Source organism: Legionella longbeachae, assembly GCF_004283175.1.
In the GTDB taxonomy this organism is placed as follows: domain Bacteria; phylum Pseudomonadota; class Gammaproteobacteria; order Legionellales; family Legionellaceae; genus Legionella; species Legionella longbeachae.
In genome coordinates, this window is the sequence record NZ_RXNW01000010.1 from 115,344 (window position 1) to 173,014 (window position 57,671).

Below are 57,671 nucleotides of genomic sequence, written 5' to 3' on the forward strand. Positions count from 1 at the left end.
TAATCAAAGAAGAGCCCACTAAAAATTTGGGCAGAAACAAATTATGTTGCAGTCGTCGAACTAACCACCATCGGAAATAAAACCACCCCCATAAGGGATATTTTCCAGGTTTTACTCGCCCTAATAATAGCCATTTCAATCCTGTGGTTATAAATAAAGAAAGGAATGGCATCGCTAAAAATAAAGTGAAAAATATAAGCTCTGATTCTCTTGAGATAATTGAATATTTAGAATTAACCCAGCTATAACACAGAATCACCGCTAATAATTGCAAAGTTCCTAAACCATACTGCAAGAAACAACCAAAAACCTGTCCCAAACCACACAAATAATACTTCCACGCTGGAGCCTTGTACTTTTCATTCTCTATTTGCTCTTTATGAAAATTTGAATGAATCGTAACATCATCCTGAAACTTCTGTTCTAGCTGTCTAATTGTAGGATTTTTATATAAATCCAAAATTGATATATTTTGTAAAGCAGATATTTTACGCAAATTAGAAATGATTTTAGCTGCATAGAGCGAATGTCCGCCTAAGTCATAGAAAAAATCATCATCCATTGAAATATTCGAACAGTTTAAGGCTTCTTCCCATACTAGTGCGATTTGTCTGGCAAGTGGAGAAACAGGTGTAGTTTTTAATTTTTCGATTTTTTGTTGTACAGGTTTCGGCAACGCTTTTCTATTTATTTTGCCGCTTGCCAAAACAGGGAAGCTTTCTAAAATTTCGACGATTGATGGGATCATATAGTCGGGAAGGCACGATCTTAAAAATGCCTTAAGCTTATTGGCATCAAAGCTCGAATTTTTATCAAGAATTAAATAAGCAACTAAAGTGGGCTGTTCCAATACTTGCAAAGACACTGCAGCTTGTTTAATTCCAGCATAGCTCATAATGACCGCTTCAATTTCATTTAACTCAATACGAAATCCCCGTAATTTCACTTGATCATCTACGCGCCCTGCAAAACGTAACTCACCATGAATTGTTCTTGAGACCAGATCACCTGTTCGGTACAAGCGTTGCGTTTTATTTTTTGGATTCAATACAAATTTTTCTGCTGTATTTTCAGGCCTGTTTACATAACCTCGAGCCAAAGCAACTCCAGCAATACACAGCTCGCCTTCCACCCCTGTTTCTACTTCTTGTAATTGCTCATCCATAATAAGTACATCATAACCAGGCAAAGGCCGACCTATGGTAATTTCTTTTTCAGGATGACATTCAGCATAAGTAGCAATAACCGTAGCTTCAGTAGGGCCATAGGTATTGATAATTCGCAACCCTTCTCTACTCCAACGTTTGACTAAACGTGTAGGACAAGTTTCCCCTCCCAAGATTAACAACCGTAAACTGGGTAAAGCTTCTTCTAAAGTAGCCAATAATGTAGGTACCGTTGAAAAAACACTAACTTGATGTTGTTCTAAAAAAGAATTTAAACCCAGCCCAGAGCGTATTTCTTTTGCCGTGCATGCAATTAGAGTGGCCCCATTGGCAAAAGCCATCCATAACTCTTCTAAAGAGGCATCAAAAGCCAAAGAAAAACCTTGATACACCGGTCATTGCTGTCCATATTATAGAGCTCACTGGCAACTTGGACGTAATGACAAATACTGCGTTGCGTTATTTCTACCCCTTTTGGTTTTCCAGTAGAGCCTGAGGTATAGATGATGTAACAGAGATCATCCGCATTTCGTTCGCAATTCGTTTTTAATCGCGTTGCAGGTTGTTTCGAAATTTCCTCACTAAGCGTATCAAGCGTATAAAAACTGGCCAAACTAAACTTTTATTTGCCACTTGGATTGATGTTGTTAAAACAGCATCGAATGCCAGATCAGAGAGAATATAGTTAATTCGTTCGTCTGGATAATCAACTTCGATAGGAACATACACCGCTCCTATCTTTAAAATAGCCAGAATGGCAATGTAGCATTCTAGGGATCGATCTAACAGGATCCCTACAATATTCCCCCTGGTTATATTTTTCTCAGTAAGAAAATGAGCCAATTGATTCGCACGACATTCTAATTCTTGATAGGATATAAATGCATTATCACAAACTAAAGCAATATTACTCGAATAACAATCAACGGAACGTTCAAAAAAATGATGCAATTGCATAGTGTTATAACCGGATGGAAAACTCAAATTGGTTGCTCCTATTTATTGCGCCATTTTCTATAATTCTTTTGAATTAATGTGTCTTTAAATAAAACGAAGCAGACAAAAAATATTCCAATGTCTGTATCAATACTATTAGGACTTACAGAAATACACAGAAGCAAAATTGTTTTTGCGGATTATAATTCTTTGTTACATGACAATCGACCCTATTATGACAATTTTTTAATTGTATTTGCTGCGCCCCTTGTTGAGCGCCAGCAAGGACATTTCATGATTTGCTGTCCAACTCACATTATTTAGCAAAAATTGCCTGCAAAAAATTGCTCATGGCTTGCCAAGAACGTTGTGCGGCAACTTCATTGTAAATAGTACCAAGTTGAGTATCATGTGCATTTGGATTTGTAAATGCGTGCTGAACATGTCCGTACATATGCATTTGCCAATCGACACCGGCATCAGTCATCTCTTTACAAAATGCGTGTACCTGATCAGGCTGAACCATAGGATCATCGTAACCATGTAAGGCTAAAATCTTCGCTTTAATTGGCTCTGATTTAAGAGTTCCTGGTTGATGTAATAAGCCATGAAAACTTACCACGCCCTTAAGATCGGCTCCAGAGCGTGCTAATTCAAGAGCGCATAAACCTCCAAAACAAAAACCTATTATTGCAACTCTTTTACTATCTACTTTAGGGACACAACAAACAGCATCTAATCCGGCCTTTATCCGTTGGCGTAATAAAGATTGTTGCGATATTAAAGGAGTCATTAAAGCTTGTTTTTCCTCTACAGTAGCACCAAGTTTTCCTTGGCCATACATATCTACGGCAAAGCCAATATAGCCCATCTCCGCAAGCATTTTTGCTTTATCGCAGGCAAATTCGTTTCGACCAGACCAATCGTGGACGACTAATACTGCAGGTCGGGTTCCAACAATAGATCGATCATATGCTAAAAAACCAAGAAGTTCCTGTTCCCCATCGCGATAAATATGATTTGAAGTATGCATATCAAGCTCCCCTAAAGTAAAACATAATAAATAAACCTAGATAGTAGATAGTAATTTCATCCTAAGAATAGCTGTTCTGTTAAAAATCCGATAGCGAATCATTCAAAATGAATTTAACGTATTTTTAATTTAAAAAGAGCCTAGTTTATAATAATTGCGGTTCAGAGATAAAGTTATGAATATTTGTTTAAGAATTATTAGTAGCCCCCTTTTTCGACTACACTTAAAATAAAATCTAACGGGGGAATTAATCATGATAACTTCATCATTAACCCATGTACGAGATTTATTACATGCTCAATTGTGTTATCAAGCTTTTATTACACCTATCTTCTTGCCTTTGGAAAAACCATACAGAGATTTTGCTAAACGCGCTTGCGAATTTATTGAGGGAAAACGAACTGAAGTTATTCATCAAGAGTTTCCTCGCCATCATGTACTGCATCGCTTTGAACCTCAAAGAGACACAAACAACAGAAAAATTTTGATTGCTCATGGATGGATATCACGTGCAGCTTATATGGCCCGTTTAATCGACTCATTATATCAACAAGGATATGAAGTATACGCCCTCGATTTTCCTGCTCATGGGGAGGCTAAAGGATTGCAATTGCCCTGGACAGATGCGGTAGCCATTTTGAGAGATACCATTAATCAATATGGGCCGTTTTATGCTGTTATAGGGCATTCGTTTGGCGGCTCCATGTTACTTAACACATTGAACATATCAGGCCAACTTCCAAATTGGAAGTTAAAGTATAAACCGGAATGTGCCATTTTAATTGCATCACCAACTCAAATGCGAAGTCCTGTAAACCGTATCGCAAAAAAATTTAAGCTGAGTGGACATGGATATCTCCAATTAAGACAAGTTATGCGTCAACAAGCACAATTTGATCTGAAGCTGATACGATTAAACCATTTTATTTCACAAATACCTCATATTCCATTTTTGTGTATCCACGGAGAACTGGATAAAACAGTGAATATTAGAGAATCCATAGAGTTCTGTAAGAAATATCCTGATGCAAAATTACGCTTACTTCCCGAGGCCAATCACATCAGTGTATTAGTGGATGAGCGTGTGGAACAACTCGTTTGTGATTTTTTAGAAAAGCCTGACTGCCATTGACATAAAAGTTAAGCCCCTGAATCGACCCAGGTCGATTGTGTGCCAGATTCAATATTGACGAGTCATTTTTGAATCCCGCAGACAAACCACGGGACGCAGGGATAAAGAGAGGCTTTTTCCTAATGGATTACTGAAAATCTAACTTTCTATATACTGTTTCAGCTTTTTCATAGCATTCTTTTCTAATTGTCGAACACGCTCAGCGGAAACACCGTATTTTTTAGCTAAATCATGTAAAGTCAATTTTTCTTCTGATAACCAACGTTGCTGTAAAATATCCTGACTACGCTCATCTAATTGCTCTAAGGCAAACATCAATTTCTCACGTCCTTGATCACTAGCGCTATCATTTTCCAACATCACAGAAGGATCGTCATTTGTATTAAATAAATAACGTTCAGGGGCTGTATAGAACTCATCATGATCATCTGCATCTGGAGCATCGTAGGGGGTGTCCATCGCATTCAAGCGTTGTTCCATAACAAGCACATCTTCACGACTCACGCCTAGATCATTCGCTACAGCAGACACTTCTTCATGGCTCATCCAGCCCAGACGGTTTTTCATTTGGCGAAGATTAAAAAATAGCTTACGCTGAGCTTTAGTTGTAGCGATTTTAACTATACGCCAATTACGTAAAACAAACTCATGGATTTCTGCTTTAATCCAGTGCACCGCAAAAGAAACAAGGCGTACGCCCATCTTAGGGTCGAAACGTTTTACCGCCTTCATCAGGCCAACATTACCTTCTTGAATGAGATCATTCAAAGGTAGGCCATATCCTAAATAACCACGAGCGACACGAACAACATAGCGCAAATGGGCAAGCACCAAGCGTCTTGCGGCCTCTAAATCACCTTCAGAATGAAAACGCTCAGCACAGGCAATTTCTTCCTCTAAAGAGAGCATAGGAATTTGATTTACCCTGTGAATATACGCATCAATACTGCCCACAGGTAAATTTATTCCGGCAAGTTGCAAATATTGGCTCATGCTTCTTCCTCTAAAATTTCGCTGTAAAACAAGTTTATAAAAGAACTCATATTTGAGGTTCTATGGAGGCTAACTGTCGCTTCACAGATAATCTTGCCCCCATCCACCCTAGTATAATTGCAAATAAAATAAGTAGCAAGATCTGACGCATTGACAATCCTGCTAGCGGATAGTGCATTTGATAAACCACAGCCAAATGATTCAGGGCAGCACCTAAACTGAATATAAAAATATTAACCAAAAAAATAGCAACAGTCGCTCCGATCGCCCCATACCAGATTCCAGAATATAAAAAAGGCCTGAGGATAAATGGATCTTGCGCACCGATTAACTTTAAAACCTGAATCTCTTCTTGTCGACTATGAATCGCCAAGCGTAAGGTGGTACCAACAATCACAACTACAGCCATCGCCAATAAGGCAAGTAATGAATCAGCAAATGCAGCAGCAAAACTCAAAAGGGCATGTAAGCGGCTTATCCACTCCATATCAACTTTTGCATGCTCCACTTGGGTTATCGTTTGCAACTGTCGAGCTAATAAATCCAGATTAGCCGGTGAGTTAGCCACCAAATCAGGTATCACATCAATCACTGCGGGCAGAGGGTTTTCGGGAAGATAGCGCATAATATCCTGCATCCCTTCTTGTTGTGTTAATTCCGACAGTCCTTCTGCCGAAGATTTTAAGGTAACTTGTGCCACTCCTACCGTTTTACGTACTTCTTGCACTACATTTTGTTGCTCTGCTTCGGATAAGCCAGGTTTTAAATAAAGGGAAATATGGCCACCACGTTGCCAATTTGCTGTTAGGTGAGCCAGGTTATCAGAAATAATCCAAAAAAGAGCGGGTAAAGCCAGGGTAATAGCAATCACAATGGAAGTCATCAGGGTCGCTACAGGTCTCCGGCATAATAAATTTAAACTTTGTATTGCCGCTTGCAGATGATAAGCAAGGATTGTCCGCATTCGTTTTAACATATTCGCCCCCCCCTCAGCATCACGATCCGGTGTTTCATTCCTGCAATTAGTGCCAAATCATGAGTAGCAATTAGGATACTCACTCCTACTTGATTAAATTGTTCAAAAATTAGCATAATTTCTGCTGAAAGTTTAGGATCAAGATTTCCGGTAGGTTCATCAGCTAATAATAATGCAGGCTTATGAACGACAGCTCGGGCGATACCCACACGTTGTTGTTCTCCACCAGATAAGTGAATGGGCAGCATTTTTTCCTTACTAAGCAGACCTACCATATCCAGTGCTGCGTGTACTCTTTTGACTATCATTGGTGATGTCATGCCTTGAATTTGCAAGGGCAAAGCTACATTATCAAAAACTGTCCGATCATTGAGTAAATAAGGTGATTGGAAAGTAATCCCTAATTGGCTGCGATGAGCAGCCACATCGCGTTTTTTTAAATGATCCAAACGTATGCCATTCATTGTCAATTGACCGGAAGTAGGCCTTTCTAATAGGGCTATCAGTTTAAGCAACGTACTTTTTCCTGCTCCTGAATGCCCAGTGAGAAAAACCATCTCCCCTTTTTGTAAGGTAAAATTAACTTGGCTTAAAGCTTCAAAACCACCTGGGTAACGTTTACTGACTTGTTCAAATGTGATCATTAAATAATGCACCAACAAATTGCGCAGCATCAAAGGGTTGAAGATCCTCTATTCCCTCACCAATCCCTATATAACGAAAGGGTATCCCTAGTTCATTAGCAATAGCAAACAAAATACCGCCTTTAGCTGTCCCATCCAGTTTAGTCATGGTAACACCCGTTAATCCAATCGCTTCATTGAATTGCCTTGCTTGAACTAATGCATTTTGCCCTATAGATGCATCCAATATCAACATTGTTTCATGAGGCGCATCAGGAGATAGTTTTTGTAATACCCTTTTTACTTTTTTCAATTCTTCCATTAAATTGCTTTGGGTATGTAAGCGTCCCGCCGTATCCGCAATTAATACATCCATTTTTCGTGCTTTAGCTGCCTGAAGAGCATCAAAAATAACGGATGCACTATCAGCTCCTGTATGTTGGGCAATAACGGGAATATCATTTCGCTCCCCCCAAACAAGCAACTGTTCTACCGCTGCAGCTCTAAAAGTATCTCCAGCAGCTAACATCACTTTTTTACCCTGCTGTTGAAATTGCTTTGCTAATTTACCAATAGTGGTTGTTTTACCAGCTCCATTCACGCCAACCATTAAAATGACAAAAGGGGAATGATCTGCGGTTTCTAAAGTCAACGATTGATTTTTTTGCTTTAAAATCCCTTGTAAATACGATTTAAGTGCCTCATAAACAGCATTACCGTCAGACAATTGCTTACGTGCTAAACCTTCTGTCAATTGATTTAATACCGCTTGTGTGGTTTCTATCCCTAAATCAGCACTGATTAAAAGAGTTTCTAACTCATCCAGCAACTCTTGACTGATTTCTTTTTTCCCTAACAATAACCGGCCAATACCATCACCTAACTGATGACGCGTTTTACTTAAACTTTTCCTAAAACGCGCAAAAAATCCTTCTTTTACAGGCTCTTGCTCTTGTTCCGCCTTCGTCATAGGAGCTTGCGGCATTAACTCTTCTTTATGCTGGGACTCATCTGCTTCTGAAGAAGTTGGCGTGTGACTGCGTTTGAACCATTTAATCATATAGTGTACAAATCCTGAAAAATGTGAAATTCTATCATCTTTTTTACTTTGAGGTTAAGTTGTGCGCAAAATACTCTTTACGCTACTCATGGTACTATCTTGCCAGACCTTTAGCCAAGTTCAAGAGTTTATCTTGAATAATGGATTAAAAATATTGGTCAAAGAAGATCACAGGGCTCCCATTGTCGTATCAATGATCTGGTACAAAGTAGGTTCTGCTGATGAACCAGGTGGAATTACCGGGGTTTCCCATGCTATTGAACATATGATGTTCAAAGGAACAGACAAATACCCTTTAGGTGTCTTCTCCAAAACAATTGCATCAATTGGAGGGCAAGCCAACGCCTTTACCAATAATGATTATACTGCTTTTTTTGAAAAAATTGATGCATCTAAACTAGCCACTAGCTTTGAGTTGGAAGCAGACCGTATGAATGATTTAACTCTTGATGCAAACGAGTTTGCTAAAGAAATCAAAGTAATCCAGGAAGAGCGACGTATGCGCACTGACGATAATCCGCAGGCGTTAGCATTTGAGCGTTTTCTTGCAACAGCTCATTTCAGTGCGCCATATCATCATCCGGTTATAGGCTGGATGAGTGACCTGAAACAGATGAATGTTGAAGATATAAGGGATTGGTACAAAAAATACTATGCCCCTAATAATGCTACTTTAGTTGTAGTAGGTGATGTTAATCCAGAACAAGTTCATGTTTTAGCTGAAAACTATTTTGGCTCATTGCCTCGAAAAGCTATTGCTGAACGAAAAGTACAAAAAGAACCCCCTATGCTGGGTAAAAAAAGTGTTCATGTTCAAGCATCAGCAAAATTACCTTTGCTGATGCTTGGCTATTCTGTTCCAAGTGCACGTACCTCCAATAAAGCTTATGAGCCTTATGCATTAGAAATAATTGCTGGAATATTAGATGCAGGCGAAAGTTCCCGCTTTGCTAAAAACCTGATTCGTGGCAATCATATTGCTGCAGGAGCAGATACCTATTATAACCCTTATACACGATATCAGACGCAATTCATTATCTATGGGACCCCTAGCCAAAATTATAAATTAAGTGACTTACAAAAAGCATTCCTTCATGAATTGGATGATTTGAAGGCCAAACCGGTGAATCAAGAGGAATTGCAACGAATTAAAAATCAAATTATTGCGCAAAAAACATTTGAAAAGGATTCAATTTTCGGACAAGCCTCAGAAATAGGTCTCTTAGAAACAATTGGCCTGGGTTGGCAAAAAGCAGGGGAATATACAAAAGCAATTGAAGCGGTTACTCCAGAACAAATTCAGCAAACCGCGCAGCATTATTTTCAAGAAAAAAATAAAACCATTGCAATATTAGAACCTCAAAAACACAAGGTAACACAATGAGAATTTTTAGCGCATGCATTATGGCATTAATGATTGGCATATCACACACAGTGACAGCGAATACATTTAAAACAGAAAAATGGACCACTCAAAATGGAGTTCAAGTGGTTTTCTATCAGGCGATGGAAGTGCCTATGTTGGATATCAGCCTCGCCTTTGCTGCAGGATCAGCAAATGACGGTTCTCAATATGGTTTAGCTGCATTGACAAGCCAGATGTTGAATCAAGGAAATTCAGGCCAAGAAGCAACTACCATTGCTGAGGCTTTGGCAGATACTGGAGCCCAATACCATGTTGAAATTAATAGGGATATGGCTGTTTTACACCTTAAAACCCTAGTCAGTAAAGATCAGTTAACGCAAGCCAGTAAAACCTTTACTCAGATTATCAATCATCCAGATTTTCCCGATGAAGCCTTTATCAGAGAAAAAAAGCAACAATTACTGGTTATTAAACAACGCCAAGAATCGCCAGAAGAAGTAGCGAATCTTAATTTTTTTAAAGCATTATATCAACAACATCCCTATGCACACTCTGTCAATGGCACTTCTGACACTGTTAAAGCAATGACTAAAAACCAGGTTATTGAGTTTTATAAACGCTACTATGTAGGTAGCAATGCTGTTTTAGTCATGGTAGGCGCCATTACCAGTCAAACAGCTCATCAACTTGCCGATCAATTAACGCAAGAACTCCCCAAAGGCCAACCAGCTTCTGCAATTCCCAAAGCACAACAATTGACTCAAGCCCAAACAATAAACATCCCATTTCCATCATCGCAAACGATCATCAGGCTTGGTCAAATCGGTATTGACCACCACAATCCAAATTATTTCCCTCTTATAGTTGGAAATTACATTCTAGGAGGAGGGCTTTTGGTTTCTCGACTGGCTATTGAAATAAGAGAAAAGCGTGGCTTAACCTATGGAATTGATAGCCAATTTATACCCATGCCAGGAATTGGACCATTTCTCATTAGCTACTCTACCAAAAATCAACAAACCAAAAACTCCCTGGATATTTTACAAAAAACCCTGGATACCTACATCAAGGATGGTCCTAGCAATGAAGAAATGATAGCAGCCAAACAATACCTTACCGGGAGTTTTCCACTTTCTTTATCAGGTAATCGTAGTATTGCAAACATTTTATTGCGCATGGCTTTTTACCATTTACCTGATGATTTTCTGGATAAATACACAGCTCATATTAATTCCGTCACAAGTGAGCAAGTAAAAGAAGCATTTAAAAAACAAGTTAATCCTGATAAATTTTTACTCATCACCGTAGGGCAATCATGAAGCAGAGTGTGCGTATTATTGGTGGGCTTTATCGGGGTAAAAAGCTGTATGTTCCAGACGAAGAAGGATTAAGACCCACGCCCGATAGAGTACGCGAAACTTTATTTAACTGGTTAATGCACGATATTCGAGAAGCGCGCTGCCTGGATGCTTTTGCAGGCAGCGGAGCCCTGGGTCTAGAAGCATTTTCAAGAGGGGCGGAGCGTGTAGTTTTTCTAGAGCAATCCTCCAAGGCATTTACAAATCTACAAAAAGTCCTTAATGCATTTAATAGCCCTAAACTCAAACTCTTAAGAACAGATGCATTATCCTACCTGAAGCAAAGCAAGGAAGAATTTGATCTGATTTTTCTTGACCCACCTTTTGCGAAAAATTACCTACCGCAGTGTATTGCAGATATCACCCAGAGCCAGATTATTAAAACTGGGGGGCTTGTTTATTTGGAATCAGCGGATGCAATTCAACTTGATGAACATTATTGGAGAAAAGTTAAAATAAAACAAGCTGGACAAGTAGTTTACGGATTATTTGAAAAATTATAAATTTTCTATCGCTTCACTACCTGATTGGCTCTTATCACATACAGCTCATTTGAGGAGATTTAAACATAGTTTCTATTTAAATTCATATAATTCACACTCGATAGGCTTGACAAGGAGGCTAGCTCCTGTTTCAATCAAACGAAGATTTCCAAACATTTAAAGAATTGAATGAACAATAAGCTTCTCATGCTGTTTATTGCCTCTGTCTTGCTAGTAGGATGCAAGACAACAGGTACGCTTTTTAAAAAGCCACCTGTCAATAATCCTAGTGATGATGCCACAATTAAGTTAGCGGAAGCTGCCGTATCTGTAAGTGATTCCATGCATGAAATGGCACGTGTTGAAAAAGTGATCATGCCGCCTCATAAAGACAACACTTTGACCATACCTAATGCCTATAATCTACAGGCAAGGGCTAGTGTAGACTGGTCAGGTCCAATAGAGGAACTTACTGCACGTATTGCCAAATCAGCTCATTACAGATTTCGTGTATTAGGAAAAGCGCCATCTATTCCTGTTTTAATTAGTATAAATATAAAAGATCAGAGTTTAGCAGAAATTTTGCGTGATATTGATTACCAAGCTGGTAAGAAAGCAGATATTCACGTTTACCCTAACAGTCAAGTAGTTGAATTACGCTATGGCAAAATTTATTCGTAGTATCGCAGTTGTATTATCTGCATTGTTGCTGGCATGCACCTCTTCAAAATACTTAGGTGATACCGGCTCATTAGCCGGCATACAAGCCATGGCTAATGTGAATAAAAACCAGAGAAATAAGAAGCTCAAAGGTAAATTTCGTCAAATGGCTATCAAAGAAACTGCATTAAGCCTTGGGGCGCAAGGAGGCTTGGCATGGAGAGCGAAAGTTATCGATGAACACCTTATCAAACAGTCTCGAAGACTGGACGCTATTTACGATTTTAATTCACTAACCTTAGAGCATAACATTCTACCTCCAGTCTTATTGGAAGGTAGGAATACGCTTAATCTTGCGGATACTCAAACTATCCGTATTTCTGATCGTACTTACAAAGTTGCAAAGCAGGCACGTTTTGTAACTACCCCCCCTACTTGGCGGCAATATTTATGGCTGGATTATGTAAAACCGGAATATCCCAATTATACCTTACTTCCCAAAACTAAAGTAGAAAAGAAAATCTGGTGTATTTATGCTGCCAAAGGTTGGAGACAAGGGGTTGATCAGGCCAATACCATCCTTGAGGAAAACATAGCAAGAATTAAAGAAGATTTTGGCGGGATGATTTTATATAGAAAATTATTAGCAATGAATATGGTTTCTCCTCCTTATGTTTCTCATACTGACTTGGGCGTAACAGGCGATGCATCAGAAATCCATATTGATGATAGAGTATTAAGAATAACTGCGTTACCCGCTCTTAATGTAAATAGTGAGCAATGGCGAGCCGCGGTTTCTAAAGACGAAAATGCTCTGGAACATTTCAAAAATATGGAAAAATTAGCAAATCGATCTAAAATTATAATAACAGACAAGTCGTGGCAACCTATGATTGCCCCAGTAAATGACAACAATAACATTCATTAATGAAAACATATGAGTAACAATATTCATTTAATGCCTGATGAGCCTACTCGTTTTACTCCATTGTTCATGGACAGAATGCTGGAGCATACTGAACGACTAAATGCCTCGGACATTACTATTCAAACTGGCGAACCTATATATGCGGAAGTTTATGGTAAATTGTTCCGCATTACTAATCGGCGTTTATCAAACACGGAGCTTGGCGATTTAATTAATGCCATTTATGGGCCTAATGCGACGACCCAGCTTCTTTCAGGTAAAGACATAGATACACACTATGAATTTCGCCCTAATCGAGGTGTTAGATATCGTTATCGGGTGAATGGCACAGCCTGTCTGGTAGAGGGACATGATGCAATCCAAATCACTTTAAGAACGATTCCCACAACGCCTCCACGGTTGGAATCGATGCACCTTCCAGAGGATGTTCTAGAGGCCATTGCACCTCAAGAAGGAATTGTATTTATTACCGGAGCAACAGGTTCAGGTAAATCAACTTTATTAGCTTCAATTATTCGACAGCTCATCGAATTTGAAGATTCTCATCGTAAAGTATTAACTTATGAGTCACCTATTGAGTTCGTTTATGATGAAATTGAAACAATATCGGCCGTTGTAAGCCAATCAGAAATCCCAAGACACTTACCCAGTTTTGCGGATGGTGTACGAAATGCATTACGCAGGAAGCCCCGCTTAATCATGGTAGGGGAGTGTAGAGATGCAGAAACGATCAGCGCAGCCTTAGAAGCGGCTCTAACTGGACATCCTGTGTATACAACTTTGCATACTTCAGGAGTTGCAGAAACCATGCGTCGACTCGTTACCTCATTCTCTGGTGAAGAGCGTCTTGGTAGAACGATCGACATCTTAGAAACAATAAGATTATGTATATGGCAAAAATTAGTGCCCACTGTAGATGACAAGAGAGTTGCCTTAAGAGAGTATTTAGTATTTGACGAAGAGGTTCGAGATATTTTACTTGAAGGTGATCCTAACGATGTCACATCCGCCACACGTAAGCTAGTTCGTCAAAAAGGCCAGCTCATGACTTGGGATGCCAAAGCAAAATTCGAACAAGGTATTATCAGTGAGCGAGTATATAAATTAATCATTGCTGGTGCAAAAGAATACCAACAATAGATTCCCTCTTCTTTTCATTTTCTCTTTATTTAATACAACTCCACTCATTATATTTATCGGAGCATTAGTATTTTAGCTATAATTAATTACAGAATAATGTTTAGTACGTGGAATGATATGAACGGGCCTGTAATACTTTTGGATACCTCGTTAAGGGATGGAGGACATAGGACAAATTTTAATTTTACAGATACTGAATTAAAGGAAATTCTTCAGCCCCTTGATACCTCTGGTATAGAGTACCTAGAAATTGGCTATCGTAATGGTTCTTTAGCACCCATAGATATAGGCAGAGCGGGATGGTGTGCTAAAGAATATTTAATTTTTTGCCGGTCATTAGTTAAACAAGCAAAAATAGCGGTAATGATTTATCCCAATAATGTAACTCAAAACGATTTAAATGAATTAAAAGAATGTGGTATTGATTTATTAAGAATTTGTATCCCGAAAGGCGAACTTGAATCAGCCCTGCCTAAAATAAAAATGGCTAGAATCGCTAATATGAATGTTGCAATTAATCTAACCCATACCTCTTGTTATAAAGAGTATGAGCTTGATGAAGTAATGAAACAAATTCATGATTCCAGTCCCGATATTATCTATTTTGCTGACTCTAATGGCAGTTTTTTGCCACCACAAGTTAAATCACTTTATGATAGATACATGAGCATCTACCCAAAAACTTCTTTCGGATTTCATGCTCATGATAACCTTGGTTTAGCTCAAGCCAATGCATTGGCTGCTCTAAGCGCTGGAGTACGTTTTATTGATGTCACGCTTGCAGGAATGGGGAGAGGCATTGGAAATTTAAAAACAGAATTCTTTGTTGCCTCTTTACATTCAATTCAACTCAAAAAATACAATTTGGAAAATATTTTAAAAGCAGCAAATTTTGTTCGTCATTCATTAAAAATTGGCCATGAACCTATTGAAATAAGCGAGTTTTTACGTGGAATCTCTAATCCACACTAAGGCGTGTTGATAATTCATCCCCCTTACCTTATCCCCACGCTGCGCATAGTGGTGGGGAAAAGAGTGGGGAAATCTGCAACAACGCCAAACAAATCGCAGCTCGTAGGGGGTGGGGATGAATGGTCAACAGGCCTAGTTGTACAAACTAAAATTATAGTTTAATTCGAGATTAATTCTAAAATCATGAGGATTTCATGCGTATGGATGGCTGTTCAGAGATTGCGTTTTCTAAATGATGCTTAAATTTACTACCTGGCTTATCTAAGTAACCTTGGGCTAATGCTTTTAAATCTGAATTTTCTGGATCTTTGGTGATAGCTTTTGCCAAATCTTGAACCTTTTTACTTTTCATGTCGTCACTAAAATCTTTATAGCGCTCCTTGATCTCTGCTTTGTTCACTTTATCAAAGCCACCTCTGCGATTTGCTTCCTGGCAAAGAAGTATTCCCTCGATGTTAGACTTGGCATTAACTATAGAGCAATTGTCGTACTTTTGTGGGCTTTGTTGAATATGACAAACAGATTCTTTACCTTTAGTGACTTGCTGAATATTACGCATAATTTCATCATGTGAGTGCCCTTTGAAATGGCCATTCATCACTTTATTAATAAACTCAGGAGTAATATCACGCTTATCTACCTCATAGATTTGAGTTCCAAATTTACCTGATTTCTCAGCACCCTCCCCACGGTTGGTAAATACTAAATACGCTTTATTAGGATCATTTGCCACTGGTGCGAAAGACAAACCCATAGCATGACCTTTACAACTTATAGGGACTGTTGTTATTTCCCCTGCTTGAATCCGCTTTGAGAGTTCCTTACCCGCCTCAGGAGTTCCAGTAGGGTGACTGCTTTGAAATTTAGACACATTATTTGTAAAATTAAATGCATTCGCAATTTGTTTAAAGTCATCTTTAGCCGCTTGATTGGTACAGGATTTACTGTAATCATTAACTGATTCTGTCATCAAACTATAAGCAGGCCCTATGTGTGCCCTTTGAGATGGCGTACCATCCTTACTGGTCATCTCTATACCTAAGACCAAACCATACTCCTTAACGGCATGCAACTTTTGTGGATCTGAGGGTGTGTAAGAAGATGGAGATCTGATTGTATTATTAGCTAATGCTTCTCGCCCACGTTCGCTATCTATGGCAATATCATATTCTGCAATGGCTTGCTCATCATACCGAGCACCAGAATTGAGCAAGGTATTAGCGATGCCAAACTCTTGATCTTGTAATGCTTTCACTAATGCAGTCTGCCCACGAGCATTTTTTGCAAGATTCAATGCCGTAGGAAGATCTTGATAGCCACAGTCCTGTGCCATTGTTTTTAATGAAGCTTGTGACTGCTCAAATTGCTGCTGTAAAATTAAGTCATTCTTTCTTTGCAAAAATGCAAATAATTCGCTCATAAACCGCTCTTGATCTGCCTTTGCATTTTGCTCTTTAATCTTGTCATTAATGATATCAGCATGACTTGTTATAGTGCTATTCGGGGCGGATAATTCTGGCATAATATTTTAGTTCCTCATACTATTTTGAGATAGGTGGTGCTGAACCGCCACCAGGTGCGCCTGCATGTTGTGCGGACTCAACCTCGCTACTACTTGGCCCAGGATTTGTAGCGCCACTCGATGAACCTCCTGGAGGAGAAGAATTTCCAGCATCTTGGATACCTTCCCCACTAGTGCTTCCGCTACCGCCAAAGGCTTTACCCAATGCCCCTTTGACTTTACCAACACCCTTCACACCCATACCACCGATGGTCTTTTCCATAGAACCTTGTGCTTGGTTCGTCTCCTTGCCCGCCTCTTGCACTTTACCTTTTACATCCTCACCCCATTGTGCACTTTCCTGGCCAATACTTTCAGGGGTACCGCCTATCCAACGCAAAACCTTATCTGGCAAATAGGTGATCAGGGTAAATGATTTTTGAACAATAGTTAAATACATTGAGGTATAGATTAATATGGAGAAGAAATAAGCATAAACCCCACTCCAATCCGAATAATCGCCTCCCCCGCCCACAGCCTTCCATATAGTACTTTGGGCAGTAAGGGTATTCAGGGATTGTTTTTGTAACACTTGGACAAATCCAATCGCTTGATCAAAACCGGCATTCAGAATCCAAACACCTACATAAGTCATTGCTATGGCTGCTATATATCCGATAATCATCATCGCGGGTCTTAAAAATATATTAAGCAAGAGCATAATAGCGGCCTCACCTTTACCAAAAGCATCGTGCCCTTCAGGATGGGTAACACCCAAAGCAACAATTGGCGCAGCAACCATCGCTTCAATCACAACAATCAACCAACCTAGCCCGCCAAACACAAATATCACATAGGGCAATATAGGTATGTAATAAGCTGTGATAAAACCAATACCAACCATAATCCCTACCCAGGCAATTACAAGCGGCATTGCCAGTGTCAATAGTGCGAAAATAAATACACCAAGCACAGGGATTAACGCACTACTAATAGCCAAACCTAACAAATACATCCATAAATTACCAGCAAAATTAATATATTGACTTCCCATATTGGCCAAAGCGACCACCGGATTCACTCCTGGCTGAGCAATAATATTAAGAGCTGACAGAAAGATTTCTGCTAATCCCTTTAACGGAATCTCCAGGAATGCCGCAGTGACAACACCAATAAGCCCTCCAAATATTTCAATGAATATGTTATATATGGTTACTATAACTAAATTATAAACAACCTCTCCGACGATACGCCCGATACAAATGGTGTAAAATGGTTTTACTCCACCACAAGAAAAGGATTGCCGTTCCAATTTATAGGGTTGAGGATTTAGATTAAAATCAGGGATATGAGCAAAATTAACTGGTGCAGCTCCTGGTTGGCCAGGAGTCTGCATCTTCAATCCGTTATTCAAAAACCCCATCACTGTGGTAGCATTATCCCCTGACACTAACGGCAGGGATTTTGAAACATCAGGTACTTTATTGGAGCTTAGGGTATTTGTTAATAGCGTTTTTATCTGAGTTACAGCAGTTGCATTTTGATTAAACCAAACACACAAATCAGAAAAATCTTGTCCTTTGGTTGAATCATTTCCTCCTGCAGTACAGGTTGAGGCACCGGTACTAGGGTCACTCACTTTAAATGGAGACATTATTAACCCAGCATCAAATGTACTGCCATCCAAACCGCTTTTTGGATCAACCTGGCTTGCATTGGCTGTTGAAGAGCCTTGAATGCTTACTAAATTATAAAAGTAAGCTCCAGCCATAAGCCATCCCTGGTTCGTTGCCTTAGAAATGAAGCTCCTCGCTGATTGCTCATCACTACTCGAACTTAGCATACGGCTCAAATTAAGTGTTGGCATCATAACCCCATTATAATCATTAATTGCATTGATTATTTCCAACCCTGTAAATAAGGTTCCGCCTGGAGTGCTTGGTAAAGGTCCCCAGGAAACACATTTGTCCTGTTTGTTGGAACAGGCACTCCCATTTTCTGTATACGGTATGCCAAATTGCTCATTTGCCCAGGTGGTTGCGGTTTTCGTATTATTGTTATTGGTTGTATACATTTGCGGATCATTGCTAATCATTGACCGCGCGGTACCCGATAAATCAGAGTACATTTGCTGAATAGCAATGGCCCGAGACATTAATGTTAAGGTAACCTCAGAAGGAGATAAAGTCATTTTCTTTAACGTAGTATTATTAGTATTATTTGAACTATTTGTCGGATTTGAAGAGGCATTTGGATTGATTCCATTCATACTGTAGGCGGATAAGCTACCCAACTGGTCCAGGTTGGTAATACTTTCCCAATGGATACTGCCGCAGATCCCATTCAAAAAATAATAAGGGGAACTTGTATCAAAATTAGGCATGTCAACTGCGAATGATGTAACTGGGGTTTCAGTCCCAGCAGCTTCAGTCATGGCATTAGTTTGTACTGTTACTGCATTGACTGTGCTTAGAAAATCAGGGACTGTCGTCTTACAAAACGTATCCATAGCAGAGCCTGGTGTAGCACTGTTGCAGGGGCCTGTATTTTTTGATTGTTGATCGAGATAGGTTTGTCTCGTATTTTCCAGTTGAGTCTGCAAACCTAACATGCATACCTGCCCTGCAAGTATGCTTTCTGCACCTTTAGCAATACCACCGATCCCATTGCCGGAACCCTCGGTCAATTGTGCCGCGGGATTTATCTGTTGTGCCTGTATAATCACGCCACCACGGTTTAAATAGCTTAAGGCTGCATCCCAAACTTTATCTGCAGCCCCTACTCCTTGCACTACAACCCACATGACAAAGATCTGCATCATACAATACCCGGATGCTTTGGGAATCAATAATGCCAAGCCGATTGTCGCGCGAATTGGAATCCAAATGGAGGACCACTTTTGACCAAGCATCTGTCCTTCATGAGCAGTATTCATGGTAGCGACTATGAGTGTATATAAAATTACAATTCCACCAAGTGCGAGGACCGCCGCATTTAATACGCCAAACATGGCTCCCATAATCTGGCTTCCGGTCCCGCTTAAAACCCCATCAACAACACCGAATAAATTGCCAAGAAATACAACAGAATAATCACCTGGAGGAGGTGCAAAACTCAAGGAACCATCTGCTAAAACCAAACCAGGAACTAAAAAGAGAAGCAGGGACACTGCCAATTTAATCATTTCTTCTCCCCCAATAAACCTTTTCTATACCATTCATTAAAAGTACATCCAAGCTTTCGCTCTTTAATTTGAAAGTACCAAAAATGATAGCGGAAGGCTAATACCAATGCGATTAAAGTAACTACAAGACTCACAAGAAAAGCCTTTATAGACCCCAAATAAAGTTGATAACCAGCATACCCCAAAATTAAAACTGCGAGAAACAACATAAACATACTTAGGCGAAATAATGCTTTCTGCTTGGATAGCAAATTTTCATCACTGAGACCAAATTTTTTTGTAGCATCAGTAAAAGACGCTTCCGTTTGAATATTTTGATGTGGTACAAATAAGTGCTTTATCCCATTCCCCAATGCTATAGTTATTGCCTTTACTCGCTCCCAATCAAACCAGATGCGAATTTTAAAAATTTGAGAGAATAAAGTTCCAATGCGCGAGCGACGGTGTTTTTTCATATTTTTTACTTCTTTCTTTTACCCTTCATAATATACTATAGTAGTAAGTATAGAGTTCGTCCATCCAATATTTACAGTAAAGAAAGAGTAAAAAATGCCTGATTTAAGCCATGAAGCCTCAGCCAAGTACTGGTTTGAATATATTGATCCTATGATTTATAGAGTTATCACATTTATGGAGAGCGTTGAAGACTGGACTCTGGATGGAAATCCAGAGTTTGAGGACGCTATGGAGCAACTGGGTAAGGAACTTGATGACATAGAAAAAATAGATATGGGCCTCTTAGCAGAAGAAGAAAAATTTATTCGTATTGTGGGAAATATCAAATCTGGGAGGGGGCTTCGCCTACTTCAGGCAATTGATACAGTTCATCCGGGGAGTGCTTCGCGTATATTAATACATGCGGAAGAAACCAGCACTGGAAGCAATGATCCCGCGGGAATTTTTCTCAAAAGAAACATTGTGTTTGAACGCTTAAGGTTGTTGTCTCGAGTTTTTTGTCAGTATCGTCTAAAACTTGTTTTACGTGCACTCGAAGGGGAAGAATAAATGAAATTACCGTCTAAATTTGCATTGTTTAATCTGCTTTGCCTTACAACTTTTTCTGCCACAGCAGATAATGCAACGAGCTTGTATAATTCGCAACAAATGTCCTCCAATATGCAAGAACTAGTTCAATATTTACAAAATTGGGGGCAATATATAGGATATGATATAACCCAATCCCCCTCAAGTACCGTTCAAAACTTTAGCCTTAGCCAAAACCTTCTCAATTTAACAACAACACAACTCACACAAGTTTCTTTATTTTATACCTACTTGGGGGCCATCCCTTTTAACAGTTTCAACATCAGTTCTTTGGGACAATTCGTCCCCACTGATGTGAGCAGTGCTGGAACGATAAACCCTTATGCTAATGCTACTTTTCAAGACTATTCGAGTCAATCTACAAGTGGGGTAGGTGTTAATCAACTCATTGATCAAACCGGTCAAGCATCGACTCAAGGGGTTGCAACAAGTTCAAGCCAAGTCTCAGATCCAGTATCTCAATCTGTATTAAATATTTTGGGCACCCCCGACTACAGTTATTGCATGAGTTATGATGGAAGTAGCTGGGATCAAGGCTGCAATTACCTTACTGAGACTCTTGTTTCTAACAATGTCATAGGTACCCTTCCTGATGCAACTACCTTTTTTTCTTATAATTACATTCAACAATTTTTAGGACAACTTAACAGCAACTCATTAACGGCTCCCCTGATGTATACAATTCAAAGTCAAGAATCATCAGGAGGTCAGCAGCAAGGTACGGCACAAGGGTTAACAGCAGATAACCAGGCACAACAAGCAGCCAATTTCATTCGTTATGCTACTGGCGGTGTTGCACCAATAAAACTGCCTAACTGGAAAGATTATGATACTCTGTATGGCCAGGCAATAGCTTCCTCTAATAATTCTACGGTATCACCCAGCCAACAGCATCAGGCTCAGGACACTCTATCTCGATACCTTGCAAGTTTACGCACTTATGCTGCTCAAAACTCCGTGGGGGTCAGTAACTTATATTATATTTTATCAAAAAGGTTACCCCAAACCCCTAAACAGCCGCTCACTAACTCTGTCCAAATTCCTAGTTCTCCACCAACCAGCCAAGCTTTAAATGAATTTAATATGGCAACATGGAGGATTTTTAATCCTGAGAATGTGAGCCAATCAGGCCAAACAGGTAAATCAGGTAATACTCAGTGGATTAGCCAGATTAACACTGCATCCTCTGTAACTGTAGAGAAGGAAATCGCCATATTACTAGCGGAAATTAATTATCAAATGTACTTGGATCGCCAAATCCACGAACGTCTGTTGCTAACCAACACTATCTTATTAATGCAAAGCCTTCGTTCAACAGCTCCTTCTGCTGATTTTACGCAACAGCAACAACAATAAATCGCTAAAACTCTTACCTGGGTAAATACTCTTTTACCCAGGATGCCTTCGTAATCACAGCTGCATGAATTTTATACTTTCCTTGGCAAAGATTACCAATCCGCGCCCGACTTTCAATTTCATAATTTTAATAAAAAAGGTGCAAAAAATGCCATGTGTGATATGATTTCAAACAAAATTGTAACGTCCTGTTTTTAACAAAAAACGTAGCCTTTTGTGTTCAAAAATTAATAACACATGTTTCGGAATTATCACTGCAGACAGATAAAATAGCGTCATCGAATGCAGAGAATCATGGAGTATCGTTATAAGAAGAATCATTAAGCCTTAAACCTGGAAAAACTGTTGGATCCGTTGCTTGCATAATTCAGCTGGTTCGGTGCTTTTAGTCACATAGCAGGCTCAAATTGCTTTTTCCAGGTTAATCATTAACCTTTAAATTGGCGAGCCTATATGTCTAAAACCTACATTTTTTATATTGACGGAATGACCTGCATCAATTGCAGCAACGGCATAAAACATTGCTTAAGAAACAAATTTGGCGACAAACTACAATATTTTCATGTAGCAATCACAACAGCTGATCCTAAAAAAACGATTGTAACCCTTGATAACGATGAAGATACACGAGCACATCAAATAATTTGGTCCGAATTAAAGGAAGAGATAGAAGATATTGGTTTCATCTGTAGAGAATATGAATACTCCCCTGAAAAAATCGTAAAAAAAACGATGCAAAATGAACTCCAAAAACAAGCTCAGCAGAAACTTTCTTTGAACTCCCTAATTACAAAAACCAAATCGCTTCTCACCTCACATTGGTTCCTTGGTGCAATAGGCTCTATTGCAGGACTTGCTGTGCTTGTTGCTTGTCTTGTTACAGGAGGCTCCCTTGCTTTTATGGTTCCCATCGCCATTTTCAGTACCTTAGCTACTTTGGCATTAGGAGCGAACTCTTATAATCAAGCTTGGTCAAAATTAACTAAAACAGGTATCTTAACCATGGATAGTTTATTTGCTCTAAGCTCACTATCGATTTTGGCTGTATCCATTGCCTCATTATTTGTCCCCTGGCTGCCAATGATGTTTGAAGCAGGATTACTCATCTATGGTTTTAGACACATAGGAATTGCCATAGAAGAGACGATTAAAGAAAAAATAAGTACTGCTCGCTTTCAAGATAGAGCACCTAAAATTGCAAGAAAACAAGTCGATCTTGATGTTGAAGAAATTAACCTGGAGCTTATTCAAATCAATGATGTAATTGTAATTCATCCCGGTGAAATTATTCCACTTGATGGCATCTGTATGAATGAAAGCAGTGTCTACGATACAATTATTACAGGAGCTACCCTGCCACATTATTTTTCAGCTGAAAAAAAAGTATTGGCGGGTATGCGATTAGCAGAAAATTCAAATCCGTTAAAGATTCGAGTTACTCATACGCACACGAACTCTTATCTAAAACGGCTTGATGACTCAATAGAGCGATCCGTATTAGAAAAAGCACCCATAGAGATAAAGACAGAGCAAGTATTGGCTTATTTTATTCCAACAGTAATTGCGTTAGCAGTTCTATCTGGAGTGATTATGGGATTTTTTTTTCCCGCAGCTGTAGCAATTCAATGCGCCATTTCCGTTTTAGCCAGTGCATGTCCTTGTACTTTGGGCCTTATTACTCCCTTGGCAGTAAACACTGGCATGCATAAAGCAGCAGAAAATGGCGTGCAATTCAAAAGTGCAAAAACATTACAACAAGCGGAGCAAATCGATACTGTAATTTTTGACTTAAACGGCACATTAACCACCGGGGTTCCTAAAGTAAAAAATCTTTATTTATTGGATAACAGTAGACTATCAGAAGAAGAGATACTTTCGATTTGTGAAACTTTAGAAAAGAAATCAAGCCATCCCATAGGAAAAGCTGTTTATTCTTTTGCTAATCAGAAAAGCAAACAAAAATTAGATGTAACCGAGCTTGATGAAACATATCATTCTGGAGTTAGTGGAGTAGTACTGGGAGATCACTATACCATTGGCAGCAAAGCTCTAATGCGTGAAAAAGGAGTTTCGATTACATCAGAATTAAAACACCCGCCGTTAGCAGCAGGAGATCAGCTCGTATATGTAGCACGTAACCAGGAAATCATTGGAGTTATGGTATTGACAGATCCTTTACGCACAGATGCACATCACACCATTAATGCATTAAAAGTCATGGGAAAAGAAATTCATTTATGCACTGGTGCTGATGAAGAAACTGCCCTTCGATATGCAAAAGCTCTTGGTATCGAAAATGTTTTCGCCAATTGCATTGCAAGCTCAATGGAAAATAATCATAGATCCAAAACAGCCTACATTCATACTCTAAAAAAACAAGGTCGAAAAATCGCCATGATAGGTGATGCAGGAAATGATGCTGAGGCAATTGCTGCCTGTGATCTAGGCATTGCCATTGCCTCTGATGGCAGTGATGAGTTAACCCAACAAGTAGCTGGCATCGTCATTCATAACCAAACTCTATTACCTATTGCCTCAGCTTTTGCAATTTCACGACAGACTGTAGCTAATATAAATCAAAATCTAGCTATGAATTTGATCTATAATAGTGCTGCAATTCCGGCTGCAGCAATTTTTACCCTTAATCCCGTCATCTGTGTAGCATTAATGATTACTCAAGCCTGTTTTACTTTCCTGAACGTTTATCGTTTCAAACAACAGCCCTTAGAACATTTACAACAACAAATAACAGAAGGGGTCAAAGAACCTTCATTCGAAGGCTCCCATGCTAAAATCACTAAACATACCCCAAGATCTAACAATGAATCAACTTGTATCCAAGAACCTTCTGCACCACAAAAACCTTTAACGAGCAAATCTACAGCACACCCTTTTTGGAGTAGCTGCATTTCCAGCATAAGCGCAGACAACTCTTCCGAAAGCATGGAAACTAAACTTCCTTTAACAATAGCTAATTAAATACTGGTACGTTTTAATCTTAACTATTGAATCTGAGTTTATTGGATGAAAACAATATTCATAAACTCAGATTACAAACCAAGCAGCGAAAGCTATAAATAACTTTAGGGACTTTATATAAGGCTGTGTTGTCAATTCATAATATTGATGCTTTAGAGTCTTTAAGAGCCATCTAAAACCAGAGACAGCTTTTCCAGCACCTCGTCAACAGAAATTAATTGCATAGGCTCATAACCATGTACATGTTGTCCCCATACATCTTCGATACATTTGCTCCCTAAAATTTTTTCCGCTGCTTCAGGATAATGATTCACTACTAGATGTTGAAAAAGATACGGGCCGGAAATGAGAGGATTGGTTACAGCATGCAATGCAACAACAGGGGTGTTCACGGCTGTAGCCATATGCGAGGGCCCAGTATCAGGACAAAGGACAACTGTTGCTTTACTTATAAGCGCTAGCAATTGTTTTGGCTTACTTTTACCAACGAGATTTATTGCTGGAATAACCTGAGTAATTTGCTCTGCAAGATTTTTATCAAAATCACTTGGGCCGCCCGTAATGACGACTTGCACATTCCAACGAGTTTTGGCTATTTTCAAGACTTCGATATAACGCGCCACAGGCCAACTACGTTCTGGCTTGCTCGCCGCAGGATTAATGACTAAAACGGGTCCCTCTTTGGGTAAATGATGCTCAGCCCATTGATAATCAGCAGCAGCAATAGGTAAATCCCAGCGAATAACTCGCTCCTGAATTCCTAATGCTTGAGCAAATTTCAAAAACCCGTCCAAGGTATGTTCTAATCCTGGGCTGATTCGCTCATTAACAAACAGACCATGTGCATCATTTGCTCTATGACCATCGTAGCCTACTTTGCGTTTCGCTCGAATCAACGGATAAAGTAAGTTTGTCCTAAGGCTTGCTTGTGGTGCTAAAAGTACGTCAAAAGTACGACCTTTCATTTGCTTTTTAAAATACCAATAGTCTTTAATACGCTTAGGCTTATCAATTAAAATAAACTCAATACCATCCATCCCCTCCACTAAATCAAAGGCGGGTTTGGAGATAATCCAAGTCAACTTAGTTTCTGGTAAACTAGCCTGTAAAGTTCTAATGAGAGGAACAGCCATTAGAACATCACCTAAGGCAGATAATCTTACAATACAAATCGAATTAATCATGTAGGTGGTCAGTCTCTATCAGAGAACGGACGGATATAGCGGGTTGTGGTAAAATTTTCCTGATCAATGCTTTATTTTGATTTTTTGGAAAAATTCCTCACACTCTACGCTCAAATCCAACCATTCGAATAAACATGGAACATGGGAGGCTAAGTTACACAGCAATTAACTTAAGACTCCATCAATCGACATCCCGCGGCTTGTCCAAAGGTGCAAATGGTGATGAAAGATTGCTAGAGCCTGCGAACAAGTCGAGGGATGCAGGAATAAATATAGGCTCCTTAAGTCAATGGCAGTGTGCCTAAGCTATTACTTAATCATTCTGTAAAACAAACCGTGACCCACAATAAGGACAAACTTCTACTCCTGTTTTCTCAATAGGTAAGTAAACCTTTGGATGCGCATTCCATAGCACCATATCTTTTGTTGGACAACTTAGTGGTAATTCATCACGATGTACTACATAATTTTTTTGTGTACTCGCAGGTATTGTTTTAGTTTCTGACATAATGGTCCTTTAAAAGGTTTTTTTAGAATTATCCAATATTTCCCTAATTTTCGCTATAATCTCATCATGAAAAGCTTCATTTTGCGGATCATAATATAACGCCTTTTCCCAATGCCGTAACCAAGTTAATTGACGCTTGGCTAATTGTCGCGTAGCTGCAATTCCTTTATCACACAAGGTAGAATAATCATACGCATTTTGTAGATACTCCAGTACTTGTCTATACCCCACAGAACGCATTGAGGGTAAATTTATAGATAACGGCCATTTTTGCTGTAACTGTATTACCTCTTCAAGAAGCCCTGCCTGTAACATTTGATTAAAACGTTGTGCAATCCTCTCATGCAACCAGGTTCTCCTTTCGGGAAAAAGGATAAAATTTATAAAATGATGTACGTTTTTTTCTTTTTGCTGTTCAAAAAAAGCGGATAAAGTTTTTCCGCTTAAATAATATACTTCTAAAGCACGTTGAATTCTTTGTGCATCATTAGCGTGAACCCGTTTAGCTGTATCGGGATCAATTTGCATTAATTGTTGATGGAGCTTCCCCCAACCATGCGAAGCAGCTTCATTTTCTAATTGCTCACGGACAACGGGACAAGCTTCGGGTAGAATAGCTAACCCCTTTTGAAGTGCATTGAAATACATCATTGTGCCCCCAACCAGTAAAGGGATCTTACCTTTATTCGTGATCTCATCACATAAAGATAAAGCATCACTGCAAAATTGGGCTGCAGAATAGGACTCCACTGGATCTTTAATATTGATTAAATGATGAGGAGCAAGTTCAAGCTCTTTAGGACTAGGTTTAGCAGTTCCAATATTCATTTCCCTATAAATCATTGCCGAATCGACACTAATAATTTCAAAAGGATAATGTGCAATTAACTCACAAGCTAAATCAGTTTTCCCCGCCGCAGTAGGTCCCATTAAACAAAAAATCAAATTAGACATCTAATAAATTCCGACAATCTTCAACAGTTAAAGCTCTAAATAATCCTGCTTCTTTATTTTTCCCTGCATGTGCCCTCAATAACAATTCATTTAACTCCATTTTCTCCTCAGGACTTAATAATCTAGGATCAAAAGCTTGAGATTCAATCATGAGTTCAGTCAACTTAGAAGAGTTTATTACCTCCAATCGGGTTAAGGCTTCTAAAAATAAACGTAAATCCAAATAGGGCATACAAAGGGGGATACTCCGAATGAACACGTCCTGATCGCCGATATGTTCCACATGTATTCCTAATTGATATAAAGATTGAATAAAATCTGGCAGTTTTGGAGCAATTTTGGAAGGAAGAGAACAACGAATTGGTACTAATAGAGGCCTACTTGCCAATGGAAAAGACAATCCAGCCAATTGTTGTTGTGCTTTAAATTGCTGTAACGCTACAAGATTAACAATATAGGGCTGTTGATGGAGAAAGACCAAAATATAGTGGTTATTTAAAATAACCCACGGTTGCTCTAGTGAGTTAACATGCTCGCTTATAAGAGCAAGCTTGGGATAAGGCTCATAAATCTCTTTAGCCTGGTTGACTGGTATGTTTAATTCACATATGGGATCAGGGTTTTTCTTTGTTTGGGTAGCCAATGCTGCGGCTAGTTGTGAGGTAAAAAAATCAAAGATTAGCCGAGGCTGCTGAAAACGCACTTCATGCTTGGTAGGATGTACATTCACATCGACTTCAGCATGATTGATTGTGAAATACAACACACATGCAGGAAAACGACCCGGATGTAATAAGCCCTCATAAGCCTGCTTTAATGCATGATGAATTAATTTGTCTTTTACCATCCGTTCGTTGATATAAACCCATAAGCGATCACTTTGACTACGCTGAAATTTAATGCCACTTATCCAACCACGCAGTTTCATTGAACCATGATCCACATCAAGATAAATCGCATCTTGAACAAATGCGCTACCCAGTATGCGCGTCATTCGGGATAATAACGCGTGTTCACTTGTTACCGCAGGAAGATAGAAGACCTGCTTGCCATTATGTTTTAGCGTTAACGCAATTTTAGGCGCACTTAAGGCAAAACGTTTGACTACAGTTTCTATTGCCTGGAACTCGAGCTTTTCGCTCTTTAAAAATCGTTTCCGTACTGGTGCATTAAAAAATAAATCAACAACATCTACTGTTGTTCCTACTGCACGCGCACAAGGAGAACAGGTGGTTTCTGTACCTATCACACGCAACATCATTGCTGTTTCTTGCAGTGCAGGCTTGGAACTAATGCTGACTTTAGCTACTGATGCAATGCTGGCTAATGCCTCCCCACGAAACCCCATGCTGTCAATCGCGTACAAATCATCAAGCGAATTAATTTTACTCGTAGCATGTGGAGCAATAGCCAAAGGCAAATCTTCTGCAAAAATCCCTACACCATTATCGCTAATTTTAATTTGATTTAAGCCACCATAACTCGTTTCAACGGTAATCGCTGTAGCCCCCGCATCAAAAGAGTTTTCAAGTAATTCTTTTACTACAGACGCAGGACGCTCGATTACTTCTCCGGCAGCTATTTGATTCGCTATAAATGGAGGTAATTGTCGAATTCTCACGCCCATGCTGGAGGAATCACCAATTTTTGACCTGGTCGAAGCCTGCTGATACCCTGCAAATGGTTTGCTGATTGTAACGCCACAACTGAGACATGATAACGAGCGGCTATAGCAGGCAAAGTTTCACCTGTTCTGACTAAATGAATCGTATTTGTTGCCATTGCTTCAATACGTGATCCATGTGGAGGATGCTCCCAGAAATATCCTTTAATACCTTGAAAAATGGCTTGGCTTAAACGAGCCTGATAAGCAGGGTTTGTTAGATTTCGCTCTTCAATAGGATTCGAAATAAATCCAGTTTCAACTAAAATTGAAGGAATATCTGGAGATTTTAAGACAACAAAACGTGCCTGCTCTACTTTGTGATTGTGTAGAACAGTAAAATTACCCAGCTGATTTAAAACACGTCCTCCCATTTGCAATCCTGCATTAATCGTAGCTGTTTGTGACAAATCGATTAATACAGAACGCACCACCCCATTCTGATCATCTAAATCACCTAGATTCACCCCACCTAATTCAGAATAGTTCTCCTTTTCAGCAAGCCAACGGGCAGCTTCACTCGTAGCTCCCCTTTGGGATAGAGCAAATACTGATGCACCATGAGAATGGGGATTATTAAATGCATCTGCATGAATGGCAACAAAAATATCGCCATTATGTCTTCGAGCAATATTCAATCGTTGCCGAAGACCTACATAATAATCTCCTGAACGCGTTAATACCGCACGCATGCCAGGCTGTCTATCAATTAGTTGCTTTAGTTTTAGAGTAATTGCTAATACTACATCTTTCTCACGGCTATTATGCGGTCCACGAGCACCAGGGTCTTTGCCACCATGGCCTGCATCTAAAACTACAATTACATCACGTAATCGAGTGGGCCTATTACTTACCTTGACAGGAGCCTGATTTGCCAAGATAGGCTTTACTGGTGGTGATGCACTAATATTCTGTTTTATAGGTTGTTGTTGAGGCTGCTTTATTGGCGCCTTTGACGTTATGGGTACCATTTTTTTAGGAATACTCGCAACAACCGGGGTAGCAATGCGGCCAGTATGTAATAAATCAACCCGTATTCCCCCGTAAACTCCATTAGGCCTCCAGGGAGATGAACGCAGTAGTACTTTTTGATTTACCTCAAAAACCAACCTTAATGTTCCAGGTTCAGAACTTCCACTACGCACTTTTCTCACTAAACCATTAATCAAACCCAATTGATTTAAATCTACGGCTAGTTGAGTCTCTTTTAAATCCAATACAACTCGTTCTGGTTGGCTTAATGAAAAGAGCTTATGTGTAAAAGGCCCAGCAATTGTAAAGTAAAGGGATGTTTGGTTTCCTTGTTGTTTTAAAACAATCGATTTAAGTTGAGCGCTCGATGTAACAATAGACCAAAGACATAATACAACTAAAATCCATAAGCGAACGATCATGTTTCCCCTGCCAGGCGAGCTAAAATTTTTTTACCAGCTGCGCTCAATGCCATTATTTGCACCTCACGTCCAGCACCCTTCATGTTTAACTTAAAACGAATATCTATATAAGGCAATGCCGAACCTGCATTTTCTGCCCATTCAATACAGCAAATACTACTCGGTGTAAAATAATCTCGAAATCCTAAATATTCTAATTCTTCCTCATGATGAATTCGATACAGATCAAAATGATGCACAAGCAGGTTATGGCATGTATAGCTTTCTACTAATGAAAATGTGGGGCTTTTAATTGCAGATTGCACGCCCAGGTATTTTAACATGGCACGAATGATCGTGGTTTTACCTGCACCTAAATCGCCACTAAAAGTCATGATTAAAGACGGGCAAAGACATGAAGCCAGGCGAGATGCAAAATTTACACTTGATTTTTCGTCTGGTAAATCCAGTATTAACACATTAGATTGATTTGTACTCATCATTCACAATAGTTCAATACATGTGGGATAGCATCTAACAAATCACTAGCTAATAACCCCGTCCCACCTAATTTTTTCGCTACACGATCGCCAGCAACTGCATGCACCCAAACACCATATTGTGCTGCTTGAGCTAAAGGATAGCCTTGAGCGCAAAAACCAGCAATAATTCCACTCAAAACATCACCCATACCCGCGCTCGCCATCCCGGGATTTCCCCGGGGACAGATATAAGTACTTTTTTCAGTTGTTTGGATCACCGTGCCTGCACCTTTTAATACGACAACACCGCCATATTGTTGTTGAATTTTTTCAGCTGCCTGGTATCTATCTTTCTGAATCGAATCAGTAGAGCAAGCAAGAAGGCTCGCGGCCTCTCCAGGATGGGGAGTTAATACCCAATTATCGTCGGTTTGCGGATTGCTCGCTAATAACCTTAGTGCTGATGCATCAATTACCATAGGCAATTGCGAAGTAATTGCTGTCAAAAATAAGTCAATAGCCCAATCGCTTTCTCCAAGACCAGGACCAATAACACAAACAGAAGCATTTGCCAGGAATGGTTTTAAGTCTTTTGCATTTTTAATACCGCTTACCATTGCCTCAGGAATTAAAGATAAGGCACCCTTTGCATATTCAGGCCAAGTTGCAACAGTAACTGCTCCAGCCCCTGTTCTTAGTGTTGCTTTTGCCGCAAGACTAATAGCTCCAGGCATTCCAGGCCCTCCTCCTACTATTAAAACATGGCCATAATTCCCTTTATGCGAATTTTTTTTACGCTCAGGAAGGGGTAAAGAAAGGGTAGTAGTATTTAGCAAATGTGCAGCAGGAGCTAATTGATTGGTACATGCCTCCAAACTTAATGGACAGCAGTAAATATCCCCGCAATTATCTGGTCCATCTGCAGTATACATGCCTAACTTTTGAGCGATGAACGTTATAGTTGCATTAGCCTTTACACAAAAATTCTCTACCTGTCCTGTATCTGCATTAAGCCCGGATGGGATATCTAATGCAATTACCGGAAGACCGCTTGCATTGATCTGATGAATTGCTGATGCAATATTTCCACGCACAGGCCCTCTTAAACCAATTCCAAGTAGCGCATCAACAATTAACTCTACTTCACTATCTAAAGGCTCATCTGCAGGTTGACAGTCCACCCCTGCATTTATTGCCAACAAAGCCGCATGCTGGGCTGCAAGCGGCAGATCAGTCAATGCCTTACATTGATAGACAGTAACTAATAATCCATGTTCATGTGCTAATCGTGCAACTACATATCCATCACCAGCATTATTTCCCGAGCCGCAATAAACAGCAAGATGCCGGACATGAGGATAAAGTTTTACCACATGCGAAAATGCCTCTGTCCCAGCTCGAGACATAAGTGCATTTTCGTCTAATTGATATAAGGAAGTAGCCTGTTGTTCACAAACTCTGATTTGCTCACAACGATAAAGGGCGTTTTCTGGCATGCTACTTCACTAATTTCAATGAAGGCTTACTTTTAGAAGACACTGGGCCTTCAGCATCTGAAGTAGATGGACCAGAAGACGCTGGGGGCGGTTCTTCTTCATCTTCAAGTGCAAAGGCAATACCTCTGCCATTTTCCTTGGCATATATCTCCAATACAGCTCCTGGCGGAACAAAAATTTGCTCCGTTTTTCCGGAAAAGCGTGCAGTAAAGATTATCCGGTCATTCTCCAACAATAAACCTCGAGTAGCAGCTGGAGAAATGTTCAAAACAATACGATCATGATTTACATGTTCTCTAGGAACCTGTACACCTACATATGCTGCATTTACCAGGATATAAGGCGTTAATTCGTTATCGACTATCCAATCGTAGGCAGCGCGAATTAAATAAGGTTTATTTGATGTCATAGTCATATATTTATGCCGCTCGTAATTGTCGCTCAACATCAGTCAAACTTGCTTGAAACGATTCACGTTTGAACAAGCGCTGCATGTAAGCAATCAGTCCTTTAAATTCTGGTGCAACGTCTATCCCTAATCGAGGCAAGCGCCACAATAAGGGGGCTAATGCACAATCCAACAAAGAAAACTCATCACTTAGGAAATAAGGCTTATCTGCAAAAACTGGCTCAAGAGCAACTAAACTTTCAAATAAGTTCGTTCTTGCTTCGTCTGCATTATTATTTCTTAAGATATTATTCATTAAATAATACCAGTCATGCTCTATTCTGTGCATCATTTTACGCGTTTCCGCACGAGCAACAGGATAAACTGGTAATAAAGGTGGATGAGGAAAGCGCTCATCTAAATATTCCATAATAATACGTGGTTCATAAAGTACAAGCTCTCTATCAATTAATGTAGGAATTGTGCCATATGGATTCACTGATAATAGATCAGCATTTGGTTCAGCCTGCTTGGCTGCAAGAATTTCTACATTAACCCCTTTTTCAGCCAATACGATACGAACTTGATGACTGTAGACATCATCAGTATCCGAAAATAAAGACATTATAGTGCGCTTCGCAACAATTGCCATGAGCAACTCCTATCAATTCATAAAAATATGTATTAGTACGCTAAGAATAAGCAAAACCATTACTTTACCACATTTTTGCCTTTTTGGGTTACTTTATGCCGATTTTTCGCCAATAAACTATTTTTAAGCACAAAGAGACAAGAAATAAAATGCCTAGAAATCCAATTACAAAAAAGCCCATATGATAACGCTCAGTTTGTATGGGCTCACTGACATAAGCGAGAAAAGTCACCAAGTCTAATACATTCTCATCAAATTGCCTTTCCCCCATTTTATTGTGTAATGTATCTAGAATATTGGGCATCGCAACATCAGGCACAAGATAATTATTCGTTCCAAAAGGCCTGGAATCATCGTTGTAAAAACCAGTTAAGTAATTGTAGATCCATTCTTCTCCTTTTGCTCTAGCAACTAATGATAAATCTGGAGGTACTATCCCAAACCATTGCTTTGCATCCTCAGGGGGCATAGCAATCTCAATGGGATCAGTTATTGTTGCTTGTGTGAAAATAAGATTGTTTTTCAGCAGATCTTCATCAATTTGGCGCACAGAACGCATTAAGCCCAATCCTTTAGCCATGCGGTCATATCTTAAATATTTTAAAGAATGACAACCCGAACAATAATTCATAAACAGTTTAGCGCCTCTTTGTAAACTTGCTTTATCTTGTATGTTGACTGAAAATGAAGTTGCATATACCTGCTGATGAGATACGGCCCCCACCAACAAGCAAAGATAAATTAGCATCCTTATACACATCAACACTCTCCTGAGAGGCGTGGCAATGTATGAGTGACCTCTATTCGGGTATAAAAGGGCATAAGGATAAAATAGGCAAAATACAATAATGTAGCTAGCCGAGCAAAAAACAAACGCAAAGGAGTCACTGGAATCGTCCCCAAATAACCCAGTGCGACAAACGCAAGCACGCCTAAAAAGAGCATTACTCTGGACCATATCCCTTTATAGCGCATGGAGCGCACCGGGCTACAATCAAGCCACGGCAAAAAGAATAATAGTATTAGTGCAACCCCCATGCATATAATTCCAAGGAATTTATCAGGTATCGCACGTAAGATTGCATAAAACGGCGACATATACCACATCGGAGCTATATGATCCGGAGTGACAAGTGGGTTTGCTGGAACAAAATTATTATGTTCAAGGAAATATCCTCCCATTTCAGGAGCCCAAAATACAACCGCAAAAAACAAAATAAGAAATGCAAGCACTGCCACTAAATCTTTAATAATGTAATACGGGTGAAAGGGAATTAACTCAAACTGCTTTACTTCACCCAATTTATTCTTAAATTTAATTCCGTCTGGATTATTCGATCCTACCTTATGTAAAGCAACAACATGCAAAAATACAAACAAAAACAGTAACAATGGGAGTGCAATCACATGTAACGCAAAAAACCGCTGCAATGTAGCATTGCCTACTGCATAATCACCTCTAAGCCAAACAACAAGATTCTTACCTATATACGGGATGGCATCAACCAAAGAAGTGATGACTTCAGCACCCCAATAAGACATCTGCCCCCAAGGTAATAAGTAACCAAAAAATGCACCGGCCAAAAGTAATACATATAAAAACATTCCCAAAAGCCATACTAACTCCCTGGGCTTTTGATAGGAACCATAAAGCAGGCCACGGAACATATGTATGTATATGACAATAAAAAATGCCGAAGCACCTGTTGAATGCATATAACGCAATAACCAACCAAAGTTAACATCGCGCATGATGAATTCAATCGAAGAAAAGGCCTGTTCAACACTGGGGGTGTAAAACATAGTAAGCCACAAACCAGTAATAAATTGATTCGCTAAAACTACGATTGCTAATGCGCCAAAAATATAAAAGAAATTCAAATTTTTTGGAACATAGTAAGAGCTGAAATACTTTCTCCAGGTACTCGCTAAAGGAAAACGCTCATCGATCCAATTAAAGAGTTTATTCATTTAATTTGTCTCTATCTTTTTACAAACCATAAACAAGTGATGCGGACATAAAACACAAATGTGTGTGGCTATATTCCCGCCTTTTCGGGAACAGCATTCATCAAAATCCCCTTTTATATACACCCGGCGAACTGTTGCCCTAAAATTTATGGCTTATCCTCACCAATTACAATAGTGTGTTCATCAATAAAATAATATGAAGGAACCTCCAGATTAATAGGCGCTGGAACATCTTTAAAGACTCTACCCGAAAGATCAAAAGTAGAACCGTGGCAGGGGCAGAAAAAACCACCAGGCCAGTTAGGACCTAACTCGCTAAGGTTTGGCTTGTATTTTGGTGAACAACCCAAGTGGGTACAAATTCCTATAAGTACTAAATATTCTGGATTAATAGAGCGATATTCATTTTTTGCATAATGAGGTTGCTGAGCAGTCAATGAATGAGGATCTCGGAGCAAAGAAGAGTTCTTTGTGATTTGTTGCAACATTTCTGCAGTTCGCCTGATGATCCATACTGGTTTGCCACGCCATTCAACGACAGCTTGCTCTCCAGGCTCCAACTTGCTTAAATCGACCTGTACAGGGGCTCCAGCAGCTTGAGCTTTAGCGCTAGGTAACCAAGAAGCAACAAAAGGAGTTAAGGCGCATAGAGCCCCAATACCACCTAATACACTGGTTGTAGCTACCAAAAATCGGCGTCGCTCAGTATCTACAAAATCATTTTTATCCTGATCATGTTCGGGATCAGAGTTTTCATTCACCATATGCTGCCCGCTCTATGTAGTGCCACCCACTACGGTTCATACAATGTTGCAAGCTTGTCCGACTCAATCATGTACTGAGCGCCTCACTGTATTTGCGCCAAATCTAGAACTTTGGATGGCGCCATATGTTTCACTAAATATCATAGCAAAACAAAAAACCCCGCCAATGCGGGGTTTCTTTAACCAAAAACCAATTAACGTTTTGAGTATTGAGTTGCACGGCGAGCTTTGTGCAAACCAACTTTCTTTCTTTCAACACGACGTGAATCACGAGTCAGTAAACCGCGAGCACGAAGCTTCCTGCGAACAGAATCAGGGCTTGGCTCGGCATCTTCTGCTAATCCTTTTTCATCATAAGCAACCAATGCTCTTGCAATTCCTAAACGTACAGCACCTGCCTGACCAGATATGCCACCACCAGCTACGGTAACGTAAATATCAAATTTGTCGACAAGATCAACGGTTTCTAGTGGCTGCATTACAACCATGCAAGAAGTTTCACGACAGAAATACTCTTGTAAAGTACGACCGTTAACCTTGATGTCGCCTTTACCTGGGCGTAAAAAGACGCGAGCTGTTGAACTTTTTCTACGACCAGTGCCGTAGTATTGCTTCATTTCAGCCATATTACTTATTCCTCAATATCAAGTTGTTTGGGTTGCTGTGCAGCATGTGGATGCTCATTGCCAACATATACTTTCAGCTTACGATACATCTCTCTTCCCAAAGGATTCTTTGGTAACATACCTTTAACAGCCAGTTCGATAATCCTGACAGGATTTCTTGCTTGTAATTTCTCAAAACTATCTGATTTTATTCCACCTGGATATCCAGTGTGACGATAATACATTTTATTTGTAAACTTACGACCAGTTACAATAACCTTTTCAGCATTTGTAACGATAATGTAATCGCCAGTATCAACATGGGGAGTATACTCAGCTTTATGCTTGCCACGTAAACGACGAGCAATTTCAGTTGCTAAGCGACCCAAAACTTTATCGCTGGCATCAACCACTAACCAGTCACGTTTGACTTCATGGCTTTTGGCACTAAATGTCTTCATTAAATGAACTCCGAACCGCCTAAATTGGTAATCTTCTATCATGGACGGGCGATTTTAACCAAAACAGAATCATCCTACAAGTATAAAGGACAAAAATTTATAAACAATTATTAAAATCCGTGTAAAACGAACAACTTTCACACTGGATCAATTAACAATTGATGAACAATACTACCAGAAATTAAATGTTTTTCTATGATTTCATCAATATCAGCAAAAGATGAATAAGTATACCATACACCTTCAGGATAAATCACGATACAAGGACCTGAACTGCAGCGGCCAAGACAGCCTGTTTTACTGATACGAACTTTCCCTGGACCATGCATTTCCAGCTCTAAAAGCCGTGATTTTATATAATCAAAGAACTCTTCCCCACCCGAATTGGCACAACATTGTTTGCCGGCAGCCTTTTTGTTCGTACATAAAAAAATATGTTTCGAATAATAGTTCAATGAATTATTTTCCTATAGATTCAATTTTGCTTTTTAACTTCAGGCCTGGTTTAAAAGTCACAACCCTTCTAGCCACTACAGGAATTTCTTCCCCTGTCTTTGGGTTTCTACCTGGTCTTTGTGGTTTATCTCTAAGTGTAAAATTACCAAATCCTGATAGTTTTACATGATGTCCGTGCTCAAGAGCATGTCGCAATTCTTCAAAAAAATTTTCGACCATCTCTTTTGATGCGGGTTTGGACAGGTTTAATTCATCACACAAGGTCTCTGCCATTATTGCTTTGCTCAATGCATTCACGATTACTCCCTCAATATGATTGAAAATTTATTTTCTAACGTATTGATTATAGCATTAATTAAAGAATTAATCTCGGCATCAACCAAAGTACGACTTTCATCTTGGATTGTGATAGAAATCGCCAGACTTTTCTTGCCTAACGGAACACCTTCCCCCGTATATACATCAAAGATATCAAAAGACTTTAACCAATTTTCTTGTACAATAGTTCTTACTACGGATTCGATTTGCATGACCTCGACATCATTATCGACTAAAAATGATAAATCCCTACGAATTTGGGGATATTTTGAAATCGGTTTATACCGCGGAGATTCCTGCCGTATTAATGCTTCCAGATTGATTTCAAAAAGAAGAACATCATGATTTAAATCCAAGGCATCTGCCAAGCGAGGATGCAATGTTCCTATCCAGCCGGAGGCAGTGCCGTTTATATTGATTTGAGCTGACTGTCCTGGATGCAATGCTTCATGTGCTGCGGCAATGAACTCCACTTGCTTAAGCTTTAATGAAGCGAATAAAGATTGCAGATCTCCTTTTAAATCAAAAAAATCATGTACCCTGGTTGTTTCACTCCAATTTACACTCCCTTGTTCTCCCATCAACAAACCGGCAATGCAAGGACGCTCTTTTAATTGGCTCTTGTGGACATCAAAAACCACGCCAATTTCAAAAAATTTAACCTCATTTTGTTGGCGATGTACGTTATAAATCAGTGATGCAATTAGTCCGGGCCACATCCCAGCACGCATTTGCGATAACTCAGAAGAAATTGGATTGAGTAATTGCATAAACTCTTTATGAGGATAAAGTTCATGTTGTATTTCGGGATCAACAAAACTGTAACTGATCGTTTCGTGATATCCTTTACTTGCAAACCAGCGCGCAAGTATTGTTGCGATTTCTTCATTCCCACAAGTTTTTCCTGCTTGCACCAGCGTATATGCAGGTTCAGCATGTAAGTTATCGTATCCGTAAAGGCGGATAATTTCCTCAACCAAGTCCTCATCCCGCTGGATATCAAAACGATGCGAAGGAATGCTCACCTCTAGAAAATGATTTTGCTCTCGTGTAACCGTGATACCCAAGCCATCAAGAAAACGTTTTATTTCCTCCAAAGAAATATTAAGCCCGGTTAGCTTTTTAACTTTTTCGGTGTTAAAGGAAAAATGCACTTTACTCGGCAAATTGTCCTGATTACAAGCCTCAATAACAGGCCCTGATTCGCCACCAGCAATTTCTAAAATCAGTGCGGTAGCCCTTTCTAAAGCTTTTATTTGCAGGCCTGGATCTACACCACGTTCAAAACGTTGTGATGAATCACTGAATAAACCAAACTTTCTAGCCACTCCAGCAATTACTATGGGATTAAAAAAGGCACTTTCTAAAAATACATCAGTGGTATGCACCTGCACAGAGCTTGCTTCGCCACCCATAATACCTGCCATTGCCAAAGGCCTGTCTTGATCTGCAATCACTAATACTTTTTCGTTCAAAGTCAATTTTTGACCATCAAGCAACTCTAATCGTTCTTGCTGGTTACTATAACGTACATTGATTTCGCCGTTGATCGCACTCAAATCAAAAGCATGCATGGGTTGGCCTAATTCAAGCATGACATAATTCATGACATCAACAACAGGATGGACGGTTCTTATGCCACTTCGGCGTAAACGTTCACTCATCCATAGAGGTGTACTTGCTTTTGTGTTTATCTTGCGAATGACACGGCCACAATAACGTGAGCACGCATCCGGACTGTTCAACTTTATTGTAACGATATCATCGATACTTGGAGTAATGGCTGAAATTTCTTTTTCTAATAAGGGTAGTTTATTCAAGACAGCAACTTCGCGTGCAACACCTAATACACTGAAACAATCTGCACGATTTGGTGTTAGATCAATATCCAATATATGATCATCAAGAGTCAGGTACTCGCGCAAGTCCATTCCAACAGGTGCATCACTTTCTAACTCCATAATTCCATCGGATTGTTCTGCCATTCCCAATTCACTTACAGAGCAGAGCATCCCTTGTGAAAGCTCCCCACGTAACTTTGATTCCTTGATATTAAAACCACCTGGCAAGCGCGCCCCAATCATGGCCAGGGCAACTTTTAATCCAGCTCTTACATTCGAAGCACCACAAACAATTTGCAACGCTTTGCCTGTATTGGCGTTTACTTCGCATAAAGTCAATTTATCTGCATTAGGATGAGGCTTTGTACTAAGAACTTCAGCAACGATTACATGAGAAAACTCTCCTGCTACAGGACTTACAGCATCCACTTCCAAACCAGCCATAGTGAGTTGGCTTGCCAATTCTTGTTCAGATAATGAGAAATTTACCCATTCGCGTAACCACAATTTACTTAATTTCATCTAAAGTCCTTACTGCATGCTTGATTTTACTCGAGATATTTCAATTCGCCCCACGAACGCATCGTCATCGAAGCCTATTAACAACCCCTACACTTCAAAATTGACTTAAAAAAGACAAGTCATTTTCAAACATCATACGCAAGTCATCTATCCCATAATACAACATGGCTAATCGATCCATACCCATTCCAAATGCCCATCCCTGAAATTCATCAGGCGAGATATTGACTGCTTTTAGAACATTGGGATGAACCATACCGCAACCTAAAACTTCTAACCATCCAGTGAATTTACAAGAGCGACACCCCTCACCACTACATTGGGTACATTCAATATCAACTTCAGCTGAAGGTTCTGTAAAGGGAAAATACGAGGGTCTAAATCGCAATGCTAATTGACGTCCAAAAAAATCAGCAAAAAAATCTTGTAGTAGACCTTTTAAGCTCGCCAAAGTAGCGTGTTTGTCCACCAGTAGTCCTTCAACCTGATGAAACATCGGCGTATGAGTCAGGTCTGAGTCACAACGATAAACTCGCCCTGGGGCGATTAACCGAAACGGGGGCTTGCGTTGCTCCATTGTACGAATTTGTACTGGCGATGTATGTGTTCGCAAAAGACGGCCATCACCAAAATAAAAGGTATCATGCATTGCACGAGCTGGATGATGTGCAGGAATATTGAGTGCCTCAAAATTATAAAATTCAGTTTCAATTTCGGGTCCATCAACAATATCAAATCCCATACGACTAAAAAATTCATTAATCCTATGCTTTACTTGGGTTACTGGATGTAAGGACCCACTTTCCTTCTTACGACCAGGAAGTGTTACATCAATCCGTTCAGCTGACAGCTTTTCTGACAGTTGCTTTTGCTTCAGCTCAAGCATTTTCGTTTCAATCAAAGCACTGATTTCTCGTTTTACTTGATTCACAAGCTGGCCTACTTTTGGTTTTTCTTCAGCGGATAAATGGGCAAGACTTTTTAAAATTTCAGTGAGTTTTCCCTTCTTACCCAAAAAATCAACGCGAATTTGCTCTAATCCAGAAACATCCTGAGCGTTTTTAATCGCTTCAGCAGCCTGTTCTTGTATGGTGATGATATCCTGCATAGTTATACCCACAAGTAAAAAGGAGGCCTCAGCCTCCTCAAATAGTTCATTTGCTAACAGAACCTTTATTTATATTATTGTTCTTGGACAGTAAATTCCAGGAAAAGAACACATTTAAAGGCTATTTTGCTAATGCAGCCTTAGCTTGTTCCGCAATTGCAGCAAAAGCCACTTTGTCATGAACAGCCAGATCAGCCAATACTTTTCTATCCAATTCTATTGATGCTTTTTTCAATCCATCAATTAAACGGCTGTAGGATAAACCACACTCACGAGCCTGTGCATTAATACGAGTGATCCACAATGCACGAAACTGGCGTTTTTTCTGACGTCTATCTCGATATGCGTATTGACCTGCTTTAATTACTGCTTGTTTGGCCATGCGATAGGTTCGACTACGAGCACCGTAATAACCTTTTGCTTGATCCATAACCTTTTTGTGACGCGCTTTGGCGATCACACCACGTTTAACTCTTGGCATTTTTCATTTCCTCCTTAACTACCGTGCAACATACGTTCTGCCAAACGTGCATCGCATGGCTTTAAAGTTCCAGCTTCGACACGTAACTGTCGTTTTTGCTTGGTAGACTTTTTAGTGAGGATATGATTTCTATAAGCACCGCGACGTTTAATCGCGCCACTTGCAGTTTTACGGAAGCGTTTTGACGCTCCGCGATGTGACTTCAACTTCGGCATAACAATATACTCCGCATTCACTCAGCTTTTAGTTTTTTTGGGCGATAATACCATCAGTAGCTGTCTTCCTTCACGTTTTGCATGCTGCTCCACAATTGCAAACTCAGCTGTATCCTGCTGAATACGCTCAAGAATTTTCATGCCCAGCTCTTGATGAGCCATCTCACGACCACGAAAACGCAGTGTAATTTTGACTTTATCACCATGATTTAGGAAACGGATCAGGTTGCGTAGCTTGACCTGATAATCTCCATCTTCCGTTGTTGGACGGAATTTTAATTCTTTAACCTGAATTTGCTTCTGCTTCTTTCTAGCTTCAGCTTGTTTTTTACTCAGCTCAAAGAGAAACTTGCCATAATCCATAATACGGCATACGGGAGGTTTGGCTGTTGGAGAAATTTCCACTAAGTCCAATCCACCTTCTTCCGCTGCACGCAGGGCTTCACGCGTGGAAACAATTCCTGCCTGATTACCATCGACATCAATTAAGCGTACCTCAGGTACATTGATCTGTTCATTAATTCGTGCGCGATCACTTTCACGCTTAGTTGGTGCACTAATGGTTTAATCCCCCCTGCTTATTAATTAACAATTGACCCTTTATGCGCGATTTCTTGCATCAAGGTATCACAAATTGTATCTATTGTCATCAAACCCAAGTCTGTACCTTCTCGTGTACGTACAGCCACCTGGCCTGACTCAACTTCTTTATCCCCTATTACTAATAGATATGGGATTTTTTGTAAAGTATGCTCGCGAATTTTAAAACCAATTTTCTCATTTCTCAAGTCAAAGTTGGCACGAATTCCATTTTTTTGCAAAATTTGTGTTACTTTTTCTGCATACTCGCTCTGTTTTTCACTAATTGTCATGATGATTGCTTGCACCGGCGACAGCCACAAAGGCAACTTTCCTGCATAGTGCTCGATCAAAATCCCCATAAAGCGTTCAAATGATCCCAGGATAGCACGATGCAACATGACTGGAGTTTGTTTGCTACCATCTTCGGCAATATAAATAGCATCCAGACGCCCTGGCATCGAAAAATCAACTTGTATCGTGCCACATTGCCAAATTCTACCCAAGCAATCAGATAAGGAGCACTCAATTTTGGGCCCATAAAAAGCGCCTTCACCAGGTGCATCTACCCATTCTATATTTCTTTCTTTCATTGCTTGTTTTAACGCCGCTTCGGCTTTATCCCATACTTCATCACTGCCCACTCGTTTTTCTGGACGTAATGCCAAGCGATATTTAATCTCATTGAATCCAAAATCAGTATATACCGATTGAACAAGCTCTAACATCATGGCTACTTCAGATTGAATTTGATCTTCCGTACAGAAGATATGAGCATCATCTTGAACCATATTGCGAACCCGCATAAGACCATGCAATGATCCCGATGGTTCACATCTGTGGCAATTACCAAACTCTGAAAATCTTAGAGGTAAATCTCTGTAACTTTTTAATCCTTGATTAAACACTTGAACGTGGCAAGGACAATTCATTGGCTTCACCGCATAGTGACGATTTTCTGTCTCGGTAACAAACATCTCATCTCTAAAATTTGCCCAATGTCCTGACTTTTCCCAGAGAACGCGATCTACGAGCTGCGGTGTTCTAATTTCTTGATAACCGAAATCAGCTAAGCGATGACGCATATAACGCTCTAATTCTTGATAAATAGTCCATCCTTTGGGATGCCAAAAAACCATTCCAGGGGCAATATCTTGAAAGTGAAACAACTCAAGACTCTTACCCAACTTACGATGATCACGTTTTTCAGCCTCTTCCAGGCGGAACAAATAATCAGCCAGTGCCTTTTTATCCGCCCAAGCAGTTCCATAAATACGCTGTAACATCTCGTTATTTGAGTCACCACGCCAATAGGCTCCTGCTAACTTTGTCAATTTGAACGCTTTTAAAAAACCCGTTGCAGGAACATGGGGGCCACGGCATAGGTCTTCAAAATCGCCTTGTTTGTATAACGAGAGCACTTCATCTTTAGGAATATCAGCAATAATCTTCGCTTTGTATTCTTCTCCAATACTCTTAAAATACTGGATTGCTTCGTCACGTGGCAATTCCCTGCGCGTCACAGGATAATTTGCTTTTGCCAGCTCCGCCATTTTAGCTTCAATTAATTCCAGATCATCGGGAGTAAAGGCTCTTTGAAAAGCAAAATCGTAATAAAAACCATCTTCAACCACTGGACCAATAGTTACTTGAGCCGAAGGAAAAATACTTTTAACAGCTTGTGCCAATAAATGAGCAGTAGAATGACGAATAATCTCAAGGCTCTCTTCTTGTTTTTCAGTAAGAATCACTAATGCACTATCATTTTCAATCAGATAAGAAGTATCAACTAATCGGTTATCAACACGACCCGCCAAAGCAGCCTTAGCAAGCCCAGGACTTATACTGTGGGCGACATCATATACAGTTAAAGGCGCTTCAAACTGTTTTACACTTCCATCAGGCAATTTAATGTTTGGCATGATTTTATCCGTAAGCATCTAAAAAAAAACCCTGCATGGCAGGGCTTAAAACTTTTTAATGGATTTAGCTTCAGGCATCACTACGACAAAAGTGACCACTTCTGAAATACTAATTCAGTTGCATGGTAGGCACGAGTGGGATCGAACCACCGACCACCACCATGTCAAGGTGGTGCTCTACCACTGAGCTACGTGCCTATAAACTAACCTGCATCTATATTGCCAGCAAGTATATAATAAGGTGATGTTACAAAGCAAATGATTTCAATGATTAACTCCTAATTTTGTTCAAGAAACAATCAACTCCCGCCTATATAAAGGAACTTGAAGCAAAAATTCACTCACATTATGCTTCACAACATCTTTAAAACTTTTATTGTACGTGAATACTTTTCTTTGACGCTCAGTACTTGTTCCTGAACTCATAATCGATTGAAGGGTAGCAAAATAGGTTTGATAGTTAAGTTGCTCGATATAAGGTTTTAACTTTTCTATCCACTCATTGATATCTTCACGCATTAATTTGATTTTACCCTCTGTGTTCATCACCAATTCTGCATCCAGGCCATATCGGATTGCCCTCCATTTGTTTTCTCGAGAAAGCCAATAAGGAGGATAGGCTACGGACTCAAGCCAACTTCCATTATCGGCAAACCAATGAGCCAGAGCATGTATCAAGGCAACTAGAGCCAATGTTTCTGCAAGTGTCGCCGTACCATCACAGACACGAATCTCTAATGTTCCAAAATTTGGGCTTGGCCTTAGATCCCACCATAAATCCTTGAGCGACTTTATAGAGCCACATGATTTTAGTGTTTTATATAAATGTTCAAAATCTTGCCATGAACGGACATGGTAAGGTTGACCCGCTGTAGGAAGCGCCTCATACGTAGTCGGGCGACATGAAGCGAGTCCAGTGTCTATACCTTGCCAAAATGGAGAACTGGAAGAAAGGGCTAACAAATGGGGAAGAAAATACATAAAAAAGTTATTAAACCGTATGCATTCCTCCCCGCTGGACATACCTAGATGTACATGTAAGCCGTAGACGCTCATACGGCGTGTAAGCCATTGGTTACGGTCAATTAAGTCTAAATAACGGGCTGTTGGAGAAATTTCCCAGTCGCAATATTTAGAAAATGGATGGGAACCTGTCGTTGAAAGTAAAATTCCAAGCTTTTTTGATACATGTTGAAGTTCAAATAATGTTGCATAAAGATCATCTTCAACCTCCTGAACGCTCCCACATTTGTTTGTGTTTACTTCAATGGTACTTAAGTAAAATTCTGGCTTGATTTTTTCCAGATGAGACATCGCAGCAAGAATATCCTCTGCTCTCGAACACAAATTGTAGGTTTCTGCATCGATGAGTTGCAGCTCAATTTCCACACCTAAAGTGAGCACTCCTCCACTATTAAAACAAATTTCTTCTTGACTGTCGGATTGAGAAATATCATCAGTTAATTTTGATAAGGATTCGTTGAGTTGACTTCGCATAATTAATCCTTCTTTTTATTATTATTGGATGCCATTGGCAAGTCACGCTCTTCGATATTTTTGAGGAGCTCTATATAGTTAGAATGAATAGTCAGGTACAATAGATAGTGCCTTGAATATTCATATCTATTGATATAATTCGTATACAAATTATTTAAGGATACTAACGGTTAATATATTTTTTTTCAACCTTCAATCTTTGAATGATCATCCATGAATAATATTTTAAAAGACACTAACGAGAAAAATGAACAGCGTGAGACGCAATCTGAACAACGCTCCAGGAGTATCATGCTTGCCTTACGCAAGATCATGCAGCAAATGGATTTTCATTCACGAAGGTTGAATAAATGCTATGGTTTAACCGTACCACAAATCGTATGCCTGTATGAAATTTATGAGAATGGGATTATGACCATCTCGACTCTTTCTAAAAGAGTGTATTCATCAATGAGTACTTTAGTAGGGGTAATCGATCGATTGGAAGAAAAAGAATTTGTCCTTCGCACGCGAGATATTAAAGATCGCCGCATTATCTATATTGATATAACTGCAAAAGGCAGAGAATTCGTAGGAGCAGCCCCATACCTTCTCCACAATAGATTAAATGAAAACCTGCAAGCTTTAGACGAAAATGAGCAGATAACTCTTGCTAACTCCATTAATTTACTAGTGAGTTTATTAAAAGATATATAACAAAAAATTAGAGTTCTTGCCTCTTTTAAGCCGGTACATTTGAAATCATATCATTTTGAACTCCCTACCCACTATTTTGATACCACATTTGCAAGAAAGGCCTGAGCGAAGGGAATCACTCAGGCACTTATTGCGAGGTTAAGTGCTATGTTTCTACCACTTTCTCATTTATTTGGACTTTATATGTGAACTTGTTCCATCAAGCGTCACATGTTTTCTTTGGACAATGTGGAAACCTTTTTGGGGTTTCAGCTGCACATTATAATGATTTGGATCTTATTGTCAACTTTAAATTTCTAAAAGAAACCTTTGGTTTCTAAATATTGTTTTTGTTTGCGCAAAATTTTCATTTTGTTATACTAATGCCATTGCAAATTTCTGTCCCAGCACTCCTATGGAAAAAAAAAACCTTGCGAAACAATTCGCTGATCGCTTGCGTGATGCAATGATTACTGCGGGCTACCACTCCCAGCGCTCTACCTCTGGAGTATGTATCCATAAGCTTTCTGAAATCACCGGTTATTCACTACAGATATGTCGTAAGTATCTTCGTGGCGAAGCTATTCCTGAACCGATTAAACTGGTAGATATTGCTGCAAAACTTCAAGTTTCTCCTGGTTGGTTACTATTTGGCGATCCTCACCATGATCAAGGCGTTTCGCAAGATAAAATTTCTATTAACAAAAATTTGCTTCACTACCTCTTCGTAAAGGCATCATGTCTCTATAACAGCTCCTTATCAGAACAAGAAATATCTCGTTTTTTATTGGAGCTAATTAATGACGTCAACCTGATTGATGCCAATGAAGATCAATCAAAAAAAATTATTGATTTAGCGTTAGCTTCAGCAAAACATTTTTATAAGCTTTAATATTTCTCCATTTGGCCCAATAGTGTTATTATTGCGTTTTAAAAAAACACTAAATTCAAATGTTACTTCATTATTTATTTATCATAGGTATTTGCGTTGAAGCGATCACGGGGGCATTGGCAGCGGGACGAAAAAAAATGGACTTTTTCGGTGTTATGCTTATTGCAAGTATTGCTGCATTAGGTGGTGGAACTGTAAGAGATACATTATTTAACACGTACCCATTAACTTGGGTTGTTCATCCTGAGTACCTCATATATACATCGTTATGCGCTTTCCTAACGATATTTATTGCCCATTCCCTAATCCGGATTCTTAAGCTCTTTTTAATCCTTGATGCATTAGGCTTATCTACCTTTGTCATTATTGGCACTCAAAAAGCACTTCATCACGGATTGTCACCCAGTATCGCGATTATTAGTGGCATGATTACAGGGATCTGTGGGGGGATGTTACGCGATATTTTATGTAATGATATTCCCTTGGTGTTAAGAAAAGAACTTTATGCAGTAATTGCACTTGCTGGTGCACTTCTTTTTATCACTCTAGACTATTCTCTTGTCCCCGAAAATATTAATGTCATCATTACATTTGCCAGTATTTTTACCGCTCGCCTCGTTGCGATTTTCTTTCATATTGAAATACCCATTTTCGATTATTCAGAAAGCATCAAAAAGCGCAAGCGATAATCCTGATTTGATAGAAAGGAAAATCCCGCTACGTGGTTTTCCGAACTTTTACCCAGTTTTTTTACAGAATTTACAATGGCTTAGACCCATGAATATGTTTACGAACGGTTGGATTTGAGTTCAGGTTGAGAGAAATTATTTTAAATAAGCGCAGCATACATTAGTATGTGGTCGCCGCGCATCCTTGCTTTTGTTTGGAACCAAACCAAACGGCCCTTACTATATCTCTTTCACATCGACAATACTTATTTCTTCTACAGGCACATCTGCATGCCCCATATGCTGCCCAGTTTTTACTTTGGCAATAGCGTCCACAACATCCATGCCTTCAACAACTTCGCCAAAAACACAATAACCATATCCCTGCATATGATCACCGCTGTAATTTAAAAATGGATTATCAACAACATTAATAAAAAATTGAGCGGTTGCCGAATGAGGGTCCATGGTTCTAGCCATTGCGATTGAACCTCGCTTATTGGGTTTCGCATTCTTTGCTTCATTTTTGATAGGCTCATGAGTTGTCTTTTGTTTCATATCTGAATCAAGCCCCCCCCCCTGAATCATAAACCCCGCAATAACACGGTGAAAAATCGTATTATTATAAAAACCACTGCGCACATATTTTAGAAAATTTTCTGCTGTTGCCGGGGTATTTTCTGTATCTAACTGTATATGGATATCACCTTTAGATGTACTAATTACAATCATTATCGCTCCTGTCATTTTTAAGTTAATGCTAAATAGCGCCTATTTGGGGATATAAAAATTTTCAGTACTTTTATATCTTGTGAATTTTAACTCCGATGCTTGAAATAACATTCACTAACGCCATAAAAGGCATAGTTATAAAGCGCTCTCATTAATTATCAAATCACGCATTTTATCACAAACATCATGCATGACATGAACATTATGAATACTCGCTAATGCCGTAAATAAATTTGTTTTTTGCTTTGAGAGCTGATGCAAATAAGCACGTGAGTAATGGCGACATGTATAACAGGTACATTGTGCCATTATTGGTGACATATCATCAGCAAAACATGATTTTTTTATTTGAATTCGCTCGTTTTCATACTCACTGGCAAAACGCAACCAGTTACCTTCCCGTACAAGCTCACCACAATACAAGGAACCATGGCGCGCATTACGAGTTGGCGCTACACAATCAAACATATCGACTCCTTCTGCCACCACATCCAAGAGATCCTGCGGCGACATTCCAACACCCATGGTATAACGAGGTTTATTTTCAGGTAAATAATCGTGAACCCAGCGGATGACTTCCACTGTAGTGACCATATTAAATCCTATGGTTTCGCCGCCTATAGCAATACCGTCTGGGTTCATTGAAGTTACAAAATCTGCGCTTTCACGGCGCAGATCTTTAAAAGTTCCGCCTTGAATTATGCCAAAAAGCGCTTGCTCATATCCATATAGTGAATTGGGGTATTGACGATGATAATCCATTGATTGCTTTAACCAGCGATGCGTGCGCGTCATGATATGACTCACTTCATCCCTGGTACAACTATCTGGAGTACATTGGTCAAATGCCATAATTATGTCAGCACCAATAATTTTCTGAGTTTCCAAGGACATCTCTGGCGTCATGTGAATCAAGCCCTGACTGCCAGGCAATTTAAAATGCGCCCCCTCTTCATCAATAGTACAAATTTCATTATTCTTGGATAAACTAAAAACTTGGAAACCACCACTATCGGTTAACATAGGGCCATGCCATCCCATAAAAGGATGCATCCCTCCTGCTTGCTCAATAACTTTCATTCCTGGTGCACATAACATATGATAGGTGTTACCCCCTAAAATAATTTGGCTATGTGCCTCATGCAATTCAACTGGAGTCATATTGTTGACACCCGCTCGGGTACCTACTGGCATAAAAACAGGGGTAATAAATTCACCATGGGCGGTAACAACACGCGTCACGCGTGCCTTAGTAGCTGAGTGTTTATGTAACACCTGGCAGGAGAAAGTTTTCATTTGATAAAAATAACTCAAAACATGCGATCATATCTAAGTCAAACTTAGATTACCAGCTTGAGGCATATTAAAAATTATGCAATTTATGATATCATGCGCAAAATTGATGAAAGCACCGCCTTATTCATCGACATTCGTAACCATTCACCACAGCTTCAAAGCTTAGAAAAAATCTGCATGGATACAGGCTACAGTGATGAAAGTTACCCAAATTCTAATAAGGATTCCAATATGCCCGGTTCAAACTCTAATTTATTTATGATTGATCTTGAAGGCACTGAGCTTTCTGATATTGAACGAAAAATCTTGAAACACCCTAACCTTGGAGCGGTCATTCTTTTCACCCGCAACTTCGCTAATCCAGAACAATTAGAAAAATTAACCTCGGAAATTCACGCGCTCAATCCAGATATTTTCATAGCTACTGATCATGAAGGCGGATTTATCCAGCGCTTTTTACGCCATGGCTTCCGCGCTTTACCCGCTGCTCGTGTCTATGGTGATGTATATGACCTATCCCCCGAAGCAGGGATTAAACTCGCAAGACAGTATGGAGAGGTCATGGCCAAGGATTTATTAACGTGTGGTGTTGATTTAAGCCTTGCACCTGTTCTTGATTTACATGACATGAGTCCTATTATTGCTCACTTAGATCGCTCTTTCCACCATGATCCTGATGCAGTTACAGCTCTGGCAAACGCATTCATTGAGGGAATGAATACTGTAGGAATGCCTGCCGTAGGCAAACACTTTCCTGGACATGGTCGGATCAGTTCCGATTCACACACCACAATGCCTGTTTCCACTGCTTCTTTTGATCAATTGAAAAGCAGGGACTTAAAACCATTTATTGAGTTAATAAGCAACGAGCGTTTAAGCGCGATCATGCCTGCTCATGTGACTTATAAGGCTGTGGACGCCAATAAACCGGCTGGCTTTTCAGCGATTTGGTTACAAGAAATTTTACGCCACGAGTTAGGATTTACCGGTTTGATTTTGAGCGATTGCTTGAGTATGACCGGTGCGGATATAGGTAATTTAAAGACACGCGCTGAAGAAGCACTTAATGCAGGTTGTGATATGTTGATCGTCTGCCACCAACCACGACATATACTCTTGGAATTATTGCAAAATGTAGCATTTCCCCAATCCGACGAATCGGCTATGCGTATTATCCAGTTTAAAAGCCAAATGTTCCGATTTTCTCATTCTGAAAAAAATCAAGTGGTACCTTCTTTATCGCACACTTTGCTTGGGCAGCAAGAACATCATACAGATTGCACGAGTCAAAATTTGCAGTTTAATACTTCAAAAACAATTTAGTGCTTGCCTTGTAAAAACGCGAGCATATTGATCTAACGAGTTCGCCGGAAGCAACTTAATGATCGACAACAAGTAACGTTGCGAGACCCAATAAAAAATTACTCGTGATAAATACTTTATAGCTTAGAAATTTTCATGGAGAGCGCTTTTTCGTGTATGCCAAAACAAAAAGCATCCCATCAATGCTATAAATAAAAAATACAGCGCACTCCAACCAGGCATTGAAATTCCTAACAACCGCCAATTGACTTCAGCACAGTCACCAGTTCCTAAAAACAGAGTTTTGACCACTGTCTGCCAGGGAAAATAACGAATTAAAACGTCTAAACCCGGCATACACGCGGGTGCCTTTCCCACCGGTAAAGACTGCAACCATAATTGGCGTAACGAAAAATATAAGCCCGCACATGCGAAGATGATTTGCAAGACACAAATAATATGAGCCTTTTTTAACGTGTAAAAACTTACGCCCATAATCGCCAATAATAAAAAAACACAAATACGCTGCATCATGCATAATGGACAAGGCATCAATCCAACAACATATTCAAAATAGAAAGAGGCGAATAGTACAAATGCGGTCAATGCTGCATTGAATGTTTGAAATTTTCGATAAGTATTTTTTCTCATGATTTTGGCAACATATAGGATATGGCAGCTTTAAGATCATCTTCATTACATTTAATACAAGTGCCTTTTGCTGGCATAGCATTTAAACCTTTAAGTGAAGATGCAATTAAGTCATCCAACGTTCTCCCTGTCAATCTGGGCTTCCAATCTTGTTCATTTCTAAATCTAGGTGCTCCAGCCAGGCCATCCTTATGACAGACAACGCAGTATCGTTCATATATTTCTTGTCCAAGTTCTTCATCACGCGTAGTTTTATTTTCTGATTTGACTTCATTTTGTACAGATACTTGGCCTATAGGTTGAATTCTTAATTGAATTTCCTGTTGTTGCGTTTCATTACTAGCATACACCATCAATGAAAAACAATACAATGAAAGCAAAAATCGTAACCTCATGCCCCTACACCATCATGATAATAAGCAATGATAATACAGAGAAGTGATTTTTTTTTCCAGATAATGAAATTAAAAGAATAGAAAAAATCATTCGACATAAAGGCATGAAATGCATTTATGCCGAACACGCCTGAACTAAACCAGGACCATAATAGTGTGATCGCGTAACTCGATTTCACCATGGTCTACGTCACCAACATCCATAATCTTCAGATCCATTGTTTCCAAATTCACATTCTTATTTCCTCTTTTGGCTCTGCTAAAAAAGCCACAATTAACAGTACCTGGTGAGCCAATAGTTGGTTTGTGTTCTGTTATAGCTCGTTCAAGCTCAAGCATTAATTTCAGACCGGTATGAGGATAAGGCTGGTAGAGATCTTCTGGACGTAGTTCTTCCGAACCAACTGGGATTGGATTTTCATGCATATTTTCTTCGATGGGAGGCGTATCCAGACTGGCAAAAATTTTGGTCGTATACTCTCCAATGGATTTTGCTTTTACCAAGGTGCAATTCATTTCTCTCATCTTCCAGGAGAGCTCATCAAACTGGGGTAAGTCTAGACACTCACTTTTTACTACATCAATTTCTGAAAGCATATCGACAATTCTCTGATTTTGGAAAGGAGATAACTTCAGAACCAATTGATTTTCTAATAATGTCGACTCGACAAAATTCACTAAAGGTTTTGAGTTTTTATCTTGATGAAACTGCTTGGCAATAGGGCCACCATGATCAACTATCAGTTCTTCGTGTTCTCTTACAAGCTTGGTGTACTCCGATATACTTTGTGGGAGATAGACCTTTTTCATATAATCATAATAAGGTTTTGACCAGGAAAAAGATTCTAATTGCATACGATTCAGCATCTTATTATGTTCCAAATCCAACTTACGCAAACCATCCTGAATTCTATTATGCTCACTGACTGAATTATCGTACGCATCTTTAGTATATATTTGAACAGGAAGAATTGATGATAATACTGGAATAAAAGGGGTTTGTAATTTTTCTTTTAAATCCATGTGTGCTTTATAAGTAGTTGATAAATTGAACAGTCGAGTCAATTCCACTTCACGTGCGTTCCAAATCAAGCGGCTCTCAGAGCTTAATTTTTTCTGATCAATGGAGTTGGGGAGATTATTTGCTATCAACCCGGTATAAATCGCACCAGCACCAAATAAATCGCCTTTAAGATAGCAAAAATTCATTAATTGAATGTACATGTCATAATAAAAAACCCGTAGCGTAGGATCTTCTTGCTGCATGACCGAGAAATTAATCAGGGCGGATAGATTGTTAAAATAATGGGTCATCTTATCGAGGTTTTGGAATTTATCCCGTGAATCCCCAGGCTTATTCTCTTTGTGATAAATAATTTCTTCTGGAGAAATTTTTGTAAATAATAAGCGTGAATGATCCCTAATGGATTCACTTAAATTGTCTAAAAACTGCTGAACTTGTGATGTGATTTGAGTTCTGTCTTTTTTATTATGTTTATATATTTGATCGAAAAGATTATTAAGCTCATTTTCCATCTCTTGATACACATGACCATCTAAAATTTTTGGCATATTGATTTCTCTATAGAGTTTATAACGATACAATTATTGACAACAAATGACGTGTATCTTTCAAAAAGTGAAAAGATTGTACTTATGGATTTTAATTGGTTCAATGAGTAGATAAACTATTTTTACGAGGGATAATTCGAAAAATTTTTTCAATAAGATGAAATTTCTGTCATCAGCCACACTTGCAGCGATGTGCATCCTACGCTCAGATTCTCAATATAATCCTGGAGTGAATAAATTTTCATAGCTCTCATACACGATTGCCCCGAGCACCGCTTCCTAAGGCCATGCGGATATTTTAATATGAAATACCATACATTTTAGGAATCGATTATTCTTAAAAATTCGACAACCCTTTGAAATTTAGGTTATATTTCTATGGGCATTATTGATTATTAATGGATGATACAAAAGGAAATGGACATGACAAAAAATGGTATGCACATGCCAAATACCCTGAGACATAACTGGGGTTGGCTTCTGGGATTAGGAATATTACTTGTTTTTCTAGGTTTTATTGGGTTAGGCATGGTGATTGGTTTAACCCTTGTCAGTATGTATTTTTTTGCTGCTTTACTAATTGTTTCCGCACTATCTCATTTCATAGATATATTTAAACATCAAGACTGGCAGGGGATCTTCTGGCAAGCAATAATCGCCTTTTTATACCTGGTTGGGGCGGTGATTGTCTTTTATGATCCCTTTTTAGCCTCCACACTCATTACAGCCTTATTAGCCATAGTCCTTATTATTATTGGTATCACTCGAATCGTTTTAGCGCTATCGTTCAAAGAAGCGCATGGCTGGGGATGGTTGTTGTTCGCCGGGATTACCGCCATTATCCTTGGCCTGTTAATTCTCATTCAATGGCCAATTAGTGGTCTCTGGGTTATAGGAATGTTTATTGCTATTGATATGATAATTAATGGCTGGACCTATATTTTTATAGCCCTTGGAGTGCGTGCATCCTTATCATGAAAAGGGTATGATACTGCATTCCTCCTGAATGCAGTATTAAAATGAATTCAAGAATAATACGTATAGCAACACGTCAAAGTCCTCTCGCTCTATGGCAAGCAAATTATGTACGACAACTATTATTAAACAAATGGCCAAAGCTCAATATTGAATTATTACCTATGACCACATCTGGAGATAAGTTTCTCAAGGATAAACTTTTAGCTGTTGGAGGAAAAGGTTTATTTGTCAAAGAATTAGAAGAAGCATTACTGGATAAAAGAGCAGATTTTGCCGTACATTCATCAAAAGACATGCCTGCAGAATTTCCCCACGGACTGTGTCTGGCCGCAATTTGCAAAAGAGATAACCCCTTTGATGCCCTTGTCAGCCATCATTATACCAGCCTACAGACATTACCTGAACGCGCCATCATTGGTACAGCAAGCCTAAGAAGGCAATCGCAATTATTAGCTTATAGATCTGATTTATGTGTGAAACCTTTGCGAGGCAATATCAACACACGACTTGAAAAGCTCAGGGCTGGAGAATATCAAGCGATCATCCTTGCTGCTTCGGGTCTTGAACGCATGGGGTTCACTCATGTGATTACTGAACAATTACCTACAGAGATTATGTTGCCTGCATGTGGACAAGGGGCTTTAGCAATCGAATGCAGAACAGATGATCAAGAAACCCTGGCGCTGGTTGCTGAATTAAATGATCCTATTTCATCGCTTTGTGTACACACAGAACGACAAGTTAATGCACAATTAGGCGGAAATTGCCATATTCCATTAGCAGTTTTCTGCACGCCTATTGAAAAGAATCAACTTTTGCTGCAAGCAAAAATTCTGACCATTGATGGATCCCAAACTATCGCAGACACCCAAATGGGCTCTTTTGCGCAGGCAACTAACATGGCCGATCGCTGTTCCCAATCCCTAATCGCCCAAGGGGCTGCCAATCTTCTCGCATCGGTTAGTCCACGATGAAGCGGTCGCTTAATGGTTTGCGCATTTTAAATACCCGACCTCAAGAGCAAGCACATAAGCTCACCGAAAGCATTCGTGCTTCAGGAGGAATTGCTATAGAGCTCCCTGCCCTGGAAATTCAAGCATCAAATAGCGATTGGGTTGATTTGTTACCGAACTTGGACAACGTGACGCATGCTATTTTTATTAGCGCTAATGCGGTTCATTATTGCTTTACTCAACTAAATCAACTGCAGATAAATTGGCCTACATCAATCCAGGTCATTGCAATTGGCCAAGGAACAGCCTCCTCGCTGCAAAAATTTAACATCCAGGTGAGTGCCATCCCTGAATTCCCTAATAGTGAACATTTATTGTCATTAGACACATTACAACACCTGGAAAATCAAAACGTGCTACTATTTAAAGGAAAAGAAGGCAGACCGCTCATTGAAGAGCAACTGATGCAAAAAGGAGCTAAGCTAGTTATTTTAAAGGTATATCAAAGAGTTATGCCAAAACCAAGTCCTTTACTTGTGCAATCGATATGGCGCGATGACTTGGTGGATATTATACTGTTAACAAGCGAACAGTCTCTGCTTAACCTTTTCAAAATATTTGATAAAGAGGCTCACGATTGGCTAAAAAGCAAAAGATGGCTAGTTATTAGTGAGCGTATCGCTCAAATTGCCTCTTCATTAGGAATACATAAGATTAATATAATTCACCCTAATCAGGTGCTGAATACATTGTTTGACTACGTAAACAAGGATTAACTATGGCCAATAGCAATGAGGAACAGATGCAAAAAGTAAAAAAAACATCAGGTATGGAGCAAAATAAAGAACCAAAGTCCCACAGCAATAATTCTTTTGCTTCTAAAAGCAATTTCATAATACCTGTTGTAGCACTCATCATTGCACTAGGGTCTTTAGCCATTACTACATATACCCTGTTCTTAAATAACCAGTTGCACGATCAATTGGCCACTGCAAACACTAATTTCTCTGAAGAATTAAAACAATTAGAACAAAAACAAATTAAAATTCAAGAAATAACTAATGCAAAATCAAAAAATAGCGAGGAAATTCAAAGCCAATTTCAAACAAAATTTGATACTCTAAGCAAACAATTACAAAATGCGATGAGCCAAAGATTTTATCAAAATCAAGATTGGCTTTTTCTTAAAGCACGCTATTATCTCGAACTGGCACAAATTAATGCCCAC

58 protein-coding genes and 1 tRNA gene (2 of these 59 cut by a window edge) are annotated in these 57,671 nt (G+C 39.4%); 19 read left to right on the forward strand and 40 right to left on the reverse strand.

All coding sequences use genetic code 11. The annotated features are described in order from the left end of the window. The 4 genes from EKG34_RS11435 to EKG34_RS11440 all read right to left on the reverse strand — a co-directional run. A protein-coding gene (locus tag EKG34_RS11435) for a Pls/PosA family non-ribosomal peptide synthetase (protein ID WP_003633229.1) crosses the window boundary here: on the reverse strand, nt 1-1,558 show its beginning. 1,859 nt of this gene lie to the left of the window's left edge; the window shows 1,558 of its 3,417 coding nt (coding positions 1-1,558); it begins with the start codon at nt 1,556-1,558; its stop codon lies beyond the left edge, outside the window. Then, nucleotides 1,519-1,779 carry an AMP-binding protein gene (locus tag EKG34_RS18845; RefSeq protein WP_237702690.1) on the reverse strand — a complete coding sequence of 87 codons (261 nt, stop codon included), beginning with the start codon at nt 1,777-1,779 and terminating at the stop codon, nt 1,519-1,521. Before EKG34_RS18845 ends, EKG34_RS11435 begins: the two co-directional genes overlap by 40 nt. Next, entirely contained in the window at nt 1,713-2,150 is a 438-nt protein-coding gene (locus tag EKG34_RS18605; protein ID WP_223800096.1) for an AMP-binding protein, read from the reverse strand. Before EKG34_RS18605 ends, EKG34_RS18845 begins: the two co-directional genes overlap by 67 nt. 268 nt (nt 2,151-2,418) lie before the next feature. Next, entirely contained in the window at nt 2,419-3,135 is a 717-nt protein-coding gene (locus tag EKG34_RS11440) for a dienelactone hydrolase family protein (RefSeq protein WP_003633231.1), read from the reverse strand. Nucleotides 3,136-3,388: 253 nt separating this feature from the next. Between EKG34_RS11440 and EKG34_RS11445 the strand changes: the two genes are divergently transcribed. Next, entirely contained in the window at nt 3,389-4,267 is an 879-nt protein-coding gene (locus EKG34_RS11445) for an alpha/beta hydrolase (RefSeq protein ID WP_003633233.1), read from the forward strand. A gap of 138 nt (nt 4,268-4,405) precedes the next feature. On the opposite strand, the gene rpoH is transcribed toward EKG34_RS11445, so the two are convergent. Genes rpoH through ftsY form a run of 4 tightly spaced genes read right to left on the reverse strand, consistent with a single transcriptional unit; the run spans nt 4,406 to nt 7,919 of the window. Beyond that, on the reverse strand, nt 4,406-5,260 hold the full coding sequence (gene rpoH / locus EKG34_RS11450; protein ID WP_003633234.1) for an RNA polymerase sigma factor RpoH: 855 nt from the start codon (nt 5,258-5,260) through the stop codon (nt 4,406-4,408). Between the two features lie 46 nt (nt 5,261-5,306). Then, on the reverse strand, nt 5,307-6,236 hold the full coding sequence (gene ftsX, locus EKG34_RS11455; protein ID WP_003633236.1) for a permease-like cell division protein FtsX: 930 nt from the start codon (nt 6,234-6,236) through the stop codon (nt 5,307-5,309). After that, complete coding sequence (gene ftsE / locus EKG34_RS11460) at nt 6,230-6,880, reverse strand: cell division ATP-binding protein FtsE (protein WP_003633237.1); 651 nt, start codon at nt 6,878-6,880, stop codon at nt 6,230-6,232. The genes ftsX and ftsE overlap by 7 nt, the downstream gene beginning before the upstream one ends. Further along, on the reverse strand, nt 6,867-7,919 hold the full coding sequence (gene ftsY, locus EKG34_RS11465; RefSeq protein ID WP_003633239.1) for a signal recognition particle-docking protein FtsY: 1,053 nt from the start codon (nt 7,917-7,919) through the stop codon (nt 6,867-6,869). Before ftsY ends, ftsE begins: the two co-directional genes overlap by 14 nt. Before the next feature lie 88 nt (nt 7,920-8,007). Here ftsY and EKG34_RS11470 point away from each other — a divergent pair, with 88 nt between their 5' ends. From EKG34_RS11470 to EKG34_RS11500, 7 genes are all read left to right on the forward strand, one after another. Continuing rightward, entirely contained in the window at nt 8,008-9,303 is a 1,296-nt protein-coding gene (locus EKG34_RS11470) for a M16 family metallopeptidase (protein ID WP_396426634.1), read from the forward strand. Continuing rightward, nucleotides 9,300-10,604 carry a M16 family metallopeptidase gene (locus EKG34_RS11475; RefSeq protein WP_003633242.1) on the forward strand — a complete coding sequence of 435 codons (1,305 nt, stop codon included), beginning with the start codon at nt 9,300-9,302 and terminating at the stop codon, nt 10,602-10,604. Before EKG34_RS11470 ends, EKG34_RS11475 begins: the two co-directional genes overlap by 4 nt. Continuing rightward, nucleotides 10,601-11,146: a 16S rRNA (guanine(966)-N(2))-methyltransferase RsmD gene (rsmD, locus tag EKG34_RS11480; RefSeq protein WP_003633243.1), complete on the forward strand. Its 546-nt coding sequence runs from the start codon at nt 10,601-10,603 to the stop codon at nt 11,144-11,146. Before EKG34_RS11475 ends, rsmD begins: the two co-directional genes overlap by 4 nt. A 168-nt stretch (nt 11,147-11,314) precedes the next feature. Beyond that, entirely contained in the window at nt 11,315-11,806 is a 492-nt protein-coding gene (gene dotD / locus EKG34_RS11485) for a type IVB secretion system lipoprotein DotD (RefSeq protein ID WP_003633244.1), read from the forward strand. Continuing rightward, entirely contained in the window at nt 11,787-12,713 is a 927-nt protein-coding gene (locus EKG34_RS11490) for a type IV secretion system DotC family protein (protein WP_003633245.1), read from the forward strand. The genes dotD and EKG34_RS11490 overlap by 20 nt, the downstream gene beginning before the upstream one ends. Before the next feature lie 9 nt (nt 12,714-12,722). Next, a complete protein-coding gene (dotB, locus tag EKG34_RS11495) occupies nt 12,723-13,853 on the forward strand; it encodes a Dot/Icm type IV secretion system ATPase DotB (protein ID WP_003633246.1) in 1,131 nt (376 codons plus the stop codon). 117 nt (nt 13,854-13,970) lie between these two features. Beyond that, nucleotides 13,971-14,825, forward strand: a complete 855-nt coding sequence (locus EKG34_RS11500; protein WP_003633247.1) for a beta/alpha barrel domain-containing protein — start codon at nt 13,971-13,973, stop codon at nt 14,823-14,825. Nucleotides 14,826-15,006: 181 nt separating this feature from the next. Here EKG34_RS11500 and ankD read toward each other — a convergent pair whose 3' ends face one another. Genes ankD through icmV form a run of 3 tightly spaced genes read right to left on the reverse strand, consistent with a single transcriptional unit; the run spans nt 15,007 to nt 19,965 of the window. Beyond that, nucleotides 15,007-16,347: a Dot/Icm T4SS effector AnkD/LegA15 gene (ankD, locus tag EKG34_RS11505; protein WP_003633249.1), complete on the reverse strand. Its 1,341-nt coding sequence runs from the start codon at nt 16,345-16,347 to the stop codon at nt 15,007-15,009. A 19-nt stretch (nt 16,348-16,366) separates the two neighbouring features. After that, complete coding sequence (gene dotA / locus EKG34_RS11510; protein WP_003633250.1) at nt 16,367-19,510, reverse strand: type IVB secretion system protein DotA; 3,144 nt, start codon at nt 19,508-19,510, stop codon at nt 16,367-16,369. Beyond that, a complete protein-coding gene (gene icmV, locus EKG34_RS11515; protein WP_003633251.1) occupies nt 19,507-19,965 on the reverse strand; it encodes a type IVB secretion system protein IcmV in 459 nt (152 codons plus the stop codon). Before icmV ends, dotA begins: the two co-directional genes overlap by 4 nt. Nucleotides 19,966-20,059: 94 nt before the next feature. On the opposite strand from icmV, the gene icmW reads away from it, so the two are divergent. The 3 genes from icmW (at nt 20,060) to EKG34_RS11530 (ending at nt 24,889) form a co-directional block, all read left to right on the forward strand. After that, nucleotides 20,060-20,515: a type IVB secretion system protein IcmW gene (icmW, locus tag EKG34_RS11520; protein ID WP_003633252.1), complete on the forward strand. Its 456-nt coding sequence runs from the start codon at nt 20,060-20,062 to the stop codon at nt 20,513-20,515. Beyond that, nucleotides 20,516-21,910, forward strand: coding sequence for a type IVB secretion system protein IcmX (icmX, locus tag EKG34_RS11525; protein WP_003633253.1), 1,395 nt, complete (start codon nt 20,516-20,518; stop codon nt 21,908-21,910). It abuts the gene before it with no gap. Between the two features lie 453 nt (nt 21,911-22,363). After that, nucleotides 22,364-24,889, forward strand: a complete 2,526-nt coding sequence (locus EKG34_RS11530) for a heavy metal translocating P-type ATPase (protein WP_003633254.1) — start codon at nt 22,364-22,366, stop codon at nt 24,887-24,889. A 161-nt stretch (nt 24,890-25,050) separates the two neighbouring features. Here EKG34_RS11530 and EKG34_RS11535 read toward each other — a convergent pair whose 3' ends face one another. From EKG34_RS11535 to EKG34_RS11650, 24 genes are all read right to left on the reverse strand, one after another. Then, nucleotides 25,051-26,073 (reverse strand): glycosyltransferase family 9 protein, encoded by a 1,023-nt coding sequence (locus EKG34_RS11535; protein ID WP_003633256.1) that lies wholly within the window; start codon nt 26,071-26,073, stop codon nt 25,051-25,053. A 313-nt stretch (nt 26,074-26,386) separates the two neighbouring features. Then, nucleotides 26,387-26,581: a zinc-finger domain-containing protein gene (locus EKG34_RS11540; protein ID WP_003633257.1), complete on the reverse strand. Its 195-nt coding sequence runs from the start codon at nt 26,579-26,581 to the stop codon at nt 26,387-26,389. A 9-nt stretch (nt 26,582-26,590) separates the two neighbouring features. Then, nucleotides 26,591-27,535 (reverse strand): tRNA (adenosine(37)-N6)-dimethylallyltransferase MiaA, encoded by a 945-nt coding sequence (gene miaA / locus EKG34_RS11545; RefSeq protein ID WP_003633258.1) that lies wholly within the window; start codon nt 27,533-27,535, stop codon nt 26,591-26,593. Then, nucleotides 27,528-29,162 (reverse strand): DNA mismatch repair endonuclease MutL, encoded by a 1,635-nt coding sequence (gene mutL / locus EKG34_RS11550; RefSeq protein WP_003633259.1) that lies wholly within the window; start codon nt 29,160-29,162, stop codon nt 27,528-27,530. The genes miaA and mutL overlap by 8 nt, the downstream gene beginning before the upstream one ends. Continuing rightward, nucleotides 29,153-30,592 (reverse strand): N-acetylmuramoyl-L-alanine amidase family protein, encoded by a 1,440-nt coding sequence (locus tag EKG34_RS11555; RefSeq protein WP_003633260.1) that lies wholly within the window; start codon nt 30,590-30,592, stop codon nt 29,153-29,155. Before EKG34_RS11555 ends, mutL begins: the two co-directional genes overlap by 10 nt. Next, the gene (tsaE, locus tag EKG34_RS11560; RefSeq protein WP_003633261.1) at nt 30,589-31,074 is read right to left on the reverse strand and encodes a tRNA (adenosine(37)-N6)-threonylcarbamoyltransferase complex ATPase subunit type 1 TsaE; all 486 of its coding nucleotides are present in this window, start codon (nt 31,072-31,074) and stop codon (nt 30,589-30,591) included. Before tsaE ends, EKG34_RS11555 begins: the two co-directional genes overlap by 4 nt. Continuing rightward, nucleotides 31,071-32,549, reverse strand: a complete 1,479-nt coding sequence (locus tag EKG34_RS11565) for a bifunctional ADP-dependent NAD(P)H-hydrate dehydratase/NAD(P)H-hydrate epimerase (protein WP_003633262.1) — start codon at nt 32,547-32,549, stop codon at nt 31,071-31,073. The genes tsaE and EKG34_RS11565 overlap by 4 nt, the downstream gene beginning before the upstream one ends. A gap of 1 nt (nt 32,550) precedes the next feature. Continuing rightward, on the reverse strand, nt 32,551-32,964 hold the full coding sequence (locus EKG34_RS11570; RefSeq protein ID WP_003633263.1) for a ClpXP protease specificity-enhancing factor: 414 nt from the start codon (nt 32,962-32,964) through the stop codon (nt 32,551-32,553). 4 nt (nt 32,965-32,968) lie between these two features. Further along, a complete protein-coding gene (locus EKG34_RS11575; RefSeq protein ID WP_003633264.1) occupies nt 32,969-33,589 on the reverse strand; it encodes a glutathione S-transferase N-terminal domain-containing protein in 621 nt (206 codons plus the stop codon). A gap of 88 nt (nt 33,590-33,677) precedes the next feature. After that, entirely contained in the window at nt 33,678-34,349 is a 672-nt protein-coding gene (locus EKG34_RS11580; protein WP_003633266.1) for a cytochrome c1, read from the reverse strand. Continuing rightward, nucleotides 34,349-35,560, reverse strand: coding sequence for a cytochrome b (locus tag EKG34_RS11585; protein WP_003633267.1), 1,212 nt, complete (start codon nt 35,558-35,560; stop codon nt 34,349-34,351). Before EKG34_RS11585 ends, EKG34_RS11580 begins: the two co-directional genes overlap by 1 nt. A gap of 146 nt (nt 35,561-35,706) precedes the next feature. Further along, nucleotides 35,707-36,324, reverse strand: coding sequence for a ubiquinol-cytochrome c reductase iron-sulfur subunit (gene petA / locus EKG34_RS11590; RefSeq protein ID WP_003633268.1), 618 nt, complete (start codon nt 36,322-36,324; stop codon nt 35,707-35,709). Nucleotides 36,325-36,518: 194 nt separating this feature from the next. Next, nucleotides 36,519-36,950, reverse strand: a complete 432-nt coding sequence (rpsI, locus tag EKG34_RS11595; RefSeq protein WP_003633269.1) for a 30S ribosomal protein S9 — start codon at nt 36,948-36,950, stop codon at nt 36,519-36,521. Nucleotides 36,951-36,955: 5 nt separating this feature from the next. Then, complete coding sequence (gene rplM / locus EKG34_RS11600; protein WP_003633270.1) at nt 36,956-37,390, reverse strand: 50S ribosomal protein L13; 435 nt, start codon at nt 37,388-37,390, stop codon at nt 36,956-36,958. A gap of 137 nt (nt 37,391-37,527) precedes the next feature. Beyond that, nucleotides 37,528-37,845, reverse strand: a complete 318-nt coding sequence (locus tag EKG34_RS11605; RefSeq protein WP_003633271.1) for a (2Fe-2S) ferredoxin domain-containing protein — start codon at nt 37,843-37,845, stop codon at nt 37,528-37,530. A gap of 4 nt (nt 37,846-37,849) precedes the next feature. After that, a complete protein-coding gene (locus EKG34_RS11610; RefSeq protein ID WP_003633272.1) occupies nt 37,850-38,143 on the reverse strand; it encodes an integration host factor subunit alpha in 294 nt (97 codons plus the stop codon). A gap of 2 nt (nt 38,144-38,145) precedes the next feature. Beyond that, complete coding sequence (pheT, locus tag EKG34_RS11615) at nt 38,146-40,527, reverse strand: phenylalanine--tRNA ligase subunit beta (protein WP_003633273.1); 2,382 nt, start codon at nt 40,525-40,527, stop codon at nt 38,146-38,148. Between the two features lie 94 nt (nt 40,528-40,621). Beyond that, complete coding sequence (pheS, locus tag EKG34_RS11620; protein WP_003633274.1) at nt 40,622-41,635, reverse strand: phenylalanine--tRNA ligase subunit alpha; 1,014 nt, start codon at nt 41,633-41,635, stop codon at nt 40,622-40,624. 121 nt (nt 41,636-41,756) lie between these two features. Further along, complete coding sequence (gene rplT / locus EKG34_RS11625; RefSeq protein WP_003633276.1) at nt 41,757-42,116, reverse strand: 50S ribosomal protein L20; 360 nt, start codon at nt 42,114-42,116, stop codon at nt 41,757-41,759. 14 nt (nt 42,117-42,130) lie between these two features. Further along, complete coding sequence (gene rpmI, locus EKG34_RS11630; RefSeq protein WP_003633277.1) at nt 42,131-42,331, reverse strand: 50S ribosomal protein L35; 201 nt, start codon at nt 42,329-42,331, stop codon at nt 42,131-42,133. A 21-nt stretch (nt 42,332-42,352) separates the two neighbouring features. Continuing rightward, nucleotides 42,353-42,892 (reverse strand): translation initiation factor IF-3, encoded by a 540-nt coding sequence (infC, locus tag EKG34_RS11635; protein ID WP_035904588.1) that lies wholly within the window; start codon nt 42,890-42,892, stop codon nt 42,353-42,355. A gap of 20 nt (nt 42,893-42,912) precedes the next feature. After that, on the reverse strand, nt 42,913-44,832 hold the full coding sequence (gene thrS / locus EKG34_RS11640; protein WP_003633279.1) for a threonine--tRNA ligase: 1,920 nt from the start codon (nt 44,830-44,832) through the stop codon (nt 42,913-42,915). Between the two features lie 123 nt (nt 44,833-44,955). Next, nucleotides 44,956-45,030: transfer RNA gene (locus tag EKG34_RS11645), tRNA-Val, on the reverse strand. A 90-nt stretch (nt 45,031-45,120) separates the two neighbouring features. Continuing rightward, nucleotides 45,121-46,329 carry a carboxylate-amine ligase gene (locus tag EKG34_RS11650; RefSeq protein WP_003633280.1) on the reverse strand — a complete coding sequence of 403 codons (1,209 nt, stop codon included), beginning with the start codon at nt 46,327-46,329 and terminating at the stop codon, nt 45,121-45,123. Between the two features lie 213 nt (nt 46,330-46,542). Here EKG34_RS11650 and EKG34_RS11655 point away from each other — a divergent pair, with 213 nt between their 5' ends. The 3 genes from EKG34_RS11655 (at nt 46,543) to EKG34_RS11665 (ending at nt 48,585) form a co-directional block, all read left to right on the forward strand. Beyond that, nucleotides 46,543-47,025 carry a MarR family winged helix-turn-helix transcriptional regulator gene (locus tag EKG34_RS11655; RefSeq protein WP_003633281.1) on the forward strand — a complete coding sequence of 161 codons (483 nt, stop codon included), beginning with the start codon at nt 46,543-46,545 and terminating at the stop codon, nt 47,023-47,025. 394 nt (nt 47,026-47,419) lie between these two features. Then, nucleotides 47,420-47,896, forward strand: coding sequence for a helix-turn-helix domain-containing protein (locus EKG34_RS11660; protein ID WP_003633283.1), 477 nt, complete (start codon nt 47,420-47,422; stop codon nt 47,894-47,896). 59 nt (nt 47,897-47,955) lie between these two features. Next, the gene (locus EKG34_RS11665; RefSeq protein WP_003633285.1) at nt 47,956-48,585 is read left to right on the forward strand and encodes a trimeric intracellular cation channel family protein; all 630 of its coding nucleotides are present in this window, start codon (nt 47,956-47,958) and stop codon (nt 48,583-48,585) included. Nucleotides 48,586-48,804: 219 nt separating this feature from the next. On the opposite strand, the gene EKG34_RS11670 is transcribed toward EKG34_RS11665, so the two are convergent. Both EKG34_RS11670 and tgt read right to left on the reverse strand, forming a co-directional pair. After that, complete coding sequence (locus EKG34_RS11670; protein ID WP_003633287.1) at nt 48,805-49,296, reverse strand: peptidylprolyl isomerase; 492 nt, start codon at nt 49,294-49,296, stop codon at nt 48,805-48,807. A 135-nt stretch (nt 49,297-49,431) separates the two neighbouring features. Beyond that, nucleotides 49,432-50,592: a tRNA guanosine(34) transglycosylase Tgt gene (gene tgt / locus EKG34_RS11675; RefSeq protein ID WP_003633290.1), complete on the reverse strand. Its 1,161-nt coding sequence runs from the start codon at nt 50,590-50,592 to the stop codon at nt 49,432-49,434. Nucleotides 50,593-50,685: 93 nt separating this feature from the next. Here tgt and nagZ point away from each other — a divergent pair, with 93 nt between their 5' ends. Further along, nucleotides 50,686-51,915: a beta-N-acetylhexosaminidase gene (gene nagZ, locus EKG34_RS11680; RefSeq protein WP_223800095.1), complete on the forward strand. Its 1,230-nt coding sequence runs from the start codon at nt 50,686-50,688 to the stop codon at nt 51,913-51,915. A gap of 123 nt (nt 51,916-52,038) precedes the next feature. Here the strand turns inward: nagZ and EKG34_RS11685 are convergent, their stop codons facing one another. The 3 genes from EKG34_RS11685 to EKG34_RS11695 all read right to left on the reverse strand — a co-directional run bounded on the left by EKG34_RS11685 (nt 52,039) and on the right by EKG34_RS11695 (nt 54,512). After that, nucleotides 52,039-52,545, reverse strand: coding sequence for a disulfide bond formation protein B (locus tag EKG34_RS11685; RefSeq protein WP_003633293.1), 507 nt, complete (start codon nt 52,543-52,545; stop codon nt 52,039-52,041). Next, complete coding sequence (locus EKG34_RS11690) at nt 52,542-52,940, reverse strand: c-type cytochrome (protein ID WP_003633296.1); 399 nt, start codon at nt 52,938-52,940, stop codon at nt 52,542-52,544. Before EKG34_RS11690 ends, EKG34_RS11685 begins: the two co-directional genes overlap by 4 nt. A gap of 135 nt (nt 52,941-53,075) precedes the next feature. Further along, complete coding sequence (locus EKG34_RS11695; protein WP_003633299.1) at nt 53,076-54,512, reverse strand: RasGEF domain-containing protein; 1,437 nt, start codon at nt 54,510-54,512, stop codon at nt 53,076-53,078. A gap of 423 nt (nt 54,513-54,935) precedes the next feature. Between EKG34_RS11695 and EKG34_RS11700 the strand changes: the two genes are divergently transcribed. The 4 genes in view from EKG34_RS11700 to EKG34_RS11715 are tightly spaced (at most 41 nt apart) and all read left to right on the forward strand, a layout consistent with a single transcriptional unit that may run on beyond the window. After that, entirely contained in the window at nt 54,936-55,490 is a 555-nt protein-coding gene (locus EKG34_RS11700) for an HdeD family acid-resistance protein (RefSeq protein WP_003633301.1), read from the forward strand. 41 nt (nt 55,491-55,531) lie between these two features. After that, a complete protein-coding gene (gene hemC, locus EKG34_RS11705) occupies nt 55,532-56,464 on the forward strand; it encodes a hydroxymethylbilane synthase (RefSeq protein ID WP_003633302.1) in 933 nt (310 codons plus the stop codon). Further along, complete coding sequence (locus EKG34_RS11710) at nt 56,461-57,219, forward strand: uroporphyrinogen-III synthase (RefSeq protein WP_003633303.1); 759 nt, start codon at nt 56,461-56,463, stop codon at nt 57,217-57,219. Before hemC ends, EKG34_RS11710 begins: the two co-directional genes overlap by 4 nt. Nucleotides 57,220-57,221: 2 nt before the next feature. Next, on the forward strand, nt 57,222-57,671 hold the beginning of the coding sequence (locus EKG34_RS11715; protein WP_003633304.1) for a uroporphyrinogen-III C-methyltransferase. Its footprint extends 681 nt past the window's final position; only the first 450 of its 1,131 coding nucleotides appear in the window; the start codon lies at nt 57,222-57,224; the stop codon falls past the right edge of the window.

Excerpts from the sequence above, each read along its gene's own strand:
- EKG34_RS11540 (WP_003633257.1), bottom strand. The coding sequence starts at position 26,581 with ATGTCAGAAACTAAAACAATACCTGCGAGTACACAAAAAAATTATGTA.
- EKG34_RS11650 (WP_003633280.1), bottom strand. The coding sequence starts at position 46,329 with ATGCGAAGTCAACTCAACGAATCCTTATCAAAATTAACTGATGATATT.
- tsaE (WP_003633261.1), bottom strand. The coding sequence starts at position 31,074 with ATGATGAGTACAAATCAATCTAATGTGTTAATACTGGATTTACCAGAC.
- ankD (WP_003633249.1), bottom strand. The coding sequence starts at position 16,347 with ATGCCAGAATTATCCGCCCCGAATAGCACTATAACAAGTCATGCTGAT.
- EKG34_RS11490 (WP_003633245.1), top strand. The coding sequence starts at position 11,787 with ATGGCAAAATTTATTCGTAGTATCGCAGTTGTATTATCTGCATTGTTG.
- dotB (WP_003633246.1), top strand. The coding sequence starts at position 12,723 with ATGAGTAACAATATTCATTTAATGCCTGATGAGCCTACTCGTTTTACT.
- ftsY (WP_003633239.1), bottom strand. The coding sequence starts at position 7,919 with ATGATTAAATGGTTCAAACGCAGTCACACGCCAACTTCTTCAGAAGCA.
- icmW (WP_003633252.1), top strand. The coding sequence starts at position 20,060 with ATGCCTGATTTAAGCCATGAAGCCTCAGCCAAGTACTGGTTTGAATAT.
- pheT (WP_003633273.1), bottom strand. The coding sequence starts at position 40,527 with ATGAAATTAAGTAAATTGTGGTTACGCGAATGGGTAAATTTCTCATTA.
- nagZ (WP_223800095.1), top strand. The coding sequence starts at position 50,686 with ATGCGCAAAATTGATGAAAGCACCGCCTTATTCATCGACATTCGTAAC.
- ftsX (WP_003633236.1), bottom strand. The coding sequence starts at position 6,236 with ATGTTAAAACGAATGCGGACAATCCTTGCTTATCATCTGCAAGCGGCA.
- EKG34_RS11535 (WP_003633256.1), bottom strand. The coding sequence starts at position 26,073 with ATGATTAATTCGATTTGTATTGTAAGATTATCTGCCTTAGGTGATGTT.
- icmX (WP_003633253.1), top strand. The coding sequence starts at position 20,516 with ATGAAATTACCGTCTAAATTTGCATTGTTTAATCTGCTTTGCCTTACA.
- EKG34_RS11555 (WP_003633260.1), bottom strand. The coding sequence starts at position 30,592 with ATGATCGTTCGCTTATGGATTTTAGTTGTATTATGTCTTTGGTCTATT.
- mutL (WP_003633259.1), bottom strand. The coding sequence starts at position 29,162 with ATGGGCGTGAGAATTCGACAATTACCTCCATTTATAGCGAATCAAATA.
- rpsI (WP_003633269.1), bottom strand. The coding sequence starts at position 36,950 with ATGGCTGAAATGAAGCAATACTACGGCACTGGTCGTAGAAAAAGTTCA.
- pheS (WP_003633274.1), bottom strand. The coding sequence starts at position 41,635 with ATGCAGGATATCATCACCATACAAGAACAGGCTGCTGAAGCGATTAAA.
- thrS (WP_003633279.1), bottom strand. The coding sequence starts at position 44,832 with ATGCCAAACATTAAATTGCCTGATGGAAGTGTAAAACAGTTTGAAGCG.
- EKG34_RS11475 (WP_003633242.1), top strand. The coding sequence starts at position 9,300 with ATGAGAATTTTTAGCGCATGCATTATGGCATTAATGATTGGCATATCA.
- icmV (WP_003633251.1), bottom strand. The coding sequence starts at position 19,965 with ATGAAAAAACACCGTCGCTCGCGCATTGGAACTTTATTCTCTCAAATT.
- petA (WP_003633268.1), bottom strand. The coding sequence starts at position 36,324 with ATGGTGAATGAAAACTCTGATCCCGAACATGATCAGGATAAAAATGAT.
- EKG34_RS11565 (WP_003633262.1), bottom strand. The coding sequence starts at position 32,549 with ATGCCAGAAAACGCCCTTTATCGTTGTGAGCAAATCAGAGTTTGTGAA.
- ftsE (WP_003633237.1), bottom strand. The coding sequence starts at position 6,880 with ATGATCACATTTGAACAAGTCAGTAAACGTTACCCAGGTGGTTTTGAA.
- dotD (WP_003633244.1), top strand. The coding sequence starts at position 11,315 with ATGAACAATAAGCTTCTCATGCTGTTTATTGCCTCTGTCTTGCTAGTA.
- EKG34_RS11685 (WP_003633293.1), bottom strand. The coding sequence starts at position 52,545 with ATGAGAAAAAATACTTATCGAAAATTTCAAACATTCAATGCAGCATTG.
- miaA (WP_003633258.1), bottom strand. The coding sequence starts at position 27,535 with ATGTCTAATTTGATTTTTTGTTTAATGGGACCTACTGCGGCGGGGAAA.
- rpoH (WP_003633234.1), bottom strand. The coding sequence starts at position 5,260 with ATGAGCCAATATTTGCAACTTGCCGGAATAAATTTACCTGTGGGCAGT.
- EKG34_RS11500 (WP_003633247.1), top strand. The coding sequence starts at position 13,971 with ATGAACGGGCCTGTAATACTTTTGGATACCTCGTTAAGGGATGGAGGA.
- rplM (WP_003633270.1), bottom strand. The coding sequence starts at position 37,390 with ATGAAGACATTTAGTGCCAAAAGCCATGAAGTCAAACGTGACTGGTTA.
- EKG34_RS11530 (WP_003633254.1), top strand. The coding sequence starts at position 22,364 with ATGTCTAAAACCTACATTTTTTATATTGACGGAATGACCTGCATCAAT.
- EKG34_RS11660 (WP_003633283.1), top strand. The coding sequence starts at position 47,420 with ATGGAAAAAAAAAACCTTGCGAAACAATTCGCTGATCGCTTGCGTGAT.
- EKG34_RS11470 (WP_396426634.1), top strand. The coding sequence starts at position 8,008 with ATGGTACTATCTTGCCAGACCTTTAGCCAAGTTCAAGAGTTTATCTTG.
- EKG34_RS11445 (WP_003633233.1), top strand. The coding sequence starts at position 3,389 with ATGATAACTTCATCATTAACCCATGTACGAGATTTATTACATGCTCAA.
- EKG34_RS11690 (WP_003633296.1), bottom strand. The coding sequence starts at position 52,940 with ATGAGGTTACGATTTTTGCTTTCATTGTATTGTTTTTCATTGATGGTG.
- EKG34_RS11695 (WP_003633299.1), bottom strand. The coding sequence starts at position 54,512 with ATGCCAAAAATTTTAGATGGTCATGTGTATCAAGAGATGGAAAATGAG.
- EKG34_RS11440 (WP_003633231.1), bottom strand. The coding sequence starts at position 3,135 with ATGCATACTTCAAATCATATTTATCGCGATGGGGAACAGGAACTTCTT.
- EKG34_RS11570 (WP_003633263.1), bottom strand. The coding sequence starts at position 32,964 with ATGACTATGACATCAAATAAACCTTATTTAATTCGCGCTGCCTACGAT.
- EKG34_RS11575 (WP_003633264.1), bottom strand. The coding sequence starts at position 33,589 with ATGGCAATTGTTGCGAAGCGCACTATAATGTCTTTATTTTCGGATACT.
- EKG34_RS11665 (WP_003633285.1), top strand. The coding sequence starts at position 47,956 with ATGTTACTTCATTATTTATTTATCATAGGTATTTGCGTTGAAGCGATC.
- rsmD (WP_003633243.1), top strand. The coding sequence starts at position 10,601 with ATGAAGCAGAGTGTGCGTATTATTGGTGGGCTTTATCGGGGTAAAAAG.
- EKG34_RS11700 (WP_003633301.1), top strand. The coding sequence starts at position 54,936 with ATGACAAAAAATGGTATGCACATGCCAAATACCCTGAGACATAACTGG.
- hemC (WP_003633302.1), top strand. The coding sequence starts at position 55,532 with ATGAATTCAAGAATAATACGTATAGCAACACGTCAAAGTCCTCTCGCT.
- tgt (WP_003633290.1), bottom strand. The coding sequence starts at position 50,592 with ATGAAAACTTTCTCCTGCCAGGTGTTACATAAACACTCAGCTACTAAG.
- rpmI (WP_003633277.1), bottom strand. The coding sequence starts at position 42,331 with ATGCCGAAGTTGAAGTCACATCGCGGAGCGTCAAAACGCTTCCGTAAA.
- EKG34_RS11655 (WP_003633281.1), top strand. The coding sequence starts at position 46,543 with ATGAATAATATTTTAAAAGACACTAACGAGAAAAATGAACAGCGTGAG.
- EKG34_RS11670 (WP_003633287.1), bottom strand. The coding sequence starts at position 49,296 with ATGATTGTAATTAGTACATCTAAAGGTGATATCCATATACAGTTAGAT.
- EKG34_RS11580 (WP_003633266.1), bottom strand. The coding sequence starts at position 34,349 with ATGTGTATAAGGATGCTAATTTATCTTTGCTTGTTGGTGGGGGCCGTA.
- EKG34_RS11585 (WP_003633267.1), bottom strand. The coding sequence starts at position 35,560 with ATGAATAAACTCTTTAATTGGATCGATGAGCGTTTTCCTTTAGCGAGT.
- rplT (WP_003633276.1), bottom strand. The coding sequence starts at position 42,116 with ATGCCAAGAGTTAAACGTGGTGTGATCGCCAAAGCGCGTCACAAAAAG.
- EKG34_RS11710 (WP_003633303.1), top strand. The coding sequence starts at position 56,461 with ATGAAGCGGTCGCTTAATGGTTTGCGCATTTTAAATACCCGACCTCAA.
- dotA (WP_003633250.1), bottom strand. The coding sequence starts at position 19,510 with ATGATTAAATTGGCAGTGTCCCTGCTTCTCTTTTTAGTTCCTGGTTTG.